This is a genomic window from Stutzerimonas balearica DSM 6083 (genome assembly GCF_000818015.1).
GTDB lineage: Bacteria > Pseudomonadota > Gammaproteobacteria > Pseudomonadales > Pseudomonadaceae > Stutzerimonas > Stutzerimonas balearica.
In genome coordinates this window covers 1,491,505-1,549,175 of the sequence record NZ_CP007511.1, presented here as the reverse complement: position 1 = coordinate 1,549,175, position 57,671 = coordinate 1,491,505, and the positions used below count along the sequence as shown (strand labels likewise).

49 protein-coding genes (2 of these 49 only partly in view) are annotated in these 57,671 nt (G+C 65.9%); 23 read left to right on the top strand and 26 right to left on the bottom strand.

Annotation, left to right across the window (positions count from 1 at the left end; genetic code table 11):
- A protein-coding gene (locus CL52_RS07100; RefSeq protein WP_043219374.1) for a lipoprotein-releasing ABC transporter permease subunit crosses the window boundary here: on the bottom strand, nucleotides 1-1,223 show its 5' portion. It extends 25 nt beyond the left edge of the window; only the first 1,223 of its 1,248 coding nucleotides appear in the window; it begins with the start codon at nucleotides 1,221-1,223; the stop codon falls past the left edge of the window.
- Nucleotides 1,224-1,317: 94 nt separating this feature from the next.
- Between CL52_RS07100 and CL52_RS07095 the strand changes: the two genes are divergently transcribed.
- Genes CL52_RS07095 through CL52_RS07085 form a run of 3 tightly spaced genes read left to right on the top strand, consistent with a single transcriptional unit; the run spans nucleotide 1,318 to nucleotide 2,922 of the window.
- On the top strand, nucleotides 1,318-1,890 hold the full coding sequence (locus CL52_RS07095) for a PilZ domain-containing protein (protein WP_043219373.1): 573 nt from the start codon (nucleotides 1,318-1,320) through the stop codon (nucleotides 1,888-1,890).
- 4 nt (nucleotides 1,891-1,894) lie between these two features.
- A complete protein-coding gene (locus tag CL52_RS07090) occupies nucleotides 1,895-2,200 on the top strand; it encodes a hypothetical protein (protein ID WP_043219370.1) in 306 nt (101 codons plus the stop codon).
- Nucleotides 2,197-2,922, top strand: coding sequence for a glycerophosphodiester phosphodiesterase (locus CL52_RS07085; RefSeq protein WP_043219367.1), 726 nt, complete (start codon nucleotides 2,197-2,199; stop codon nucleotides 2,920-2,922). The genes CL52_RS07090 and CL52_RS07085 overlap by 4 nt, the downstream gene beginning before the upstream one ends.
- Before the next feature lie 162 nt (nucleotides 2,923-3,084).
- Here CL52_RS07085 and sthA read toward each other — a convergent pair whose 3' ends face one another.
- The 10 genes from sthA to CL52_RS07035 form a co-directional block, all read right to left on the bottom strand.
- Nucleotides 3,085-4,479 (bottom strand): Si-specific NAD(P)(+) transhydrogenase, encoded by a 1,395-nt coding sequence (gene sthA / locus CL52_RS07080; RefSeq protein WP_041106126.1) that lies wholly within the window; start codon nucleotides 4,477-4,479, stop codon nucleotides 3,085-3,087.
- A 95-nt stretch (nucleotides 4,480-4,574) separates the two neighbouring features.
- Complete coding sequence (gene nqrM / locus CL52_RS07075; protein ID WP_041106128.1) at nucleotides 4,575-4,802, bottom strand: (Na+)-NQR maturation NqrM; 228 nt, start codon at nucleotides 4,800-4,802, stop codon at nucleotides 4,575-4,577.
- Entirely contained in the window at nucleotides 4,799-5,722 is a 924-nt protein-coding gene (locus CL52_RS07070; protein ID WP_082042012.1) for an FAD:protein FMN transferase, read from the bottom strand. The genes nqrM and CL52_RS07070 overlap by 4 nt, the downstream gene beginning before the upstream one ends.
- 103 nt (nucleotides 5,723-5,825) lie before the next feature.
- Complete coding sequence (nqrF, locus tag CL52_RS07065; protein ID WP_173425373.1) at nucleotides 5,826-7,052, bottom strand: NADH:ubiquinone reductase (Na(+)-transporting) subunit F; 1,227 nt, start codon at nucleotides 7,050-7,052, stop codon at nucleotides 5,826-5,828.
- Between the two features lie 12 nt (nucleotides 7,053-7,064).
- Nucleotides 7,065-7,673 carry an NADH:ubiquinone reductase (Na(+)-transporting) subunit E gene (gene nqrE, locus CL52_RS07060; RefSeq protein WP_041106134.1) on the bottom strand — a complete coding sequence of 203 codons (609 nt, stop codon included), beginning with the start codon at nucleotides 7,671-7,673 and terminating at the stop codon, nucleotides 7,065-7,067.
- On the bottom strand, nucleotides 7,673-8,341 hold the full coding sequence (locus tag CL52_RS07055) for an NADH:ubiquinone reductase (Na(+)-transporting) subunit D (RefSeq protein WP_041106136.1): 669 nt from the start codon (nucleotides 8,339-8,341) through the stop codon (nucleotides 7,673-7,675). Before CL52_RS07055 ends, nqrE begins: the two co-directional genes overlap by 1 nt.
- Before the next feature lie 2 nt (nucleotides 8,342-8,343).
- Nucleotides 8,344-9,138, bottom strand: a complete 795-nt coding sequence (locus CL52_RS07050) for a Na(+)-translocating NADH-quinone reductase subunit C (protein WP_041106138.1) — start codon at nucleotides 9,136-9,138, stop codon at nucleotides 8,344-8,346.
- A complete protein-coding gene (locus CL52_RS07045) occupies nucleotides 9,131-10,342 on the bottom strand; it encodes an NADH:ubiquinone reductase (Na(+)-transporting) subunit B (protein WP_043219359.1) in 1,212 nt (403 codons plus the stop codon). Before CL52_RS07045 ends, CL52_RS07050 begins: the two co-directional genes overlap by 8 nt.
- A 3-nt stretch (nucleotides 10,343-10,345) precedes the next feature.
- Nucleotides 10,346-11,683, bottom strand: coding sequence for a Na(+)-translocating NADH-quinone reductase subunit A (locus tag CL52_RS07040; RefSeq protein ID WP_043219356.1), 1,338 nt, complete (start codon nucleotides 11,681-11,683; stop codon nucleotides 10,346-10,348).
- A 289-nt stretch (nucleotides 11,684-11,972) separates the two neighbouring features.
- Nucleotides 11,973-13,424: a glyceraldehyde-3-phosphate dehydrogenase gene (locus CL52_RS07035; RefSeq protein WP_041106143.1), complete on the bottom strand. Its 1,452-nt coding sequence runs from the start codon at nucleotides 13,422-13,424 to the stop codon at nucleotides 11,973-11,975.
- 206 nt (nucleotides 13,425-13,630) lie between these two features.
- Between CL52_RS07035 and mfd the strand changes: the two genes are divergently transcribed.
- The 8 genes from mfd to pdeM all read left to right on the top strand — a co-directional run bounded on the left by mfd (nucleotide 13,631) and on the right by pdeM (nucleotide 26,781).
- Complete coding sequence (gene mfd / locus CL52_RS07030; RefSeq protein ID WP_043219354.1) at nucleotides 13,631-17,071, top strand: transcription-repair coupling factor; 3,441 nt, start codon at nucleotides 13,631-13,633, stop codon at nucleotides 17,069-17,071.
- Nucleotides 17,072-17,080: 9 nt separating this feature from the next.
- Complete coding sequence (locus CL52_RS07025; RefSeq protein WP_043219353.1) at nucleotides 17,081-17,602, top strand: CsiV family protein; 522 nt, start codon at nucleotides 17,081-17,083, stop codon at nucleotides 17,600-17,602.
- A 34-nt stretch (nucleotides 17,603-17,636) separates the two neighbouring features.
- Nucleotides 17,637-19,958, top strand: a complete 2,322-nt coding sequence (locus CL52_RS07020; protein WP_425288333.1) for a DEAD/DEAH box helicase — start codon at nucleotides 17,637-17,639, stop codon at nucleotides 19,956-19,958.
- A 75-nt stretch (nucleotides 19,959-20,033) separates the two neighbouring features.
- Complete coding sequence (locus CL52_RS07015) at nucleotides 20,034-20,567, top strand: hypothetical protein (protein ID WP_043219350.1); 534 nt, start codon at nucleotides 20,034-20,036, stop codon at nucleotides 20,565-20,567.
- Nucleotides 20,568-20,692: 125 nt separating this feature from the next.
- Entirely contained in the window at nucleotides 20,693-21,718 is a 1,026-nt protein-coding gene (locus CL52_RS07010) for a ligase-associated DNA damage response exonuclease (protein ID WP_041106153.1), read from the top strand.
- Nucleotides 21,715-23,412 carry an ATP-dependent DNA ligase gene (locus CL52_RS07005; protein WP_043219348.1) on the top strand — a complete coding sequence of 566 codons (1,698 nt, stop codon included), beginning with the start codon at nucleotides 21,715-21,717 and terminating at the stop codon, nucleotides 23,410-23,412. The genes CL52_RS07010 and CL52_RS07005 overlap by 4 nt, the downstream gene beginning before the upstream one ends.
- 118 nt (nucleotides 23,413-23,530) lie before the next feature.
- Complete coding sequence (locus tag CL52_RS07000; RefSeq protein ID WP_043219345.1) at nucleotides 23,531-26,131, top strand: ligase-associated DNA damage response DEXH box helicase; 2,601 nt, start codon at nucleotides 23,531-23,533, stop codon at nucleotides 26,129-26,131.
- Nucleotides 26,128-26,781: a ligase-associated DNA damage response endonuclease PdeM gene (pdeM, locus tag CL52_RS06995; RefSeq protein WP_041106159.1), complete on the top strand. Its 654-nt coding sequence runs from the start codon at nucleotides 26,128-26,130 to the stop codon at nucleotides 26,779-26,781. The genes CL52_RS07000 and pdeM overlap by 4 nt, the downstream gene beginning before the upstream one ends.
- Here the strand turns inward: pdeM and CL52_RS06990 are convergent.
- Complete coding sequence (locus CL52_RS06990) at nucleotides 26,778-27,008, bottom strand: hypothetical protein (RefSeq protein ID WP_041106161.1); 231 nt, start codon at nucleotides 27,006-27,008, stop codon at nucleotides 26,778-26,780. The two genes, pdeM and CL52_RS06990, sit on opposite strands and share 4 nt — an antisense overlap.
- A gap of 183 nt (nucleotides 27,009-27,191) precedes the next feature.
- On the opposite strand from CL52_RS06990, the gene CL52_RS06985 reads away from it, so the two are divergent.
- Entirely contained in the window at nucleotides 27,192-28,529 is a 1,338-nt protein-coding gene (locus tag CL52_RS06985; protein WP_052264524.1) for an erythromycin esterase family protein, read from the top strand.
- 72 nt (nucleotides 28,530-28,601) lie between these two features.
- Here the strand turns inward: CL52_RS06985 and CL52_RS21315 are convergent, their stop codons facing one another.
- From CL52_RS21315 to CL52_RS06955, 7 genes are all read right to left on the bottom strand, one after another.
- Nucleotides 28,602-28,754, bottom strand: coding sequence for a hypothetical protein (locus CL52_RS21315; RefSeq protein WP_165563681.1), 153 nt, complete (start codon nucleotides 28,752-28,754; stop codon nucleotides 28,602-28,604).
- Nucleotides 28,755-28,849: 95 nt separating this feature from the next.
- Nucleotides 28,850-29,389, bottom strand: a complete 540-nt coding sequence (locus CL52_RS06980) for a DUF2058 domain-containing protein (protein ID WP_043219342.1) — start codon at nucleotides 29,387-29,389, stop codon at nucleotides 28,850-28,852.
- Between the two features lie 107 nt (nucleotides 29,390-29,496).
- Nucleotides 29,497-30,327, bottom strand: a complete 831-nt coding sequence (gene mazG / locus CL52_RS06975) for a nucleoside triphosphate pyrophosphohydrolase (RefSeq protein ID WP_043219340.1) — start codon at nucleotides 30,325-30,327, stop codon at nucleotides 29,497-29,499.
- 142 nt (nucleotides 30,328-30,469) lie between these two features.
- The gene (gene relA, locus CL52_RS06970) at nucleotides 30,470-32,713 is read right to left on the bottom strand and encodes a GTP diphosphokinase (protein WP_041106168.1); all 2,244 of its coding nucleotides are present in this window, start codon (nucleotides 32,711-32,713) and stop codon (nucleotides 30,470-30,472) included.
- A 95-nt stretch (nucleotides 32,714-32,808) separates the two neighbouring features.
- Nucleotides 32,809-34,173 carry a 23S rRNA (uracil(1939)-C(5))-methyltransferase RlmD gene (gene rlmD / locus CL52_RS06965; RefSeq protein ID WP_043219335.1) on the bottom strand — a complete coding sequence of 455 codons (1,365 nt, stop codon included), beginning with the start codon at nucleotides 34,171-34,173 and terminating at the stop codon, nucleotides 32,809-32,811.
- A 66-nt stretch (nucleotides 34,174-34,239) separates the two neighbouring features.
- Nucleotides 34,240-35,142 (bottom strand): cysteine synthase CysM, encoded by a 903-nt coding sequence (cysM, locus tag CL52_RS06960; RefSeq protein ID WP_041106172.1) that lies wholly within the window; start codon nucleotides 35,140-35,142, stop codon nucleotides 34,240-34,242.
- Between the two features lie 123 nt (nucleotides 35,143-35,265).
- Nucleotides 35,266-36,159 (bottom strand): HTH-type transcriptional regulator ArgP, encoded by an 894-nt coding sequence (locus tag CL52_RS06955; RefSeq protein ID WP_043219330.1) that lies wholly within the window; start codon nucleotides 36,157-36,159, stop codon nucleotides 35,266-35,268.
- A gap of 130 nt (nucleotides 36,160-36,289) precedes the next feature.
- Here CL52_RS06955 and CL52_RS06950 point away from each other — a divergent pair, with 130 nt between their 5' ends.
- The 5 genes from CL52_RS06950 to CL52_RS06930 all read left to right on the top strand — a co-directional run bounded on the left by CL52_RS06950 (nucleotide 36,290) and on the right by CL52_RS06930 (nucleotide 43,241).
- Nucleotides 36,290-36,916: a trimeric intracellular cation channel family protein gene (locus CL52_RS06950; RefSeq protein WP_041106176.1), complete on the top strand. Its 627-nt coding sequence runs from the start codon at nucleotides 36,290-36,292 to the stop codon at nucleotides 36,914-36,916.
- A gap of 57 nt (nucleotides 36,917-36,973) precedes the next feature.
- Nucleotides 36,974-39,748 carry a response regulator gene (locus tag CL52_RS06945; protein ID WP_043219325.1) on the top strand — a complete coding sequence of 925 codons (2,775 nt, stop codon included), beginning with the start codon at nucleotides 36,974-36,976 and terminating at the stop codon, nucleotides 39,746-39,748.
- 31 nt (nucleotides 39,749-39,779) lie between these two features.
- Complete coding sequence (mnmC, locus tag CL52_RS06940) at nucleotides 39,780-41,762, top strand: bifunctional tRNA (5-methylaminomethyl-2-thiouridine)(34)-methyltransferase MnmC2/FAD-dependent 5-carboxymethylaminomethyl-2-thiouridine(34) oxidoreductase MnmC1 (RefSeq protein ID WP_043219322.1); 1,983 nt, start codon at nucleotides 39,780-39,782, stop codon at nucleotides 41,760-41,762.
- 73 nt (nucleotides 41,763-41,835) lie between these two features.
- Nucleotides 41,836-42,393, top strand: coding sequence for a Tll0287-like domain-containing protein (locus CL52_RS06935; RefSeq protein ID WP_043219319.1), 558 nt, complete (start codon nucleotides 41,836-41,838; stop codon nucleotides 42,391-42,393).
- Nucleotides 42,394-42,485: 92 nt separating this feature from the next.
- On the top strand, nucleotides 42,486-43,241 hold the full coding sequence (locus CL52_RS06930) for a sulfite exporter TauE/SafE family protein (RefSeq protein ID WP_043219316.1): 756 nt from the start codon (nucleotides 42,486-42,488) through the stop codon (nucleotides 43,239-43,241).
- Here CL52_RS06930 and CL52_RS06925 read toward each other — a convergent pair whose 3' ends face one another.
- A complete protein-coding gene (locus tag CL52_RS06925; protein WP_043219314.1) occupies nucleotides 43,242-43,481 on the bottom strand; it encodes a DUF1127 domain-containing protein in 240 nt (79 codons plus the stop codon).
- Between the two features lie 93 nt (nucleotides 43,482-43,574).
- On the opposite strand from CL52_RS06925, the gene CL52_RS06920 reads away from it, so the two are divergent.
- Complete coding sequence (locus tag CL52_RS06920) at nucleotides 43,575-44,429, top strand: LysR substrate-binding domain-containing protein (RefSeq protein ID WP_043219311.1); 855 nt, start codon at nucleotides 43,575-43,577, stop codon at nucleotides 44,427-44,429.
- Nucleotides 44,430-44,432: 3 nt separating this feature from the next.
- Here CL52_RS06920 and CL52_RS06915 read toward each other — a convergent pair whose 3' ends face one another.
- The gene (locus CL52_RS06915) at nucleotides 44,433-44,921 is read right to left on the bottom strand and encodes a MarR family winged helix-turn-helix transcriptional regulator (protein ID WP_200628245.1); all 489 of its coding nucleotides are present in this window, start codon (nucleotides 44,919-44,921) and stop codon (nucleotides 44,433-44,435) included.
- Nucleotides 44,922-45,083: 162 nt separating this feature from the next.
- On the opposite strand from CL52_RS06915, the gene CL52_RS06910 reads away from it, so the two are divergent.
- From CL52_RS06910 to CL52_RS06890, 5 genes are all read left to right on the top strand, one after another.
- Nucleotides 45,084-46,856 (top strand): N-acetylglutaminylglutamine amidotransferase, encoded by a 1,773-nt coding sequence (locus CL52_RS06910; RefSeq protein WP_043219306.1) that lies wholly within the window; start codon nucleotides 45,084-45,086, stop codon nucleotides 46,854-46,856.
- Nucleotides 46,857-46,940: 84 nt separating this feature from the next.
- Nucleotides 46,941-48,683 (top strand): N-acetylglutaminylglutamine synthetase, encoded by a 1,743-nt coding sequence (gene ngg / locus CL52_RS06905; protein WP_041106195.1) that lies wholly within the window; start codon nucleotides 46,941-46,943, stop codon nucleotides 48,681-48,683.
- A 103-nt stretch (nucleotides 48,684-48,786) separates the two neighbouring features.
- Nucleotides 48,787-49,980, top strand: a complete 1,194-nt coding sequence (locus CL52_RS06900; protein WP_043219304.1) for an osmoprotectant NAGGN system M42 family peptidase — start codon at nucleotides 48,787-48,789, stop codon at nucleotides 49,978-49,980.
- A gap of 183 nt (nucleotides 49,981-50,163) precedes the next feature.
- Nucleotides 50,164-52,908: a hybrid sensor histidine kinase/response regulator gene (locus CL52_RS06895; protein ID WP_043219301.1), complete on the top strand. Its 2,745-nt coding sequence runs from the start codon at nucleotides 50,164-50,166 to the stop codon at nucleotides 52,906-52,908.
- An 11-nt stretch (nucleotides 52,909-52,919) separates the two neighbouring features.
- On the top strand, nucleotides 52,920-53,150 hold the full coding sequence (locus CL52_RS06890; protein WP_041106201.1) for a YheU family protein: 231 nt from the start codon (nucleotides 52,920-52,922) through the stop codon (nucleotides 53,148-53,150).
- Between the two features lie 6 nt (nucleotides 53,151-53,156).
- Here the strand turns inward: CL52_RS06890 and CL52_RS06885 are convergent, their stop codons facing one another.
- The 5 genes from CL52_RS06885 to CL52_RS06865 all read right to left on the bottom strand — a co-directional run.
- The gene (locus tag CL52_RS06885; protein ID WP_043219297.1) at nucleotides 53,157-53,585 is read right to left on the bottom strand and encodes a hypothetical protein; all 429 of its coding nucleotides are present in this window, start codon (nucleotides 53,583-53,585) and stop codon (nucleotides 53,157-53,159) included.
- 112 nt (nucleotides 53,586-53,697) lie between these two features.
- Nucleotides 53,698-54,819: an MFS transporter gene (locus CL52_RS06880; RefSeq protein WP_043222987.1), complete on the bottom strand. Its 1,122-nt coding sequence runs from the start codon at nucleotides 54,817-54,819 to the stop codon at nucleotides 53,698-53,700.
- A 106-nt stretch (nucleotides 54,820-54,925) separates the two neighbouring features.
- On the bottom strand, nucleotides 54,926-55,732 hold the full coding sequence (locus tag CL52_RS06875) for an SDR family oxidoreductase (RefSeq protein WP_043219295.1): 807 nt from the start codon (nucleotides 55,730-55,732) through the stop codon (nucleotides 54,926-54,928).
- A gap of 170 nt (nucleotides 55,733-55,902) precedes the next feature.
- Nucleotides 55,903-57,558, bottom strand: coding sequence for a cation acetate symporter (locus CL52_RS06870; RefSeq protein ID WP_041106208.1), 1,656 nt, complete (start codon nucleotides 57,556-57,558; stop codon nucleotides 55,903-55,905).
- A 1-nt stretch (nucleotide 57,559) separates the two neighbouring features.
- Nucleotides 57,560-57,671, bottom strand: partial view of a DUF485 domain-containing protein gene (locus CL52_RS06865; protein WP_041106209.1) — the 3' end only. 203 nt of this gene lie beyond the right edge of the window; the window shows 112 of its 315 coding nt (coding positions 204-315); the start codon falls outside the window, past its right edge; its stop codon occupies nucleotides 57,560-57,562.

Genomic DNA, 57,671 nt, shown 5'->3' with positions numbered 1-57,671 from the left:
GGCTGCGTGCGCGCGGCACGCCAGGCCGGATACAGCGTGGCAAGGAAACTCAGCAGCAGTGCCGCGACGCAGACCTGGATCACGTCGGCAGCCAGCAGACGGGACGGCAGATAGTCGATGAAATAGACGTCCGCATTGAGAAATTTGTGCCCGATCAGCCGCTCCAGCCAGGCGATGCCGTCACTGACGTTCAGCGCGGCGAGGATGCCAAGTACGGCTCCGACCAGCGTGCCGACCACGCCGATGACCGTGCCCTGGACCATAAAGATCGCCATGATCTGCCGCGACGTAGCCCCCAGCGTGCGCAGGATGGCGATATCGCCCCGTTTGTCGGTAACGACCATGACCAGTGTCGAGATGATGTTGAAGGCGGCCACGGCCACGATCAGCAGCAGCAGCAGCCCGATCATCGCCTTTTCCATGCGAATGGCCTGATAGAGGTTGCCGTGCGTACGCGTCCAATCGCGCGAGTAGTAGTCCTCACCCAGCTGGCCGGCCAACTCCCAGGCGATGCGAGGCGCCTGGAACAAGTCTTCGAAGCGCAGCCGCAGCCCCTGCACCTGCCCGGGTTTCCAGCGCTTGAGACGTGCCAGGTCAGCAATATTCGCCATCGCAACGTAGCCGTCGATCTCGCCAGCGCCGACATGGAAGATGCCTGTCACGGTGAAGCGCTTCATGCGCGGAAACATCCCCGCCGGCGTGACGGTCACTTCCGGAGCAACGAACGTCACCTTGTCACCGACGGCAAGGCCGAGTTTCTGCGCCGCCTTGTCGCCGATGACAATGCCGAACTCACCCGGGGCCAGGTCGTCCAGCGAGCCCTCGCGGAAGAACTGATCGATGATCGAAACCCTGCGCTCTGCCGTTGGATCGACCGCGTTGATCAGGATCTTGCTCACCTGACCTCGATTGGTCAGCAGACCCTGGGCCTGGATGAACGGGGCGACGGCCGCCACCTGTGGGTTGGCCTGGATTCGCTCGGCGAGCGCCTCCCAGCCATCGATTGGAACGGCGCGTTCGAGGGTCGCGTGCGGCACCATGCCAAGCACACGGGTACGCATCTCATGATCGAAGCCATTCATCACTGACAGGACCAGGATCATCACCAGCACGCCCAGGGCCAAGCCGATCATCGAGGTGAAGGAAATGAAGGAGACGAACAGGCTGCGGCGCTTGGCGCGTGTATAGCGCGCTCCGATGAACACGGACAGCGGTCTGAACATAGGTCGACTTATTCGCTGGCGGGGAAAAACGAGCGTGACGGCTGATGCCCGAAGGCCTGATAGACTCACGCCACCATCGTTAGCGGGGCGTGCCATGCCGACACAAGACACTGAAGAACGCCGGGAATACTACCGTATCGAGGACCGCATCGCACTGGAAATACTGCCCGCTGAAGCGGACGGTAACAATCAGCCGCCTGCGCTGCCACGGCAGTTCGCCTTGCTCGCCGAGCTGCATCAGCTGGATTTCGAGTCCCAGCATCTGTTGCGGCAAATTGCCGATCAGAATCGCACCCTCGCCAACTACCTGAAAGTGCAGAACCGACGCATCGACCTGCTTGGCCAGGCGCTGGCGCAGGGGTTGCTCGCCGAGAGCGACTGCGAGCGCGACGTCATCCTGTCGGAAGGTGGCGTCAGCTTCGTTCACGAGCAGCCGATTAGGGTTGGCACGCCGCTGCTCCTCAAGATGATTCTCTTGCCGCAGGGCCTCGGCCTGTTGCTCGCTGCACGCGTCCTGCACTGCGAAGCCGCGGAAGGCGGTCAGTTTCAGCTCGGCACGGAATTCGAAGCGCTGACTGACGCACAACGGCAACTGCTGGCTCGGCATATCCTGCAGAAACAGGCGCTGGAACGTCGTCTGGCCCGTGAGACCCCGCAAGGAGATTGATCCGATGTTGCGCTACGCCCTTCTCAGCCTGACCCTCGCCTTCAGCAGTGCGCTACAGGCCGAACAGATCGTCATTCCGCTCGGCCAACAGGGCGGCGGCGAGCTGGCGCTACCCTCGCGCGGGGCTAGCAAGGGCGCAGTGCTGGAACGCTTCGGGTTGCCCGACAACGAACATTCCCCTGTCGGCCAGCCGCCGATCACCCGATGGGACTACCGCACCTTTTCGGTCTACTTCGAAGGCGACCGCGTCATCGACAGCGTCATCGACCATCGGCCTCTTCACCTTCCTCAGGATCAGCAGCAACCGTGACCCAGATCTATGGCCATCGAGGCGCAAAGGGCCAGGCGCCGGAAAATACACTGGCCGGCTTTCAGCTGTGCCTGCAAGACGGCGTGAACCGCTGCGAACTCGATTTACATCTCTCTCGCGATGGCGAGCTGATGGTCATCCACGATCCCACACTGAAGCGCACCACCGGCCGGCGCGGCAAAGTCGCCGAACACAGTGCGCAGGAGCTTGCCAGCTACGACGCTCGCCTCGGTGGCCCCGGCTGGGAACAGCCGTGCCCGATTCCACGCCTGGAAGAGCTTTTTGCTGGCTGCGACTTCGAGCATTGGCAATTGGAAGTCAAAAGCGCATCGCATGAACGCGCCAGGCGGACGGTGCTGGCGATCGCTACCCTCGCCGAACGCCACGGCCTTAGCGAGCGGATCACGGTGACCTCCGGATCGCGCGTGGTGCTCAAGGCGCTTGCAGAGCTGGCCCCGCATCTTTCCCGCGGCCTGGTCGCCGAGTATGGCTGGCTCGACCCGCTGAAGGTCGCCAAGGCGTATGGCTGCAACCTACTGGCCCTGAAATGGTCGCTCTGTACGCCCGGGCGACTGCTCAAGGCACAGCGACAAGGCCTGCATGTCTCCACCTGGACAGTGAACGAGCCGGCACTCATGCTGCGTCTGGCGGACATGGGCGTCGACAGCCTGATCACCGACTTCCCCAGGCTTGCCACCACCACCCTGGCCGGACGGTCATAGCGGAAAACGAAAAGGCCCGCCGGCGGATGCCGACGGGCCTGGACGCTTGGCAGCATGCGGTACGCTACCGTGACCTGATCTAAAGGCTTTCCCGGTTGGGCCAATGCCATTGCCGGGAATCACCGGTGCCTCCGACCGGCTCAGGCCACCGGTCGGAGCCTCTCAAAAAAGCCGGTTCAGACCGTCAAACGCCGCGACCCGATAAGCCTCGGCCATGGTCGGGTAGTTGAAGGTGGTGTTGACGAAGTACTTGATCGAGTTCGCCTCCCCCTTCTGGTTCATGATCGCCTGACCGATATGCACGATCTCCGAGGCCTGATAGCCGAAGCAATGCACGCCAAGCACCTCTAGCGTTTCGCGATGGAAGAGGATCTTCAGCATGCCGACCGGTTCGTAGGAGATCTGCGCACGCGCCATGCTCTTGAAGAACGCCTTGCCGACCTCGTAGGGGACCTTGGCCTGCGTCAGCTCGCGCTCGTTCTTGCCGATCGAGCTGATCTCCGGAATGGTGTAGATGCCCGTCGGCACGTCGTCGACGAACCGCCAGGTATCGTTCTCGACGATACTGCCAGCTGCCGAGCGTCCCTGGTCGTAGGCTGCACTGGCCAACGAGGGCCAGCCAATCACATCGCCCGCCGCATAGATGTTGCCGACCTCGGTGCGGTAGTGCTCGTCGACCTGAACCTGGCCACGGCTGTTGGCCTTCAAGCCGATGTTCTCCAGCGCCAGCTTGTCAGTGTTGCCGGTACGCCCGTTACTCCAGAGGAAGGCATCGGCCTTGATCTTCTTACCCGACTTCAGGTGCAGGATCACACCGTTGTCCAGCCCCTCGACGCGCTCGTACTCTTCGTTATGCCGGATCAGCACATTGTTGTTGCGCAGGTGGTAGGACAGCGCATCGGAAATCTCGTCGTCGAGGAACGACAGTAGCTGATCGCGATTGTCGATAAGATCGACGAGCACGCCCAGGCCACTGAAGATGGAAGCATATTCGCAGCCGATCACCCCGGCCCCGTAGATGATCATCCGACGCGGCGTATGGCTCAGCGTAAGGATGGTGTCGCTGTCGTAGATCCGCGGGTGGTTGAAGTCGATGTCAGCCGGGCGATAGGGGCGCGACCCGGTGGCAATCACGATCTGCTTGGCCACCAGCTTCTCGACCATACCGTTCAGGCAGACCACCTCGACGCTCTGCTCATCGGCGAAGCTGGCCGTTCCGAAAAAGGTATCGATCCGGTTGCGCGCGTAGTAACCGGTGCGCGAGGTCACCTGCTTGCTGATGATCTTCTCGGCGCTCTTGAGCACGTCCGGGAAGGAGAACCAGCGCGGCTCGCCGATCTGACGAAACAAGGGGTTGGTGTTGTACTGCATGATCTGGCGCACCGAGTGACGCAGCGCCTTGGACGGAATGGTCCCCAGGTGGGTGCAGTTGCCGCCCACCAGCGGTCGATTGTCGACCACGGCGACCTTGCGCCCGGCTTTGACGGCGTTCATCGCCGCGCCTTCGCCGGCCGGGCCGGAGCCCAGCACCACCACATCGTAGTTATAGACAGCCATATGTACTCCCCAAACGCGGTCGCTACGCTAGCGCCGCACCAAACAATCCTTCAGTGCCCGTGGGGCGCACGGCGCTCGACACGGGCCGAATCCACTCACTTACGGGTCGCGTCGTAGGCCAGGTCGCTCTGCGTCTGCGCTCGCTCCTGGTTCACTTCCTCGCACTTTTCGCGGCTGCCTCCGCAGATCGAGCATTCCTTCTCGATTCCCAAGGCCGCGATACCTCCACAAGAACCCGCAATCGGCTTGCGCCCCATGATCACGCCAATGGCCATGCCAAAGACGACGAGAAGCATCACCAGAAAAACCAGTAGCCAGGTCATTTGTCTTCTCCTTCACCGAACAGCTGTTTGAAAGCCGTGGAGCTCGTACTGACGAATTGCTGACCCTGCCGCACGACGAAGAGGGCCGCGAGCTGGTGCCGATTGGCGAACTCCAGTCCCTTGTCCGGCCCCAGCACCATCAGTGCCGTCGACAAACCATCGGCTTCGAGGGTCGAGGGATGCAGCACCGTGACAGCGGCCAACCGATGCTCGATAGGGGCGCCGGTGGTCGGGTCGATTGTATGGGAATAGCGCCGGCCATCCCGCTCGAAATAGTTGCGATAGTCGCCAGAGGTCGACACACCGAGGCCATCGAGTTCGACGATCCGCTGCGCTACTCGCTGGTCGTCACGTGGCGCTTCGATCGCGATCCGCCAGGGCTGGCCGTCCGGCTTGTGCCCTTCGGCCTTGAGCTCGCCGGTAATTTCGACCAGATAGCTCTTCACGCCGAGCGCCTTCAGCCGCGCCACGACCCGATCCACCGCATAGCCCGCCGCGATGCTGTTGAAATCGACCTGGGCGGCAACATCCTTGCACAGCTGCTCGCCTTCGATTCGCAGATGTCGGTGACCGACGTTTTCCCGCGCCGTGGCGATTTCGCTCTCGGACGGAATGCGCTCCATGCGCCCCTGCGGGCCAAACCCCCAGAGGTCGAGCAACGGCTCCAGCGTGAGGTCGAGGGCGCCGCCGGTCTGCCTGGATAGCCGCTCGCCGGCGGCGACCAGCTCACGTACAGCCTCAGGCACGGCCTGGCACTGCCCGGCCGGCAGCCGGTTGAATTGGGCGATGTCCGAGTCGGCTCTGTAGGTCGACAGCTGTCGGTCCAGATCGGCCAATATCCGCTCGGTTTCCTTCTGCAGCACATCGCGCGCGGGCACGCCGTCGCCCCGCACATACTTGATCGAATAGGTACTGCCCATGGTCGGCCCGTCGAAGCTTTCGAGCCGGTCCTGAAACAGACAGCCCGTCAGGGCTGCCGCGAGAGCGGCAGTCAAGACGGGCTGCAGTAGCGCTTTGATCATGCTAACCGCCGAAGTCGTCGAGCAGGATGTTCTCCGGTTCGACCCCCAGGTCCGTCAGCATCTTGATTACCGAGGCGTTCATCATGGGCGGGCCGCACATGTAGAACTCGCAATCCTCGGGCGCCGGGTGGCTCTTCAGGTAGTTTTCGTAGAGCACGTTGTGGATGAAGCCGGTCGGCCCCTGCCAGTTGTCCTCGGGCTGCGGATCGGACAAGGCCAGATGCCACTCGAAGTTCGGATTCTCCGCTTGCAGCTGGTCGTACTCTTCCACATAGAACGCTTCACGCAACGAGCGGGCGCCGTACCAGAAGCTCATCTTGCGGGTGGACTTCAAACGCTTGAGCTGGTCGAAGATGTGCGAACGCATCGGCGCCATGCCGGCACCGCCACCGATGAAGACCATTTCGGCATCGGTATCCTTGGCGAAAAACTCACCAAACGGACCGTACACGGTCACCTTGTCACCCGGCTTGAGGCCGAATACCCAGGACGACATCTTGCCCGGCGGGACATCATCACGACCCGGAGGCGGCGAGGCGATCCGGATGTTGAACTTGACCAGGCCTTTCTCTTCCGGGTAGTTGGCCATCGAGTAGGCGCGAATGGTGGTTTCGTCGACCTTGGAAACGTACTTCCACAGATTGAACTTGTCCCAGTCGCCGCGAAATTCAGGCTGGATGTCGAAATCCTTGTAGTTGACCGTGTGCGGAGGACACTCCAGCTGCACATAGCCACCCGCCCGGAAGTCGACGTTCTCGCCTTCGGGAAGCTTGAGCGTAAGCTCCTTGATGAAGGTCGCGACGTTGGGGTTCGACGCAACGGTGCATTCCCATTTCTTCACGCCGAAGACTTCTTCCGGCACCTCGATCTTCATGTCCGCCTTGACCGGTGTCTGGCAGGACAGGCGCCAGCCCTCACCGGCCTCGCGGCGGGTGAAATGCGACTCCTCGGTCGGCAGCATCTCGCCGCCACCGCTCTCGACGATGCACTTGCACTGAGCACAGGTACCGCCGCCGCCGCACGCCGAAGACAGGAAGATGTTGTTGGCCGCCAGGGTCTGCAGCAGCTTGCCGCCAGCCGGCACGGTGATCGTGCGCTCACCGTTGATCTCGATCGACACATCGCCACTGGATACCAGCTTGGCGCGAGCAGCCAGGATGATCATCACCAGCGCGATGACGATGGCGGTGAACATGCCGATGGCGAGGAAAATTTCGTAACTCATCAGTTCATCCCGTCCTTACAGCTGTACGCCAGAGAAAGACATGAAGCCCAGCGACATCAGTCCGATGGTGATGAAGGTGATGCCCAGCCCCTGCAGCCCTTCCGGTACGTCGCTGTATTTCAGCTTCTCGCGGATGCCTGCCAGCAAGGCGATGGCAAGAGCCCAGGAAGCGCCGGAGCCGAGCCCGTAGACCATGCTCTCGCCGAGGTTGTAGTCACGCTCGACCATGAACAGCGTGCCACCCATGATGGCGCAGTTCACGGTGATCAGCGGGAGGAACACACCCAGCGCGTTGTACAGGCTGGGCACGTACTTATCGAGCAGCATCTCGAGGATCTGCACGATGGCCGCGATCACGCCGATATAGCTCAGGAGACCGAGAAAGCTCAGGTCCACATCCGGCAACCCGGCCCAGGACAATGCCCCGGCCTTCAGCAGGTAGGTGTAGATCAGGTTGTTGGCCGGCACGGTGACCGTCTGCACGACGATCACCGCGATACCCAGGCCAATTGCGGTTTCGACCTTCTTCGAAATCGCGATGAAGGTACACATGCCGAGGAAGAACGCCAAGGCCATGTTCTCGATGAACACGGCGCGGACGAACAGGCTGATGTAATGCTCCATTAGTAAGCCTCCTTGCTCGAGACTTGCGGCGCCATCTTGAAGGCAGGTTTCTCGACCTGTTCCTTCTTCCAGCTACGGATGCCCCAGATGATCAGACCGATGAGGAAGAACGCGGACGGCGGCAGCAACAGCAGGCCATTCGGCAGGTACCAACCGCCGTCGTTGACCACCGGCAGGATGGTGTAACCCAACAGTTTGCCGGCGCCGAACAGCTCGCGAACGATACCCAGCACGATCAACATGGCGCTGTAGCCCAGGCCGTTACCGATGCCATCGAAGAACGAAAGCAGTGGCGGGTTCTGCATGGCGAACGCCTCGGCGCGCCCCATCACGATGCAGTTGGTGATGATCAGGCCGACGAATACCGAGAGCTGCTTGGACAGGCTGAAGGCATAGGCCTTGAGCACCTGGTCGACCAGGATCACCAACGAAGCGATGATCACCATTTGCACGATCATGCGAATCGAGCTTGGGATCTGGCTGCGGATCATCGAGATGAACAGGTTGGAGAAACCGGTCACCAGGGTCAGCGCGATGGACATCACCAGCGCGGTCTTCAGGTTCGAGGTCACCGCCAGTGCGGAGCAGATACCGAGAATCTGCAGACCGATCGGGTTGTTGGCGACGATCGGATTCAGGAGAACGTCTTTGACTTTGGGTTGCGACATGTTCAGGCCTCCCCGGCACGCAGGTTAGCGATAAAAGGACCGAAGCCGTTTTCACCGAGCCAGAAATGCAACAGGTTGTTCACACCGTTGCTGGTCAGGGTTGCCCCGGCAAGCGCGTCGACCTGATGGTCGGCCTTCGGGCTCTTCGGATCGACACCACCCTTGACGACCTGGATCGCCAGGTTGCCGTTGTCACCGAACAGCTCCTTGCCCGGCCAGAGGCCGCGCCACTTCGGATTGTCCACTTCGCCGCCGAGGCCGGGCGTTTCACCGTGCTGATAGAAGCCCAGGCCGGCAACCGTGTTCAGATCACCCTCGAGCGCCATGAAGCCGTACAGCGTGGACCACAGGCCATAACCACGGACCGGCAGGATCAGGGTATCGATCGCCCCCTCACCCTGCCCCTCGACGATGTACACGATGCTGTAACGCTCACGGCGCTTGATCGAGGCGATATCTTGCTCGGCCGGCAGAGCCTGCGACAGCTGCGGATCCTTGGCGGCGGCCAGCGGATCGAAGCTCTTGGCCTCGAACTCGTCGCTGAATTTGCCGGTTTCGAGATCGACCAGACGGGTGACGATGCGTTCATTGAACAGCTCGCGCACCTGCTTGCCGGACATGCCGGCTTCGCCCAGCCCGGCGATCGCAAGAATGCTGCGCTGCTTGTCCAGCAACGCGTTCTGCTGTTGCGTGGGTCGCAGCGCGACCGCCGCGCCGGCGACGAAGACCGAGCACACCAGGCAGACCAGCAGGGCTACCGTCAGCGTGCGAACGGTGGATTCTTTCTGACTAGACATTACGGGCCAGCCTCCGCTTGACGTTGGCCTGAACGACGAAGTGGTCAATCAAAGGCGCACAGAGGTTGGCGAACAGGATCGCCAGCATCATGCCTTCCGGGAACGCCGGGTTGACCACGCGGATGAGTACCACCATGACCCCGATGAGGATGCCGAACACCCACTTGCCGGTATTGGTCATCGATGCCGACACCGGGTCGGTGGCCATGAAGATCATGCCGAAAGCAAAGCCACCGGCGACCATGTGCCAGTACCAGGGCATGGCGAACATGGCATTGGTGTCCGAGCCGATCAGGTTGAACAGATAGCTGAGACCGATCATGCCGAGCATCACGCCGCTGACGATGCGCCAGGAAGCGATCTTGGTCAGCAGCAGCACAGCGCCACCGATGAAGATGGCCAGGGTGCTGGTTTCACCGATCGAGCCGTGGATGGTACCGACGAAGGCGTCCATCCAGGTGATGCCATTCTGCACCACGTTGTCGATACCACCGGCGAAACCCAGGCTGAGCGTGGTCGCGCCAGCGAAACCGTCGACCGCCGTCCAGACGGCATCACCGGACATCTGAGCCGGATAGGCAAAGAACAGGAAGGCACGACCGGTCAGCGCCGGGTTGAGGAAGTTCTTGCCGGTGCCACCGAACACTTCCTTGCCGATCACCACGCCGAAGCTGATGCCCAGCGCCACCTGCCAGAGCGGGATGGACGGCGGCAGGATCAATGCGAACAGCACCGACGTCACGAAGAACCCTTCGTTGACCTCATGCTTGCGGATCGAGGCGAACAGCACTTCCCAGAAGCCGCCGACAATGAAGGTCACTGCGTAGATCGGCAGGAAGTAAGCGGCGCCCTGGATGAAGTTGTCCCATAGGCTGCTGGGATCGAAACCGGCGAGCATCGCGGTCAACGCGAACTGCCAGTCGCCCTGGGCTTGCAGCAGATCGGGGTTGGCGGCATAGATCAGGTTCGCCTGATAGCCGGTGTTCCACATCCCGAAGAACATCGCCGGGAAGGTGCACAGCCAGACGGTGATCATCATGCGCTTGAGATCAAGACCGTCACGCACGTGCGCGGTGGTCTTGGTCACGCTGCCGGGGCGATAGAGAAAGGTGTCTGCCGCTTCATAGAGCGCGTACCACTTCTCGTACTTGCCGCCCTTCTCGAAATGATGCTCGATCTTGTCGAGGAATGCGCGAATGCCCATGCCTTATCCCTCCTTCTCGATGCGGGTCAGGTTGTCCCGCAAGATCGGGCCGTATTCATACTTGCCGGCGCAGACATAGGTGCACAGCGCCAGGTCCTCTTCATCGAGTTCCAGACAGCCGAGCTTTTGCGCCATCTCGGTATCGCCGACGATCAGCGAACGCAGCAGCTGGGTAGGCAGGATGTCCAGCGGCATGACCTGCTCGTAGTTACCGACCGGCACCATCGCCCGCGGGCTGCCGTTGGTGGTGGTGGTAAGCGCGAATTTCTTGGCGCCCATCAGCTTGGAGATGAAGATGTTCAGCACCGAGTGCTTGTCGGAGCCCGCACGCAGGTAGTGCAGCATCTCGCGCTCCTTGCCCTCGCGCAGGCAGGACACCTGCTGGTGGTAGCGGCCGAGATAGGCGAACGCACCATGCGCGGTGCGGCCGCCGAGCAGCGAACCCGAGACCACGCGATTGGCTCCCGGCTGCAATTCACCGGCAGTGAGCTCGTCGAGGTTGGCGCCGAGGCGCGCGCGCACCAGGCGCGGCTTGTCGACGACCGGCCCGGCCAGCGAAACGACACGCTCTACCGAGAGCCGGCCACTGACGAACAGCTTGCCGATGGCAATGACGTCCTGATAGCCGATATTCCAGACACTCTTGGTCGCACTGACAGGGTCGAGGAAGTGGATATGGGTACCCGCAAGCCCGGCCGGGTGCGGCCCCTGGAAGGCTTCGCTTCGGACCTTGGGCAAACCCTCGCCGGGCAGCGCTGCACCAGCAGCCTTGCACAGGAAGATCGGTGCGATATTGCCGAGCACTTTCAGGCCGTTTTCGAAGGCTTCCGGCTGCTCGCTGATGATCACGACAGGGTCGGCGGCCAGCGGGTGGGTGTCGATCGCCGTGACGAAGATTGAACTGGGCACGGCGTCGACCGCCGGCACCTTGCTGTACGGGCGAGTACGCAGCGCCGTCCACAGCCCGGACTGCTGGAGATTTTCGCGAACCTGTTCGGCGGACAGCGCCTCGAGTTGGGCGGCAGGATAGCTGGCAAACTCCAGCTGATCGTCACCTTCCAGGTCGATCACGACCGACTGCAGGACGCGTTTCTCGCCGCGATTGATCGCGCTGACCACGCCGGCACCCGGCGCAGTGTAGTGGACCCCGGGCGTTTTCTTGTCAGAGAACAGCACTTGTCCAAGCTTGACCCGATCACCCACTTGCACGGCCATGGTTGGCTTCATGGTCGGATAATCAAAGCCTATGACCGCGACGCTCCTGATGGGCCTGCCAGCCTCGATCCGCTGCGCGGGCTCCCCGGCGACGGGCAGATCCAGCCCTCGTTTTATATTGATCATCGGTTTGCCTAACCAATTAATTTATAAGCACTTTCCGCACCTGCGTGACAATCGCGGCCTAATAGCCGCTACGCCACGCCGACATGACTTCGGCGCGGCGCTATGCCGCAGGTCCAGGTAAAAAATCCGCCCGATTATAGAGGTCTGCCTTGCCGCATGGCCACCCGAAGCAGGCTGCTTTTTGACTGCAGACAAGCAAACCCTGAATAACGCCCAAAGGAAACTCGACCTCTGGGTAATAAAAAACGGGAGCCCTGAGGCTCCCGTTTTCTTTGGCGACCGCTGGCGATCAGCGCGGGAAGGCGGGTGGGTTGACCCCGGCCATTTCTTCCATGACGCGCACCACCTGGCAGCTGTAGCCGAACTCGTTGTCATACCAGACGTAGAGCACGACGCGGTTGTCGCTGCAGATGGTCGCCTCGGCGTCCACCACGCCAGCGTGGCGGGAACCGACGAAATCCGTTGAAACAACTTCCGGCGAGTTGACGAAGTCGATCTGCTTGTGCAGCTCCGAGTGCATGGCCACCTGACGCAGGTACTCGTTGATTTCGTCGCGGCTGGTCGCCTTCTCGAGGTTGAGATTGAGAATGGCCATCGAGACGTTCGGCGTCGGCACGCGGATGGCATTGCCGGTCAGCTTGCCCTTGAGCACCGGCAGCGCTTTCGCAGCCGCGGTCGCCGCGCCGGTCTCGGTGATCACCATGTTCAATGGAGCACTGCGGCCACGACGACTGCCCTTGTGGAAGTTGTCGATCAGGTTCTGGTCGTTGGTGTAGGAGTGGACGGTTTCCACGTGACCGTTGACGATGCCGTACTGGTCATTCACCGCCTTGAGCACCGGCACGATGGCGTTGGTGGTGCAGGAAGCCGCAGAGATGATCTTGTCGTCGGCGGTGATTTCGCCGTGGTTGATGCCGTGGACGATGTTCTTCAGCTCACCCTTGCCCGGCGCGGTCAACACCACGCGCGCGACGCCGGCACACTTGAGGTGCTGGCTCAGGCCTTCGGCATCCCGCCATTTGCCAGTGTTGTCGACCAGCAGGGCGTTCTCGATACCGTACTGGGTGTAATCGACCGAAGACGGATCGTTCGAATAGATCACCTGGATCAGGTTGCCGTTGGCGCTGATGGTGTTGCTGGCTTCGTCGATGGTGATGGTGCCATTGAACGGGCCATGAACCGAATCGCGGCGCAGCAGGCTGGCGCGCTTCATCAGATCGTTCTCCGCCCCCTTGCGCACGACGATGGCACGCAGGCGCAGCCCGTCGCCGCCACCGGTCTTTTCGATCAGGATACGGGCCAGCAGGCGGCCGATACGGCCGAAACCATAGAGCACCACGTCGGTGCCCTTGTGTCCTGCGGCGGCGTGACGCTTGTCGGCAACCGCCGACAGCTCGTCGCGCACGAACTGTTCCAGGCCGCGCCCTTCGCCCTTTTCCTTGTACTTGGCGATCATCTTGCCCAGGTCGATCGACGCCGCGCCCAGGTTCATCTCGCTCATGGTCTTGAGCACCTGGAAGGAATCGTGAACCGACAGCTCGGTCTCGTCAGCCAGACGGTGACGCGCGAAGCGATGGGCCTTGAGGATTTCGATGACCGAACGATTGATCAGGCCGCGTCCGTAGATCGAAGTCACCACGTTGTTGTTACGGTACAGCTGACCAATCAGCGGAATCATCGCTTCGGCGAGCGCTTCGCGGTCAATCCATTCACCAAGACACTGGTCGGGCTTCTGAGTCACGGGACAGTTCCTTCCACATGTAGGGGCTGAAAAAAGGGGCTACATTATGACGGCGCGCCAGGTGCGTGTCATCAGCCCTCCCCTGCCGGAAGATGAATGTCACTCCTTGGCGCCCGCCATTGTGCAGCGGACGAAACACTGACAGCCGCGCATGTCGATAGTTACAATCCCGCCGGCCTATTTTTCGATCGGAGCCACGCCCACTCGTGTCCGTCCTGCGCCTTGCGCCCCTGCCTGCCGCCGGCGGCAAGCAACACTGGGGCAACCTTTCCGGAGCTGCGCTGAGCCTGGCGATCGCCGAAGCCGCCAGCAACGCCAACCGATTCACCCTTCTGCTGACTGCCGATAGCCAGAGCGCCGACCGCCTGCAGGAAGAGCTCGCCTTCTTCGCCCCCGAACTCCCGGTGCTGCATTTCCCCGACTGGGAAACCCTGCCCTACGACCTGTTTTCGCCGCACCAGGACATCATTTCGCAGCGCATCGACACGCTCTACCGCCTGCCGTCGCTGGCCCACGGCGTGCTGGTAGTGCCGGTCACCACGGCCCTACATCGGCTGGCACCCAAGCGCTTCCTGCTCGGCTCCAGCCTGGTACTGGACGTCGGCCAGAAGCTCGAGGTCGAGGAGATGCGCACGCGCCTGGAGGCCGCCGGCTACCGTTGCGTCGACACGGTCTACGAGCATGGCGAGTTCGCCGTGCGCGGCGCACTGATCGACCTGTTCCCGATGGGCAGCGCGCAGCCCTATCGCATCGACCTGTTCGATGACGAGATCGAGACACTGCGCACCTTCGATCCCGAATCGCAGCGCTCGGTCGACAAGGTCGACTCGGTGCGACTGCTGCCGGCACGCGAGTTCCCGCTGAAGAAGGAAGCCGTCACGGGATTCCGTGCGCGCTTTCGTGAGCGCTTCGACGTCGATTTCCGCCGCTGCCCGATCTATCAGGATCTCTCCACCGGCATTACCCCTGCCGGCATCGAATACTACCTGCCGCTGTTCTACGACGAGACCGCGACGCTGTTCGACTACCTGCCAGACGACACCCAGGTGTTTTCCCTGCCCGGCATCGAGCAGGCCGCCGAGCAGTTCTGGAACGACGTGCGCAATCGCTACGAGGAGCGCCGCGTCGACCCCGAACGCCCCCTGCTGCCGCCGGCCGAGCTGTTCATGCCGGTGGAAGACTGTTTCGCGCGGCTCAAACACTGGCCGCGCGTGATCGCCAGCGCGCAGGACATCGAGCCGGGCGTGGGCCGGCAACGCTTCTCGGTGCAGACGCTGCCGGACCTGGCCATCGAAGCCAAGGCTGGCGAGCCGCTCGGCAAGCTGCGCCGCTTTCTCGACGAATACCCCGGCCGCGTCCTGTTCAGCGCCGAATCGGCCGGGCGCCGCGAGGTGCTGCTAGAGCTGCTGGCGCGACTCAAGCTGCGCCCGGTCGAGGTCGACGGCTGGCCCGGGTTCCTGCAAAGCCCGGAACGCCTGGCGATCACCATCGCACCGCTCGACGAAGGCATGCTGCTCGACGACCTCGCACTGATCGCCGAAAGCCCGCTGTTCGGCCAGCGCGTCATGCAGAGGCGGCGGCGGGAAAAGGGCCGCGACGGTGGCGACAACGTCATTCGCAACCTCACCGAGCTGCGCGAAGGCTCGCCGGTGGTGCATATCGACCACGGCGTCGGGCGTTACCAGGGGCTGGTCACGCTGGAGATCGAAGGCCAGGCGCAGGAATTCCTGCTGTTGCAGTACGCCGACGACGCCAAGCTCTACGTGCCGGTCTCCAGCCTGCACCTGATCGCCCGCTACACCGGCAGCGACGACGCGCTGGCGCCGCTGCACAAGCTCGGCTCCGAACAATGGCAGAAGGCCAAGCGCAAGGCCGCCGAGCAGGTACGCGACGTCGCTGCCGAACTGCTGGATATCTACGCGCGGCGCGCGGCGCGCCAGGGCTACGCATTCACCGATCCGCAGGTCGACTACGAAACCTTCGCCGCCGGCTTCCCGTTCGAGGAAACCCCCGACCAGCAAGCGGCGATCGATGCGGTGCGGGCCGATATGCTCGCGCCCAAACCGATGGACCGGCTGGTCTGCGGCGACGTCGGCTTCGGCAAGACCGAAGTCGCCATGCGTGCGGCCTTCATCGCCGTGCACGGCGGTCGGCAGGTCGGCGTACTGGTACCGACCACCCTGCTCGCCCAGCAGCACTACAACAGCTTCCGCGACCGCTTCGCCGACTGGCCGGTGCGCGTCGAAGTAATGAGCCGCTTCAAGTCCGCCAAGGATGTGCAGAACGCCATCACCGAACTCGCCGAGGGCAAGATCGACATCCTCATCGGCACCCACAAGTTGCTGCAGGACGACGTCAAGTTCAGCAATCTGGGGCTGGTCATCATCGACGAAGAGCACCGCTTCGGCGTGCGCCAGAAGGAGCAGCTCAAGGCGCTGCGCAGCGAGGTCGACATCCTCACCCTGACCGCCACGCCAATTCCGCGCACGCTGAACATGGCAGTGGCCGGCATGCGCGACCTGTCGATCATCGCCACGCCGCCGGCGCGGCGCCTGTCGGTTCGTACCTTCGTCATGGAGGCAAACAACCCGACCATCAAGGAAGCGCTGCTGCGCGAGCTGCTGCGCGGCGGCCAGGTCTATTACCTGCACAACGACGTGAAGACCATCGAGAAATGCGCCTCGGATCTACAGACGCTGGTGCCCGAGGCACGCATCGCCATCGGGCACGGGCAGATGCGCGAGCGCGAACTCGAACAGGTGATGAGCGACTTCTACCACAAGCGCTTCAACGTGCTGGTGGCCTCGACCATCATCGAGACCGGCATCGACGTGCCCAGCGCGAACACCATCATCATCGAGCGGGCCGACAAGTTCGGCCTGGCCCAGCTGCACCAGCTGCGCGGCCGCGTCGGGCGCAGCCACCACCAGGCCTATGCCTATCTGCTCACTCCACCGCGCAAGGCCATGACCGACGATGCGCAGAAGCGCCTGGAAGCCATCGCCAACGCCCAGGATCTCGGCGCCGGCTTCGTCCTGGCGACCCACGACCTGGAGATCCGCGGCGCCGGCGAACTGCTCGGCGAAGGCCAGAGCGGCCAGATCCAGGCGGTCGGCTTCACGCTCTACATGGAGATGCTCGAGCGTGCGGTCAAGGCCATCCAGAAAGGCGAGCAACCCAACCTCGAGCAGCCACTGGGCGGCGGCCCGGAGATCAACCTGCGCCTGCCGGCGCTGATTCCCGAGGACTACCTGCCGGACGTGCATGCGCGGCTGATCCTCTACAAGCGCATCGCCAATGCGGCCGACGAGGACGGGCTGAAGGAGCTGCAGGTGGAAATGATCGACCGCTTCGGCCTGTTGCCCGAGCCGACCAAGAACCTGGTGCGTCTGACGCTGCTCAAGCTGCAGGCCGAGAAGCTCGGCATCGTCAAGATCGACGCCGGGCCGCAGGGCGGGCGCATCGAGTTCTCGGCCGACACCTCGGTCGACCCGATGGTGTTGATCAAGCTGATCCAGAGCCAGCCCAGTCGCTACAAGTTCGAGGGCGCTACGCTGTTCAAATTCCAGGTCCCGATGGAGCGGCCGGAAGAACGCTTCAATACGCTCGAAGCGCTGCTCGAACGGCTCGCCCCGACTGACCAATAAGGACGCTCTATGCGGTTGTCGTACTGCGCCGCCGTGCTGGCGGCGCTGTTCTGCTCGCCCCTGCTGGCCGAGCAGCAATACCGGATCGAACTCATCCTGTTTCGCCAGGGCCCGGTCCTGCTGGCCAGCCGACCGGCACCGGACGACTGGGCGCAAGGCGCGCGGCTGCTGGGTAACCGCGACTATCGCGAACCGGCCCTGATGGCCCTGGCGGCGCAGCTGGTACCCGATCAGGGCTACCAGGTCCTGCTGCATCGTGCCTGGCGGCAACCGATTACCCTCGCTACGCAACCGGTCGCACTCGTCGCGGGCGAACGGCACTACGCGCACTACCCCGTGCAGGGCACCTTGCGCCTGCAGCCCGGACAATACGTGACCGCCGAAGCGACCTTCTGGATCAACCGCTTCGGCGCTTATGGCGAACTGCTCGGCAGCGAGCGCCTGAGCACGCGGCGGCGCCTGGAACCGAACCGGCTCAACTTCCTCGACAACCAAGGCCTCGGCCTGCTGATCAAGGTCACGCCGCCATGAGCGGTTGCGCAGTTCGCCAATGCAGGAGCGACGCGTGACGGCGCCCCGGGCCGAACGCCTGGTCGATGACCTGCAGCCCGCCCCGAGGCTCAGCCTTGGCAGCCACCTGGCGATCAACTACCAGCCAGGCAGCCAGCGCATGGCCAGCGAGTACCAGCACCGCGCCGGGTTGAGCTTCGTTTATGGCAACGCCGTGGTGCACGGCAAGCGCGACGGCGAGCGCCTGCGCCAGCCGGACGGCGACGAGCTCCTGCTGATTGCCCGCCAGCCACAGACCGAGCAGGCCTTGCGGCGGCAGCTCGAGGCCCTCGGCTTTCGCGTAGCGCTGCGTCAGAGCCAGGCGCTGCCGAGGGATTCGGCGGAGATGTACCTGCTGCCCAACGAAGATGCCTGGCTGCGTTTCGTCCGCGAGCAGTTGCCGGAGCTGCGTCGCCAGGGCTGGCAGATCGACATGCATCCGGGGTTTCTTTACGACCTGACGCCAATCGATGACTGGTACGCCGAAATCCACGAAGACGAAGCCGATAACGGCTTCGATCTCGATGTCGGCATTCTCGTCGACGGCCAGCGCATCGGGCTGCTGCCGGTACTGCTCAAGCTGATCCGCCAGCATGGTGATCTGCTGCGCCCTCGGCAGCTGCAGCAACGCAGCGACGACGACCAGCTGCGCATTCAGCTCGACCAGGCGCGGCGCAGCGATGGCCAGCCGTTGCAGGTACTGCTTCCCCTCGCGCGGCTGCGGCCGATCCTCGCCACGCTCGGCGAGCTGTATTTCGACGAGGCCCTCGAAGGCGGTCGGCTGCATCTGAGCCGCGAGGACGGCGCACGCCTGGCCGGCCTCGCCGACGCGGGGTTGCAGTGGCACGGCGGCGAAGCGCTGCGTGAAGCCGCGACCCGCCTGCAGCAGCTGCGCCAGGCGCCCCTCTCGCCGCCCAGTGGGCTCGGTGCAGCGCTGCGGCCCTATCAGCTGCAAGGGGTGGCCTGGCTGCAGGCCCTGCGCGAGCTGCACTGTGGAGGGATTCTTGGGGACGACATGGGCCTGGGCAAGACGCTGCAGACCCTCGCCCACCTGCTGATCGAGAAGGAGGCCGGCCGCCTCGACCGCCCTGCGCTGGTGGTGATGCCGACCAGCCTGATTCCCAACTGGCAGGACGAGGCCGCACGCTTCGCCCCGCAGCTTCGGGTACTGGCCCTGCAAGGCAGCGGCCGACGCAAGCACTTCGCCCAGCTCGGCGAATACGACCTCCTGCTGACCAGCTACGCATTGCTGACCCGAGACATCGAATCGCTGCGCCAGCAACCGCTGCACCTGCTGGTGCTCGATGAAGCGCAGAACATCAAGAACCCGTCGGGCAAGGCCGCGCAGGCCGTGCGCCGGTTCGACGCCAGGCAACGGCTGTGCCTGACCGGTACACCGCTGGAAAACCATCTCGGCGAGCTCTGGGCGCTGTTCGATTTCCTCATGCCCGGCTGGCTGGGTGATGCCAAGGCCTTCAACCGCGACTACCGCGCACCGATCGAAAAGCACGGCGACCCGGATCGCCTGGCCCATCTGAAAGCGCGGATCGCACCGTTCCTGCTGCGCCGGCGCAAGGAGGAAGTCGCCAGCGAGCTGCCCCCCAAGAGCGAGATGGTCCACTGGGTCGAACTCAACGAGGCGCAGCGCGAGCGCTACGAACATCTGCGGCTGGCCATGGATCGCAAGGTACGCGAAGAAATCGCCCGACGCGGGCTGGCCAGCAGCCAGATGGTCATCCTCGAGGCCCTGCTCAAGCTGCGCCAGGTTTGCTGCGACCTGCGGCTGGTCAAGGGCGAGGCGGGCACCCCCAGACAGGGCGAGGGTTCCGCCAAGCTCGACAGCCTGCTCGACATGCTGCGGGAGCTGGTCGCCGAGGGGCGCCGGGTGCTGGTGTTCTCCCAGTTCACCTCGATGCTTGCGCTTATCGAGCAAGCGCTGCAGCGGCACGCCATCGGCTACCTCAAGCTGACCGGGGACAGCCGCGATCGGCGCACGCCGGTGGCGCGCTTCCAGCGCGGCGAGGCGCCGGTGTTCCTGATCAGCCTCAAGGCCGGCGGCACGGGCCTGAACCTCACCGCCGCCGACACCGTGATCCACTACGCCCCCTGGTGGAACCCGGCGGTTGAGAACCAGGCCACCGACCGCGCCTACCGCATCGGCCAGGACAAACCGGTGTTTGTCTACCGGCTGATCACCCGCGGCACCGTCGAAGAGCACATCCAGCAGCTGCAACGGCGCAAGGCCGAGCTGGCGACCGGCGTGCTCGAGGGAGCCGCCCGCGAGCTGCCCGAGCTGCAGCCAGGCGATATCGAGGCGCTCTTCGCACCGCTGCCCTGAAGCTGCGCCCCAGGCTTTGCCCGCCGGCCGACATCGATTAACGTGCGCCAAGCCTTTCAAGGACGTGAACTCACCATGACCGACGCCCGCTATGAGATCGCCTTTTGCGGAGAGCTGCTGCCCGGGACCGACCCGGCTCAGGTCCGCGCCAACCTGGCCCGGCTGTTCCAGGCCGACGCCCAGCGCATCGCCCAGCTGTTCTCCGGGCGGCGCATCGTCATCAAGCAGAACCTCGACGCGGCCGGGGTGGACAAGTATCGACAGGCCATCGAGCGAGCCGGGGCACGGATCGAAGTCTGTCCGATGCCCGGCGAGATCGAGGAGATAGAGCTGGCACCCCCGCCAGCGGCGGCCGCACCGGCACCGGTCGGTCGCCTCGAGGTGGCACCGCGCGACGAATACATGGCTGCCTTCGCCGAGGTGCAGGCACCTGACTTCGGTATCGCGCCGATCGGTGCCGACCTGCAGGACGCCCGCCCCGCGGCCGCGGCACCGCCCCTCGATCTGTCCCGTTTCGACCTGGCGCCGGTCGGCAGCGACCTCGGCGAGCTGCCCCGCGAGACGGCAGGCAGCGTGCCGAACATTTCGCATCTGACCCTGGCGAACTGAGCGCCGCTGACGCAGCGCTTACACCAGCGCGTGCGACCGCGGTAAACCACGCCGCCGGCACGGCCAGCGAACTCGCGGGGCCGCGCCGGGTTCCAAACCAGCAAGCCCGCCACGCACCGTCTGCCATGGATCTTGTCGTCGCCCGCCCCGAAGGCCTGTACTGCCCGCCCGGTGATTTCTACATCGACCCCTGGCGCCCGGTCGAACGCGCCGTCATCACCCATGCTCACGGCGACCATGCGCGCTGGGGCATGGGGCACTACCTGGCCAGCCAGGACAGCCAAGGCATCCTGCGGGCACGCATCGGCGCCGATATGCCGCTGCAGACACTGGCCTACGGCGAAACCCTCGAGCACCACGGTGTTCGTTTGAGCTTTCACCCGGCCGGTCATGTACTCGGGTCGGCGCAGGTGCGCCTGGAGTACCGCGGCGAAGTCTGGGTGGCCTCCGGCGACTACAAGGTCGAGCCCGACGCCACCTGCGCGGCGTTCGAGCCGGTGCGCTGCCATACCTTCATCACCGAGTCCACCTTTGGCCTGCCGATCTACCGCTGGCCGGCGCAGGCCGAGGTGTTCCGCGAGATCAACGACTGGTGGCGGGCCAACGCCGCGGTCGGGCGCACCAGCGTGCTGTTCAGCTACGCCTTCGGCAAGGCGCAGCGCATCCTCCACGGGCTGGAAGCCGGCATCGGTCCGATCGTCGTGCATGGTGCCGTCGAACCGCTGAACCGGGTCTACCGCGAAGCCGGCGTCGCCCTGCCGGAAACCCTCTACGCCGGCGACCTGGCGAAGAGCGACCCACGCCTGAGACAGGCCATTGTCATTGCGCCGCCGTCGGCTGGCGGGAGCACCTGGATGCGCCGCTTCGGCGATTATGCCGACGCCTTCGCCAGCGGCTGGATGATGCTGCGCGGCACCCGCCGGCGGCGCGGCGTGGATCGCGGCTTCGTGCTCTCGGATCACGCCGACTGGCCGGGGCTGCTCTGGGCGATCGGCGAATCCGGCGCCGAGCGGGTGATGGTGACCCATGGCTCGGTGGCGGTGCTGGTGCGCTATCTGCGCGAGGTCCGGGGGCTCGATGCACAGGCCTTCGAAACCGAGTACGGCGAGGAAGACGACGTGCCGGCACAACAGGGCGATACCCCGGCATGAGAGCTTTCGCCGATCTCTATGCGCGCCTGGACGCGACCACGTCGAGCAACGCCAAGCTTGCAGCGATGCGCGACTACTTTCGTGAGGCGCCGGCCGAGGATGCGGCCTGGGCGGTGTATTTTCTGGCCGGTGGCCGCCCGCGCCAGCTGGTGCCGACGCGGCTGCTGCGGGAAACCGCAATGGCCGTCGCCGGAGTGCCGGAATGGCTGTTCGAGGAAAGCTACCAGGCGGTCGGCGATCTGGCCGAAACCATCTCCCTGCTGGTCCCCGAAGCGACACAGGCCAGCGACGAGGGGCTGGCGGTGTGGATGCAGGAGCGATTGCTGCCGCTACGTGGCCTGCCCCCCGAGACACTGGCAGAGCGCCTGCCTACGCTCTGGGCGCAGCTGGACCGGCACAGCCTGATGGTCAGCCTGAAGCTGATCACCGGCGCGTTCCGTGTCGGCGTGTCGCGCCTGCTGGTCACCCGCGCACTCGCGGCGTTGGCTGATCTGGACCCCAAGCGCGTGGCCCAGCGCCTGGTGGGTTATACCGACCTCTCCCACCGCCCCGATGCCGAGGGCTATCGTGCGCTCATTGCCGCCGAATCCGAGCACGAGCACGCCCAGCGCGGCGGTCAGCCCTATCCGTTCTTTCTCGCCCATCCGCTGCAGGCGGTTCCGGAGCGCTTCGACGAGCTGCTTGGCCCGCCGGCCGACTGGCTGGTGGAATGGAAGTGGGACGGCATTCGCGCCCAGCTGGTCAAGCGCGACGGAATGATCTGGATCTGGTCGCGCGGCGAGGAACTGGTCAGCGAGCGCTTCCCCGAGCTATGCGAACTGGCCGGTTGCCTGCCCGACGGCACGGTGATCGACGGCGAGATCGTGGTCTGGCAACAGCCCTCGCCGCAGGCCCGCCTGGCTGCCGATGATGAGGCCGAGTTGCCGGCCCCACGTTTCGGCGTCCAGCCCTTCGCCCTGCTGCAGCAGCGCATCGGCCGCAAGAACCTCACCGCCCGGGTACTGCAGGAGGCGCCGGTAGCGGTGCTCGCCTACGACCTGCTCGAGTGGGGAGGTGAGGATTGGCGCAAACGGGAACATCATCTGCGTCGTCGCCAGCTCGAGGCACTGGTCGAGCGCTGCGCGAACCCGATCCTGATGGCCTCGCCGCTGCTGGAGGCCGACAGCTGGGCCGAGCTGGCGCGCCAGCGCGAGGCCTCGCGCCGCCTCGGCGTCGAAGGGCTGATGCTCAAGGCACGCGCCGGCCAGTATGGCGTCGGCCGCACCCGCGATGTCGGGCTCTGGTGGAAATGGAAGGTCGAGCCCTACTCGATCGATGCCGTGCTCATCTATGCCCAGCGCGGCCACGGCCGCCGCGCCAGCCTCTATACCGATTTCACCTTTGCCGTCTGGGACGGCGCGCCGGGTGATCCCGAACGCAAACTGGTGCCCTTCGCCAAGGCTTATTCCGGGCTAACCGACGAGGAGATGCGCCAGGTCGACGCCATCGTGCGCAAGACCACGGTGGAGAAGTTCGGCCCGGTGCGCAGCGTCACGCCAACGCTGGTCTTCGAACTCGGCTTCGAGGGCATCGCTGCCAGCAGCCGGCACAAGAGCGGCATCGCCGTGCGTTTCCCGCGCATGCTGCGCTGGCGCCACGACAAGCCGGTGGAAGAAGCCGATACGCTGGAGACGCTCAAGGAGCTGCTGGGATGATCGCCCGGCCCTGCCACCCCGCCCCGGCTATCGACCGCGAGGCCAAGGCCTCTCCCACGGGAATTGCCCCACTCGTGCGCGAGAGCGGTCTCGACTGCGAACCGGCACGGCACGCCCCATGACTGACGCCACCGGGCTGTTGAGCGAGCAATGGTTCGCCGGTCGCGGCTGGCGGCCGTTCGCCTTCCAGCGTGAGGTCTGGCAAGCGATAGCCGATGGGGAATCCGGGCTGCTCCACGCCACCACCGGTTCGGGCAAGACCTACGCCGTCTGGCTCGGTGCGCTGAACCGCTTCGCGGCGAAGGCACCTGCCGCCAGCACGGCGGGCAAGCCGGCGCCGCTGACCGTGCTCTGGATCACCCCGATGCGGGCGCTGGCCGCCGACACGGCTCGCGCCCTGGAGGCGCCGCTGGAGCGGCTTGGCATCGCCTGGAGCGTCGGCCTGCGCACCGGTGATACCGACAGCGCCGAGCGGGCACGCCAGGGCCGACGCCTGCCCAGCGCGCTGGTCACCACACCGGAAAGCCTGACCCTGCTGCTGACCCGCGCCGACGCCCGACAGGCGTTCGCCGGGCTGCGCATGGTGGTCGTCGACGAGTGGCATGAGCTGCTCGGCAACAAGCGCGGCGTGCAGCTGCAACTGGCGCTTGCCCGCCTGCGTCAGTGGCAGCCGGAGCTGGTCGTCTGGGGGCTGTCGGCCACCCTCGGCAACCTGCCGCACGCGCTGGAAGTCCTGCTGCATCCCGGCGGCGGCCGGCTGGTCGAGGGGCGCGTGGACAAGCCGCTGACGATCGACTCGCTGCTGCCCGAAAGCATCGAGCGTTTCCCCTGGGCCGGGCACCTGGGCCTGCGCATGCTGCCGCAGGTGGTCGCCGAGCTGGACGGCGCCGCCACCTCGCTGGTCTTCACCAACACCCGCTCGCAGGCCGAGCTCTGGTACCAGGCGTTGCTCGATGCGCGGCCGGACTGGGCCGGGCTGATCGCCCTGCATCACGGCTCGCTGGCCCGTGAAGTGCGCGACTGGGTCGAATTCGGGCTCAAGGAAGGTCGGCTCAAGGTTGTGGTCTGCACCTCGAGCTTGGATCTCGGGGTGGATTTCCTCCCGGTCGAGCGGGTGCTGCAGATCGGCTCACCCAAGGGCGTGGCGCGCCTGCTGCAGCGCGCCGGCCGTTCCGGCCACGCGCCGGGGCGCACCTCGCGGGTGACACTGGTCCCAACCCACAGCCTGGAAGTGGTCGAGGCCGCCGCCGCGCAACGCGCCGTGGCCGAGCGGCGTATCGAGGCGCGCGAGGCCCCGCACCAGCCGCTCGACGTGCTGGTGCAGCACCTGGTGAGCATGGCGCTGGCCGGCGGCTTTCACCCGGATGCACTGCTCGCCGAGGTGCGTCAGGCCTGGTCCTACCGCCAACTGCCGGCCGCGCACTGGCAATGGGCGCTGGCCTTTGTGCGCCACGGCGGCGAATCGCTGACCGCCTATCCCGACTACCAGCGCGTCGAACCGGATGACTCGGGGCTGTGGAAAGTGCCCAGCCGGCGCGTCGCACTGCGCCATCGCATGAGCATCGGCACCATCGTCAGCGATGCCAGCCTGACGGTGAAGTTCTGGGCCAAGGGCGGCGGCGGTCGTTCTCTGGGCTCGGTCGAGGAAGGCTTCATCGCCCGCCTGCGCCCCGGCGACTGCTTCCTCTTCGCCGGGCGTCTGCTGGAGCTGGTGCGCGTGGAGAACATGACCGTCTACGTCAACCGCGCCAGTGGCCGCAAGGCCGCCGTACCACGCTGGAACGGCGGGCGCATGCCACTCTCCAGCGAGCTGGCCGACGCAGTGGTCGAGCAGCTCAGCGCCGCCGCGCACCGCCGCTTCGCCAGTCCCGAGATGCAGTTGGTGCAGCCGCTGCTCGCGGTGCAGCAGGCCTGGTCGGCGCTGCCGGGCGAAACGACGCTCCTCGCCGAAGTACTGAAATCACGCGAAGGCTGGCACCTTTTCCTCTATCCCTTCGCCGGCCGCCATGTGCATCTGGGCCTCGCCAGCCTGCTGGCCTGGCGCATGGGCCAGCGCCAGCCGGTGAGTTTTTCCATCGCCGTGAACGATTACGGCCTGGAGCTGTTGGCCCCTACCGAGGTGGACTGGCCGGGCGCGCTCGGCAGCGGCCTGTTCCACACCGAGAGGCTGCTGCACGACGTGCTCGCCAGCCTCAACGCCGGCGAGCTGGCGCGCAGGCGCTTTCGCGAGATCGCCCGAATCGCCGGGCTGGTGTTTTCCGGTTACCCCGGCGCGCAGAAGAGCGCACGCCAGCTGCAGGCTTCCAGCGGGTTGTTCTTCGATGTGTTTCGCCAGTACGACCCTGGCAACCTGCTGCTCAGCCAGGCCCAGGAGGAAGTGCTGCGTCAGGAGCTCGAACTCGACCGCCTGCGCCAGACGCTCGAACGGCTGCAGCAACGCCGGCTCGATCTGCGTCAGGTCAGGCGCCCGACGCCGCTGGCCTTCCCGTTGCTGGTCGAACGCTTCCGCGAAAGCCTGAGTTCGGAGAAACTCGCCGACCGCATCCGCCGCATGGTCGCCGAACTGGACAAGGCGGCCGGCCCGGGTGGTTACCAGCCCGAGCCCGCCGCGGTGCCGGCCGTCGAACGCGAGACGCCGCGCCCTCGACGGCCGCGAACAGGCAAGGACGGCCGCCCGCGACAGAAGAAGAAGCCCCCAGGACTCAGCCCAAGCCCGTGACTGCGCACCTCGCCATCGACCTTTGTGCCACCGAACTCTGGTTGCTTGCCGACAAGGCACTCTATTGGCCGGAACCGCAGGCGCTGCTGATCGCCGACATCCATTTCGGCAAGGCCGCCGCCTACCGCCGGCTCGGCCAGCCAGTCCCGAGCGGCACCACCGAGACCAATCTGGCGCGACTCGACGCCCTGCTCGCACGCTATCCCGCCAGACGGTTGATCTTTCTCGGCGACTTTCTCCACGCGCCCGAATCCCATGCGCCAGCGACCCTGGCGCAGCTTGCGGCCTGGCGTCATCGGCACGCCGGGCTCCGGCTGACGCTGATTCGCGGCAACCATGATCGACGCGCCGGCGACCCGCCGCCCGAGCTGGGCATCGAAGTCGTTGGCGAGCCCCTGCTGCTGGGCCCGTTCGCCCTGCAGCATGAGCCCGAACCACACCCGACGCACCATGTGCTCGCCGGCCACCTGCACCCGGCCTACCGCCTGCGCGGGCGCGGCCGGCAGAGCCTGCGCCTGCCGTGCTTCTGCCTCGGCGAACGGGTCAGCCTGCTGCCCGCCTTTGGCGATTTCACCGGCGCAGCCGAAATCGACGCCGGGCCAGGCCGGCGTCTGTTTCTGGTCGGGGATGGGGAAGTCTGGCCGCTCTAGGCCTGGGCGATGCCGGTGATGGTGATGCCGTAACGTTCGGCCAGGCGCGTGGCCGGGGTATCGTCGAGATCGGCATCGTGTTCGTGATTGAGGTCGGCTTCGTACTCGCGCTCCGCCTTGCGGGTAACCAGCTCGACCGCCTCATCGATGTCTGGCTGATGCTCGGAATCGGTTCGCAGCACTGCCGTGTTGCCGTCTTTGCTGTAGGTGATGATCCAAGTCGTCATGTCTGCCCCTCGTCGTTATGCGTGGCGTGCGAACCGCTCTGGCGCGCCCTCCTGCACAGTTAGAGACGGCCCCGAGTCTTTCAGTTCTGTCGGTGCCCGACGACTGCCTTCTGTCGAGTGGCACGAACGGTCGCGCGGACTACCCTGTCATCCATAGCACTGTTCGCCACAGGAGCAACCGACATGTCCCTCGTCAGCTCAGGCGCCATACCCCCTTCCGAAGACCAGATCGTCGACTGCCTCCGGCGTCACGCCATCGCCCTGCCAGCCCCGGAAGACGCCCACTTTGCCGACGCCTTCGAGCGCTTCGCCGACGCCCGCGTGGTCCTCATCGGCGAGGCCAGCCATGGCACCAGCGAGTTCTACCGCGCTCGGGCGGCGATCACCCGGCGGCTGATCGAGCGGCACGGATTCAACATCATTGCCGCGGAAGCGGACTGGCCGGATGCGGCGCAAATCGACGCCAACGTCCGCCATGGCCAACCGGCGACCTGGATCGACGAGGCCTTCAAGCGCTTTCCCACCTGGATGTGGCGCAACCGCGAAGTGGCCGACTTCGCCGCCTGGCTACGCGGGCACAACGACGCCCTGCCCCCGGCCGAGCGCGTGGAGTTCCGCGGGCTGGACGTGTACAGCCTGGGCAGCTCCATCGAGCAGGTGTTGCGCTATCTGGACCAGATCGACCCGGACGCCGCCGACGAAGCCCGGCGCCGCTACGGGTGCCTGACGCCCTGGCAGGACGAGCCGGCCGGCTACGGCCACAACGTGATGCTCGGCGAGCCCTCTTGCGAGAACGCCGTGGTCGAGCAGCTGAGCCGCCTGCTCGAACAGCGTTTGACCTACAGCGCGCGCGACGGCGAGCGTTTCTTCGATGCCGAACGCAACGCGCACGTCGTGCGCGCAGCCGAGCAGTACTACCGCGCCATGTACCGGCGTTCGAGCGAATCCTGGAACCTGCGCGACAGGCATATGTTCGACACCCTGCGCGCGCTGCTGGCGCATCGCGGGGCGACCGCCAAGGCGGTGGTCTGGGCCCACAACTCGCACATCGGCAATGCCGCGGCGACCTCGATGGGCTGGGATGGCGAATTCAACATCGGCGAGCTGTGCCGCACGGCCTTCGGCCGGGACGCGGTGCTGATCGGCATGGCCACCGACCATGGGCAGGTGGCGGCGGCCGACAACTGGGACGAAGCGATGCGCATCAAGGACGTGCTGCCGTCGCGCCCGGACAGTTGGGAGCAGCTGTTCCAGCGCTGCGGGCTGCCGGCGTCGCTGACCGACTGGCGTGGCCCGGGTAGCCATACGCTACGCGAGCAGCTGGCGCAGCCCCGCCTGGAGCGCGCCATCGGCGTCATCTACCGGCCGCAGACCGAACGCCAGAGCCATTACTTTCGCGCAGTGCTCGCCGAGCAGTTCGATGCCCTGGTGTGGTTCGAGAAAACCGCGCCGGTCGTGCCGATCGGCCCGCAGCAGCCGGACCTGCAGGCGCTGCCCGACACCTATCCGTTTGCCGAATGACCGCACCGGCCCGCGTACGGCGGGCCGTGCTGGCAGGCCGTCAAGGCGTCGCTTGAGCGCGACGCCGCCAGGTCAGGCCACCGGCGCCGGTGGCGGCTGATCGGGCACCGTCGGTTCGCCCGGTTCCTGCGGCAGGTCCGGCACGCCGGGTTCTTCGGGATCGCCCGGCACGCCGGCGGCGCGCCACTGCAGGTCCCGGTCGTTGATGGTTGGTTGCGCTGACATCGGCTCTCCCTCCACGTCTGCCACCCGGTTGGCTGGCGGTCCTCCAGTAGAGGGCGGCGCAGCGCTTTTCTATCCGCCCTTCCGTCGGCGCGGCCTCACCACATCAGATCGTCCGGCACCTGATAGGCGGCGTACGGATCGTCCGCATCAACTTCCTCGGTACGGGTGTTGAGCAGCACCACCCGGCGCGGGTCGCGCTCCTGGATCTTCAGCGCGGCCTCACGCGGGATGATCTCGTAGCCACCGCCATGCCGCACGATGGCCAGCGAGCCGCTGGAGAGCTTGTCACGCATCAGGTTGTTGACCGAGATGCGCTTGACCTTCTTGTCGTCGACGAAGTTGTAGTAGTCGTCGGTGGTGAGCTTGGGCAGGCGGCTGCGCTCGATCAGTTGCTTGACCTGCGCGGCGCGAGCCTTCTGCTCGGCCTTCTCCTGCTGCTGGCGGTTGAGTTCCTGATCGCGCGCCTGTTTCTCGGCCTGCGCCTTGAGCGCCGCCTCGCGCTGGCTGTTGTCCTTTTCCACCTGGCCCTTCTTCTCCAGGCGCTGCTGCTTCTGCTGCTGCTTGGCGGCCTGCTTGGCCTGCTTTTCATTGACCAGGCCTGCCTTGAGCAGTTGGTCGCGAAGGGAAAGACTCATGGTTCGGCTCGTCTGTGGTGAAATCAAAGTGAACGCGGGGGATCGGTTCAGCGATCCAGCCCGGGATTGTGGTGGATGTGAAATGCGACATCCACCGTCACGGATCGTCAGCCGCAAGAAAGCGGCTGTTCGGCCTTCTTGGCTGCGTCCCAGAGCGCGTCGAGCTCCTCGAGATCGCAGCTTTCGGGGCTGCGCCCGGCGTCGCACAGCGCCTGCTCGATGAAGCGAAAGCGCCGCTCGAACTTGCCATTGGCCGCGCGCAGGGCGTTCTCCGGGTCGACCTTCAGGTGGCGTGCGAGGTTGACGACAACGAACAACAGGTCGCCGATCTCCTCGGCGATCGCCTGCGGATCGTTCTCGCTCATGGCCTCGAGCACCTCGTTCAGTTCCTCGTGCAGCTTGTCGACCACCGGCAACGCTTCCGGCCAGTCGAAGCCGACGCCGGCGGCGCGCTTCTGCAGCTTTGCCGCTCGACTGAGCGCCGGCAGCGCGTGGGGCACGTCGTCGAGCAGGGAAAGCTGTTCCGGTGCGGCGGCCTGCTCGGCACGTTCTTCGGCCTTGATCTGTTCCCAGCGCTGTTTGATCGCCGCCTCGTCGAGCCGCGGCAGCTCGGGCGAGCCGTACAGGTCGCCATCGGGAAACACGTGCGGATGCCGGCGCACCAGCTTGCGAGTGATGGCATCGACCACCGTGGCGAAGTCGAAACGCCCCTCCTCACGCGCCAGCTGGCTGTAATAGACCACCTGGAACAGCAGGTCGCCCAGCTCGCCGGGCAGGTGTGCGAAATCGCGCCGCTCGATGGCGTCGGCGACCTCGTAGGCCTCCTCCAGCGTATGCGGAACGATGCTGGCGTAATCCTGCTGCAGGTCCCAGGGGCAACCGTGCTGCGGGTCGCGCAGGCGGGCCATCAGGTGCAGCAGATCGGCGAGTTGGTACATAGAATTCCTCAAGCCAGGCTATCGCGGCGGCGTTTCGGTGGATGTAAAAAGCGACATCCACGCTACGAATGTCAGGCCAACTGGGAGTGGATGAGCCTTCACCCATCCACCGTGACGCGGCCGGCGCCGCCGGCCCTGCGTCTTACGCTGCCCGCTGGCGCTTGGCCTCGATGATGTTAGGCAGCTGCGAGATGCGACTGAGCAGCCGGCCCAGCGCATTGAGCCCCGGAATCTCGATGGTCAGCGTCATCTGCGCCGTGCTGTCTTCCTTGTTCGAGCGGGTATTCATCGCCAGCACGTTGATGCGCTCGTTGAGCAACACCTGCGACACGTCGCGCAACAGCCCCGAGCGGTCGTAGGCGCGGATGACGATGTCCACCGGATAGGTCTTCTCCGGCACCGGCCCCCAGCTGACCTGGATGATCCGCTCGGGCTCGCGCCCGGCCAGCTGCAGCACCGAGGCGCAGTCCTGGCGGTGGATGCTCACCCCACGCCCCTGCGTGATGTAGCCGACGATCGGGTCGCCCGGCAGCGGCTGGCAGCAGCCGGCCATCTGCGTCAAGAGGTTGCCGACGCCCTGGATCTGCACGTCGCCGCGCTTGCCCGGCTTGTGCGGCGCCGAACGCCGCGGGATCAGCTCAAGCTGATCCTCGTCGCGCTCGGGCTCGACCAATTGCTGGGCCATGTTGACCAGATGCGCCAGGCGCAGGTCGCCGGCACCCAGTGCGGCGAACATGTCCTCGGCCGTTTTCAGGTTGGTCTTTTCGGCCAGGCGATCGTAATCCACCGGCGGCAGGTCGAGACGCGAGAGTTCGCGTTCGAGCAATGCCTTGCCGGCCGCGACGTTCTGATCCCGCGCCTGCAGCTTGAACCAGTGGACGATCTTCGCCCGCGAGCGCGACGTGGTGATGTAGCCGAGGTTCGGGTTCAGCCAGTCGCGGCTCGGCGAGCCCTGCTTGCTGGTGATGATCTCGACCTGCTCGCCGGTCTGCAGGCTGTAGTTGAGCGGCACGATGCGCCCGTTGACCTTGGCGCCACGGCAGTTGTGGCCGATCTCGGTGTGCACCCGGTAGGCGAAGTCCAGCGGCGTGGCGCCCTTGGGCAGATCGATGGCATGACCGTCCGGGGTGAAGACGTAGACGCGGTCCGGCTCGATATCGACGCGCAACTGATCGGCCAGGCCGCCAATGTCGCCAAGTTCCTCGTGCCACTCGAGCACCTGACGCAGCCAGGCGATCTTCTCTTCGTAGTGATCGGAGCCGGAATTGACGTCGGTGCCCTTGTAACGCCAGTGCGCGCAGACGCCGAGCTCGGCCTCCTCGTGCATGGCGTGGGTGCGGATCTGCACCTCCAGCACCTTGCCCTCGGGGCCAAGCACCGCGGTATGCAACGAGCGGTAGCCGTTCTCCTTGGGGTTGGCGATGTAGTCGTCGAATTCCTTGGGAATGTGCCGCCACAGGGTGTGCACGATACCGAGCGCGGTATAGCAATCGCGGACTTCCGGGACCAGCACGCGCACGGCACGTACGTCGTAAATCTGGCTGAACTGCAGACCCTTCTTCTGCATCTTCCGCCAGATCGAGTAGATGTGCTTGGCGCGGCCGTCGATCTCGGCCTTGATGCCGGCCACCGACAGTTCATCCTTGAGCTGCTGCACCACGTTGGCGATGTATTGCTCGCGGTCGAGCCGACGCTCGTGCAGCAAGGTGGCGATCTGCTTGTACTGCTCGGGCTCGAGGTAGCGGAAGGACAGGTCCTCCAGCTCCCATTTGATGTGGCCGATGCCGAGGCGGTGCGCGAGCGGTGCGTAGATATCGAACACTTCACGCGCCACGCGCTGGCGCTTGTCGTCGCTGGCGTTCTTCACCGCACGGATCGCACAGGTGCGCTCGGCGAGCTTGATCAGCGCGACGCGCACATCATCGACCATCGCCACCAGCATCTTGCGCAGGTTCTCGACCTGGGTCTGCGGTGGCAGTACCAGCGACTCGCGCGGATTGAGGCTGGCGCTGATCGCCGCCATGCGCAGTACGCCCTCGATCAGCTTGGCGACCACCGGACCGAAGCGCGAATGCACGTCGGCGAGCTGGATCTTGCCTTCGCGTACGCCGCGATAGAGCACGGCGGCGACCAGGCTGTCCTGGTCGAGCTTGAGGTCGGCGAGGATCTCGGCGATCTCCAGGCCGATCTGGTAGCTCGACGCGCCCTCGCTCCAGAGATTCTGTGCCGCATTGGCCTGCTGCTCGGCATCGCGGGCGAATTCGCAGGCCTCCCGAAGCGCGCTGCGGTCGAGCGCCGGGTCCATGCCCAGCACGTGGTCGAGCCAACTTTCCAGATTGATGCTGCCGTCGGTGTTGATCGGCTGAAGCGCTCTCACCTGTACCATCTGAAACCTTCCCTCTACGCAGGAACTCTGCGTCGATTACGCCTGCATTCTATGTGCCGGTCGGTTGAACCACAGGCCAGATGCCTGTCAAAAAATTACGCGCGCACGCCAGCGCCCCTCTCGAACAGCGCCATGGCCTCCACGTGAGCGGTCTGCGGAAACATGTCCAGTACTCCAGCGCGCGTCAGACGATAGCCCTGCCGGCTCAGCTCGGCGGCATCCCGCGCCAGGGTGGCCGGATTACATGAAACATAGACCAGGCGCCCGGCCTGCAATGCACCGATCTGGCGCACGACTTCCAGCGCGCCGTCCCGCGGCGGATCGAGCAGCACCCGCGCGAAGCCCTCGGCGGCCCAGGCGGCTTCGGCCAGCGGCTTCGACAGATCCGCCCGATAAAAGTGCACGTCGCTCAGCGCGTTGTGCTCGGCGTTGGCTCGGGCCCGTCGGACCATCGCCTCGACGCCCTCGACGCCCACCACTCGTGCGCCGCTCCGGGCCAGCGGCAGGGAAAAATTGCCCAGCCCGCAGAACAGGTCGAGCACCCGCTCGCCGGGGGCCGGTGCCAGCCAGTCGAGCGCCTGCGCAATCATCGCTTCGTTGATCGCCGCGTTGACCTGGACGAAGTCGCCGGGCTGCCAGGCCAGTTCCAGGTCCCAGCGCTCGAGTCGATAGCCCAGGCGGGCCGGCACCACCGGCTGGGGGTCACCCTCGCCCTGCAACCAGAGCTGCACGCCCTGCGCTGCGGCAAAGGCGAGCAGTTGCTGACGATCGGCCTCGAGCAGTGGTGCGGTATGGCGTACCAGCACCGCGGTGGCGGTGCCGCTGAACAGCTCGACGTGCCCGATCACCGCCGGCTTCTGCAAGCGCTCGAGCGTCAGCCGCAACGGCTGCAAAAGCGCCTCGAGCACCGGCACCAGCACCGGGCAGACCTCGACCGGGACGATGCGCTGGCTGGCGCCGGCGCGGAAGCCGACCTCCAGTCGCTTGGCCCGCTCGTCCCAGCGCACCGCCAGACGAGCGCGGCGCCGATAGCCGAACGCCGGCCCGCTGAGCGGCGCGGCCCACTGTTCGGGTTCCAGATCGGCCAAGCGCAGCAGCTGCTCGGCGAGGGTGCGCTGCTTGAGCTCCAGCTGATCGGCCTCGCCCAGATGCTGCAGATTGCAACCGCCGCAAAGGTCGGCATGCGGACAGGCAGCCGGGCGCCGCCGTTCGCTCGCCTCGAGCACGCGCTCGCAGCGCGCCTCGACGACCTTGGCATGCGCCCCGAGCACGCGCGCCTCGACCCGCTCGCCGGCCAGCGCTCCGTCGACGAACCAGGTGCGCCCGTCACAGAAACCGATGCCCCGACCGTCGTGAGCGAGTCGCTCGATCACCAGTACCTGTTTCTTGCCCAGCGGAACCTGCGCCTTGCGCTCGCCACCTGCGGGCTGAAAGCGCAAACCGCCGCTGCGTCTTGCCATCAGAAGATCCTGCCGTCGTCGGGGAGCGACCCGGCCGCGCCTTCACCTGCGCGGCCGGGCCAGCGATCAGTGGGCCGCGTCATAGACGCCGGTGGAAAGGTAGCGGTCGCCGCGATCGCAGATGATCGCGACGATCACCGCGTTCTCCAGCTCCTGCGAGAGGCGTAGCGCTGCCGCGACCGCACCACCGGACGATACGCCGCAGAAAATGCCTTCCTCGCGCGCCAGACGGCGCATGGTTTGCTCGGCTTCGGCCTGGGACATATCGACCACGCGGTCGACCCGCTCGGCCTCGAAGATCTTTGGCAGGTACTCGGCAGGCCAGCGGCGAATGCCGGGAATGGCCGCGCCTTCCATCGGTTGCAGGCCGACGATCTGCACGTCCGGGTTCTGCTCCTTGAGATAGCGCGACACGCCCATGATGGTGCCGGTGGTGCCCATCGAGCTGACGAAATGGGTGACGCTGCCGCCGGTCTGCTCCCAGATCTCCGGGCCGGTGCTGTTGTAGTGCGCGATCGGGTTATCGCCATTGGCGAACTGGTCGAGCACCTTGCCGTGCCCCTCGGCCTGCATCTTCAGCGCCAGGTCGCGGGCCCCTTCCATGCCCTCCTCCTTGCTCACCAGGATCAGCTCGGCGCCATAGGCGGTCATCGCCGCCTTGCGCTCGGCGCTGGAGTTGTCCGGCATGATCAGGATCATCCGATAACCCTTGATCGCCGCCGCCATCGCCAGGGCGATGCCGGTGTTGCCGCTGGTGGCCTCGATCAGGGTGTCGCCCGGGCGGATATCGCCGCGCTGCTCGGCGCGGTTGATCATCGACAATGCCGGCCGATCCTTCACCGAACCGGCGGGGTTGTTGCCTTCGAGCTTGACCAGGATGGTATTGCTGGTCTGCCCCGGCATGCGTTGCAGGCGCACCAGAGGCGTGTGGCCGATGCAGTCGGCGATGGTCGGGTAATGCTTAGTCATGGCGTCGGAGCACCGCGGGCATCTGGAAAAGGCGCACATGATACCGGCATCGTCCGATGACGGGCATAGCCGTTAGCCGAAGCGACGAGATGCCGCCCTGACCCAGGGCCTGCCGGCCAACGCCTAGGGGCGCGCGAGAATTCTCGGCGCGGCCTCGACGATCTGCCGCGAAAGGTGCTCCATGCGCGGCGACTGAACCTTCCAGGTGTGCCAGTACAGCGCCAGGTCGAGCGGCTCGTCTGCCGCCAGATCGACCACCTCGCCGCCGCTCAGGGCCTCGCGCATGAGCAGCTCCGGCACCATGCCATAACCAAGCCCGTAGCGAATGGCGTTGAAGTGCGGTTCGGCACCCGGCACGTAGTGGCACGGATAGGCGCCCTCCGGCAGGCCGAAGCGGCGCAGCAGAAACGACGATTGCAGGGTGTCCTTGCGGGTATAGGCAACCACCGGTGCCTTGCGGGCGGCGGCGCGGGTCATCCCGGAGGGGAAATGTTGGTCGCGAAAGGCGGCCGAGGCCACCAGCCGGTAACGCATGCTGCCCAGAGCACTGGCCGTGCAGCCACGCATCGGCTTCGGCTCGGTGCTGATACAGCCGATCGCCAGGCCGGTTTCCAGCAGGCTGTAGGTGTGGTCCTGATCCTCGACGGTCAGGTCGAGCAGGACGCGCTCACGGATCAGAACCTCGGCCAGCGCCGGAAAGAACCAGGTGCCCAGGCTGTCGGCGTTCAGCGCGGCGACCACCACCAGCGGCGCGTCGCTGCGCTCGGCGAGTTCGGCGAGCAGGTCCGCCTCCAGCAGCGTGGCGCGTTTGAGGTACTGCAGCAGGCGCTGGCCGGTCTCGGTGGGCCGGCACGGCCGGCTGCGCACGATCAGTGCGCTGCCCAGTGCGCTCTCGAGCGCACGCACGCGCTGTGAAATCGCCGGCGGGGTGAGATGCAGACGCTGCGCCGCCTGCTCGAAGCTGCCGCTCTTGATCACCGCGCGGAAGGCTTCGGTCTGTTTCGGGTCGAGGTTCACGCGGGCGCCTGCATAAGAAAATATTTGGATGGGCAAAAAATACTTAGCTTCATCAATTGATGCCAGCACAGCCCCATAATCGCGCACCTTTTCGTCGCAGCCCGCCGCTGCGTTCGCCAGGAGCACCGTTGTGGATCTGCTGCACACCATCTATCTGGTCGCCATCACCGCCGAAGCCATGTCCGGCGCCATCATGGGCATGCGCCGCGGCATGGACCTGTTCGGCATCTGCCTGCTCGGCACGGTCACCGCCCTGGGTGGCGGCACCGCGCGCGACGTGCTGCTTGGGCATTACCCGCTGGGCTGGATCGCCAACCCCGAATACCTGGCGTTCACCATCGGCGCGGCCATCGTCACGGCAGTGATCGCCCGCCACCTGCATCACCTGCGCATGATCTTCCTGCTGGTCGATGGCCTGGGCCTGGTGGCATTCACCGTGATCGGTTGCGATGTGGCCATGAGCATGAACGCGCACCCGGCGATCGTGGTGGTCGCCGGCCTGGTCACCGGCATCTTCGGCGGTCTCATGCGCGACGTGCTCTGCACCCAGGTGCCGATGGTGCTGCAACGCGAGCTCTACGCCACGGTCGCGCTGTTCGCCGGCGTGCTCTACGTCGGCCTGCTCTGGCTGGGCGTCAACAACGAGCTGGCCTCGCTGGCAGCGCTGGCGGCCGGCTTCCTGTTCCGCGTGCTGGCGATGACCTTTCGCTGGAAGCTGCCGGACTTCAACGGCAAGGACATCCGCGGGCTGGACTGACCTCACGCCGGCTGGCGGCAACGGGCTACACTAGCGCCCTCGCTTGGGGGATGGACCGTGCTCAAAGACCTGGGAATTCGTGGTCGTGTACTGATACTGACGCTGCTGCCGAGCACCCTGCTGGCAGTCGTGCTTGGCATCTTCTTCACCTGGATGCAGCTGACCGAGCTGCGCTACCAGCTCGACGAGCGCGGCGAACTGATCGCCCAGCAACTGGCGCCGCTGGCGGCGCCGGCGATGAACCTGGGCTACGACAAGCGCCTCCAGCGCATCATCAGCCAGGTGCTCGATCAGACCGACGTGCGCGCCGTGTCGATTCTCGACAAGGACCGCCAGCCGCGCGCCTACGCCGGGCCGCGCATGGTCACCCCCTCGCCGCCGGCCGACCCCGAGGGCCTGACCCGGGTCAGCGGGCTGGACACCACGCGCATCCTGATGCCGGTGCTGGCCCACCACCTCAACCTGGCCGACGAGAGCCGTGCCAACGACCCCACGCTGATCGGCTGGCTCGAACTCGAGGTTTCGCATCAGGGCACGCTGATCCGCGGCTACCGCAGCCTGCTCACCAGCCTGGTGCTGATCGGCGCCGGCCTGCTGATCACCGCGCTGCTCGCCCTGCGCATGAGCCGGGCCATCAGCAAGCCGCTCGAGCGGGTCAAGCTGGCGGTCGCCCAGCTCAAGGAAGGCCACCTGGAAACCCGCCTGCCGGCGCTCGGCAGCCATGAGATGGATGAACTCGCCTCAGGCATCAACCGCATGGCCGAAGCGCTGCAGAGCGCCCAGGAAGAGCTGCAGCAGAGCATCGACCAGGCCACCGCGGACGTGCAGCAGAACCTGGAAACCATCGAGATCCAGAACATCGAACTCGATCTCGCGCGCAAGGAGGCCCTGGAAGCGAGCCGCATCAAGTCCGAGTTTCTCGCCAACATGAGCCACGAGATCCGCACCCCGCTCAATGGCATCCTCGGCTTTACCCACTTGCTGCAGAAGAGCGAACTGACGCCGCGCCAGCAGGATTACCTGGCAACCATCGAGAAGTCCGCCGACAGCCTGCTCGGCATCATCAACGAGATTCTCGACTTCTCGAAGATCGAGGCGGGCAAGCTGGTGCTCGACAGCGTGCCGTTCAACCTGCGCGACCTGATCGAGGAAACCCTGACGATTCTCGCCCCCTCGGCGCACACCAAGCAGCTGGAGCTGATCAGCCTGGTCTACCGCGACACGCCGCTGTCGCTGATCGGCGACCCGCAGCGGCTCAAGCAGGTGCTGACCAACCTGGTCAGCAATGCCATCAAGTTCACCAACGAAGGGACCATCGTCGTGCGCGCGATGGTCGAGGACGAAACCGCCGAGCGTGCGCAGCTGCGCATCAGCGTGCAGGACACCGGCATCGGCCTGACCGACGACGATCTGCGTGCGCTGTTCCAGGCCTTCAGCCAGGCCGACAACTCACTGTCGCGCCAACCCGGCGGGACGGGCCTGGGCCTGGTCATCTCCAAACGCCTGATCGAGCAGATGGGTGGCGAGATCGGTGTCGACAGCATTCCCGAGGAAGGCTCGGAATTCTGGATCAGCCTGAGCCTGCCGAAAGCGCGCGACGACATCGAGGACCAGCCGCCGCCGGCGTTGCGCGAGCTGCGCGTGGCGCTGTACGAGCAGCACTCGCTGGCGCGCCAGGCGCTGCAGCATCAGCTCGAGAGCAGCGGCTTGCAGGCGTACCCGTTCGACAGCCTGGCGGGCATGCTCGAGGGCGTCGCCCAGGCCCGCGACGAAGGTCTGCCGATCGACCTGGCGGTCCTTGGCGTGTCGATCCACGAGCTCGCGCCACTGGCGCTGGCCGAACACATCGAGCGCTTCGAGGCGCTCGGCTGCCGCACCGTGGTGCTCTGCCCCACGATAGACCAGGCCGCCTATCAGGACGCCCTGCCCGACGCCTTCAGCCACACCCGGCTGCAGGCCAAGCCGGCGCGCATGCGCAAGCTGCAACGCGTGCTCGCCGAGTTGGTGCGCCCGCTGCAGCCGGTAGCGCCCGTGCCGACGGCCCCCTCGCATCGCCAGCCGCGCCTGCTCTGCGTCGACGACAACCCGGCGAACCTGCTGCTGGTCGAAACGCTGCTCAGCGACCTGGGGGCGGCCGTGACGGCAGTGGACAACGGCCCCGACGCACTGGCCGCCGTCAAGGAGCAGGTATTCGACCTGGTGCTGATGGATGTGCAGATGCCCGGCATGGACGGCCGTCAGACCACCGAAGCGATGCGCCAGTGGGAATACAAGGCCGGCCGCTCGCCGGTCCCGGTCATTGCCCTGACCGCGCATGCCCTGGCCAACGAGAAGCGGGCCCTGCTGCAGGCCGGCCTCGACGATTACCTGACCAAGCCGATCAGCGACCGCCAACTGGCCCAGGTCATCCTCAAGTGGACCGGCCTCAGCCTGCGCCAGGCCTCGCAGCCCGCCGTCGCCCCGCCCGAGGAAGCGCCGGTGATCGCGCCGGCGGCCGAAGCCCTGCCGGTGCTCGACACTGACGAAGGCCTGCGGCTGGCAGCCGGCAAGGCCGACCTGGCGGCCGAGATGCTGAGCATGCTGCTCGGCTCGCTGGCCCAGGAGCGCTTCGCGATCCGCCAGGCCCGCCAGGCCGGCGACCTGCAGGCCCAGGTCGACCGCGTGCACCGGCTGCATGGGGCCACGCGCTACTGCGGCGTACCGCAGCTGCGCCAGGCCTGCTTGCAGGCCGAGACCCTGCTCAAGCAGCGCGACCCGGCCGCCGAGGCGGCGCTGGACGCACTCGATGCCGCCATCGAACGACTCGAACACGAGGCGCACCGCGCCTCCTGATTTGCCGCCCCGACACCGCCCAGGACAGCTCATGCAGGACCATTCCACTTCGCCCCGCTTCCAGCACGCCGAACTCGATTGGGACGACAGCGGCCAGCCGCAATCGCGCCAGTACGGCGACGTGTACTTCTCTCGCGCCAGCGGCCTGGCCGAGACCGAGCACGTGTTTCTGGCACAGAACGCGCTTGACCGGCGTTTCGCCGAACTGGCGCCGGGGCAGGCCTTCACCATTGGCGAAACCGGTTTTGGCACCGGTCTGAATTTCCTCTGTGCCTGGCAGCTGTTCGACCGGCAGGCGCCGGCCGGGGCGCGCCTGCACTTCGTCAGCGTCGAGAAGCACCCGCTCACCCGGGCCGACCTGCAGCGCGCCCTGTCGCTCTGGCCACAGCTCGAACCCCTGGCCGAGCAGCTGCTCGACCAGTACCTGGCGATCCATCCCGGCTTCCAGCGGCTGAACTTCGCCGATGGGCGAGTGAGCCTGACCCTGCTGGTCGGCGACGTGCTCGACTGCCTGCCGGCGCTGGATGCGCGCATCGATGCCTGGTTTCTCGACGGCTTCGCCCCGGCAAAGAACCCACAGATGTGGCAGCCGGCGCTGTTCGCCGAACTGGCCCGGCTGTCCGCGCCTGGGGCGACACTCGGCACCTTCACCAGCGCCGGCTTCGTGCGCCGAGGGCTGACCGACGCGGGCTTCGACATGCAGCGCGCGCCGGGCTTCGGCCACAAGCGTGAAATCCTCAGAGGCCAGTTCATCGGCGCGCCAACCGCGGTCGCACGCCCGTGGTTCGCCCGCCCAGGCCAGGCGCCTCGAGAACGCCGGGCCCTGGTGATCGGCGCCGGCCTGGCCGGCTGCGCCAGTGCAGCCAGCCTGGCCCGCCGCGGCTGGCAGGTCACCGTGCTCGAGCGTCATGCCGGGCCCGCCGAAGAAGGTTCCGGCAACCCGCAGGGCGTGCTCTATCTCAAGCTCTCGGCCCATGGCACCGCGCTGTCGAGGCTGGTCGTCAGCGGCTTCGGCTACACCCGCCGCCTGCTCGAGCGTCTGCAGCGCGGCCAGGACTGGGATGCCTGTGGCGTGCTGCAGCTGGCCTATGACGACAAGGAGCAACAACGCCAGGCAGAGCTGGCCGGGGCCTTTCCCGAAGGCCTGGTACGGCCGCTGGATCAGGCCGATGCCGAAGCCTTGGCCGGCATCAGCCTGCCGGGCGGCGGGCTGTTCTATCCCGAGGCCGGCTGGGCGCACCCGCCGGCGGTCTGCCGCTATCTGCTGGCACGGCCGAACATCGAACTGCGCCAGCACCGCGCCGTGCTCAGCCTCGAACGCCACGGCGAAAGCTGGCAGGCGTTGGCCGACGGTCAGGTACTCGCCGAAGCACCGGTGGTCGTGCTCGCCGGGGCGGCGGACAGTGCCGATTTCCCGCAGAGCGCCTGGCTGCCGCTCAAGCGCATTCGCGGGCAGATCACCTGCCTGCCGACCACCGCCGCCAGTGTCGCGCTGCGCACCGTGCTGTGCGCCAAGGGCTATGTCGCCCCGGCGCGCGACGGGCAGCACACGCTCGGTGCCAGCTTCAATTTCAAGGGCACCGACACCGCACTCAGTGTCGAGGAACATCAGGCCAATCTCGAGTTGCTCGAAGGCATCTCGCATGACCTGACTGAGCGGCTGCAGGTCGCCGCGCAGCCGCCCGAGCAACTACAGGGGCGTGCGGCATTTCGCTGCACCAGCCCCGACTACCTGCCGCTGATCGGCCCGCTGGCAGATCAGGAGCGCTTCCTGGAGACCTACGCCTCGCTCACCCGCAACGCCCGGCAGATTCCCGATGCGCCGTGCCCGTGGCTGGACGGGCTCTACGTCAACACCGCCCACGGCTCGCGCGGGATGATCAGCACGCTGCTGTCGGGCGAGCTGATCGCTGCCTGGCTGGAGGACGAGCCCCTGCCGCTGCCGCGTGACGTCGCCGAAGCCTGTCACCCGAACCGGTTTCTGGTGCGTCGGCTGGTGCGCGGCGAGGGGTAGGCGTCGCGGCCGATCGTGCTTTCCACATACTCCCCCCCCTATAATCAGCACATTCAAACCGAAGGAAAGCCCGATGCACAAAGCCAGCCTGATCGCCCTGAGCCTGCTCTCGGCGCACCTGTATGCCGCCACTCCCGCCACCGATGACCCGCTGCGCCAGGAAGCCGCGAGCCTGATCCCGCCGTTCCAGCAGCAATTGCTGGCCACGGTGAAACAGGCCATGGCCAGCGGCGGCCCGACCAAGGCGGTGAAGAGCTGTCACCTGCTGGCGCCGGTGATCGCCTCGGAACACAGCCGTGAGCCCTGGCGTGTCGGCCGGACCGCGCTGCGCCTGCGCAATCCGGACAACGCTCCGGACGCCTGGGAGCGCAAGGTGCTGGAGCAGTTCGAACAGCGCGCCGCGGCCGGCGAGCCGCTGGAACAGCTCAATCACGGCGAGGTCATCGGTAACGAGTACCGCTACATGCAAGCCATCGGTACGGGCGAGCCTTGCCTGGCCTGTCACGGCACCGCGGTAAAACCGGAGCTGGTCAGCCTGATTTCCCGCTACTACCCGGACGATCAGGCGCGCGGCTTCAGCCAGGGCGACTTGCGCGGCGCCTTCACCTTGCGCAAGGCTCTGTCCCAGTAACCGGGCGCGCCGGCGCCACCGACCGGAGAAAGCATGCCGTTCACCAAATCCCGTGGCGCTCGACCTAACCGGCGCCGAGGCGGCAGCGCCTGATGGACGCGCTGCTGTTCGAAGCGTTGGGCATCGGCATCGTGCTCGGCCTGTTGCTGGGCCTGACCGGCGCCGGCGGCTCGCTGGTCGCCCTGCCACTGCTATTGAGCCTGCACCTGCCGTTGCGCGATGCGATCGGCGTCAGCCTTGGCGCAGTGGCGATGTCGGCCTTTGTCGGCGCCGTGCCCCGCGCCCGCCTCGGCCAGGTCGCCTGGCGCCCGGCGCTGTTGCTGGCGCTCTGTGGCTTGCCCGGTAACGCGGCCGGTCAGTGGTTGGGACGCTACGTGCCGGAAAAATGGCTGATCGTCGCCTTCTGCCTGCTGGTGCTGTGGTCGGCTGTGCGCATGTGGCGCGGCGCGAAGCTGCCGCTGCGCGAAGGCCGGGCCATGCGCTACCCGGCGCTCGCCGGCATCGGCTTCGGCGTCGGCATGCTGTCGGGCCTGATGGGTGTGGGGGGTGGTTTTCTCATCGTGCCGGCGCTGTTGTGGTTCAGCCCGCTGCCACTGCTGGCCGCCATGGGCACCTCGATGGCGGTGATCGCCCTGGTCAGCGGCGGGGGCTTTCTGCTCTACCTGACCGGCGCACAGCCGCCATTGGCCCTGCTCGCCGGCCTGGCCGGCGGTGGCGCCTGTGGCGTACTCACCGGCAACCGCCTGGCGCAGTACCTCAGCGGCACCCTGCTGCAGCGACTGTTCGCGCTGATGCTGGTCACCGTCAGCCTTTCGCTGGGGGTGCAGAAGCTGCTGCTGGGGCACTGATCAGCCGCGGTCCTGAGGATCGTCCCAGAATGGCCGGCTGATCTCTGCCTCGACGTCGGCGCGGCTCAGCCCCAGATCCTTCAGCGCATGCTCGTCCAGCGCCGCCAGCTGGCGACGTTGGCGCGCCAGCCGATGCCAGCGCCGCAGGCGCGCCAGCAGCCGCCCTGCCGAGAGCGGCGGCAGCCGCCATTCGTCGAACCAACGCAGCGGGTGATGCAGTGGGATTCGTTGCCGGTTCATCGCGTGTCCTCCTCTGGATGGCGAAAGTGTCGCCACCCGGCTACGATCAATCCAACGAATACTTCTGATGCCAGCCATCTGCGAGATTGATCCATGGCCCACTACCCCAGCATCGACACGGAGCTGCTGCGCAGCTTTGTCGCCATCGCCGACCACGGCGGCTTCACCCGTGCCGCCGAAGCGGTCAACCGCACCCAGTCGGCGGTCAGCATGCAGATGAAGCGACTCGAGGAAGACGTGCTGCAGCGCCCGCTGTTCGAGCGCAGTGGCCGGCAGGTAACGCTCACAGCCGAGGGCCAGGTGCTGCTCGGCTACGCCAGGCGCATCCTCAAGCTGCACGGCGAGGTGATCACCACACTGCGCCAGCCGCACATGGTCGGCGCGGTGCGCATCGGCACGCCGGACGATTACGTGATGCGCTTCCTGCCCGGCATCCTGGCGCGCTTCGCCCAGGCCTATCCGCTGGTCCAGGTAGAGGTGCATTGCGAACCGTCCGGGCAACTGCTGGGGCGCAAGGATCTCGACCTGACCATCGTCACCCGCGAACCGGGCACCGAGATCGGTCAACTGCTGCGCCAGGAGCGCTTCGTCTGGGCCGAAGCGGCCGGCTTCGACCTGCATCAGCAACGGCCGATACCGCTGGCAATGTTCAACAGTGGCTGTTTCTGCCGTGCCTGGGTGTGCAACGCGCTGGAGGCGGCAGAAATCGACTACCGCATCGCCTACACCAGCCCGAGCCTGTCGGCGATCATGGCGCTGGTCGGCGCCGGCCTGGCAGTGACCGCTCAGTTGCAGAGCCTGATTCCCACCGACCTGCGCATTCTCGGCGAGGCCGAAGGGCTGCCGCCGCTGCCGCTGTCGAGCATCGTGCTACTGCGCAACGCACAGACCCAGTCGCCGGTAACCGAGGCACTGGCCGAGTACATCGTCGACGGCTTCCGCCAGTAGCGCTCAGCCGACTTCGCCGCAGAGGCTGGCCGCGCGCAGCAGCGCCGCGGTGATCGCATGCCGTTCCCAGTCCGGCAGCGCGGCAAAGCGCGCACGGAACTCGGGCGGCAGCAGCGGCGGCGCTTCCTGCAGCAGCGCGCGCCCCTCGTCCGTCAGCAGCAACCACTGGCGGCGCCGATCGGACTCATCGCGATGGCGGCGCAGCAGGCCACCCTCTTCGAGTCGATCCAGCACACCGGACAGCGTTGCCGCCGTCAGGCTGACCCGCCGGCTGAGTGCGCTGGCCGTCTGCTGCCCCTCGCCGGCCAGCACCTGCAGGATCATCAGCTGCACGGGCGTCAGCCCGCCGAAACGCGCCAGGCGTTTGGCGTGCACTTCGGCGTCCTGCTGCAAGCGCCGCAGGGCCTGGAACAGGCTCAGGTCGAAGATGCTCCCACCCGCGATATCAGTTTCACTCGAAAGCTTTCCTTCACTCACAATTAGATAACTCATTGAGTAATAACTTTGACATCAAAGCATTAATTTGCTTTGGTGTAAAAGACGTGGCGGCCCGTCGCCCGCTCGAGGGTTCATACGAGCGCAGCCTGCCCAGGGCTGAACCAACCGTGCGACGCGCCAGTCAGACTCCCCAACGGCACAACCGGTAAGGAACTTATGTGTGGCATAGCTGGAGAACTTCGCTTCGATAACCAACCGGCCGATCTGGCAGCGGTTGAACGAATCACCCAACACCTCACGGCTCGCGGCCCGGACGCCTGCGGGTTCCATAGCCAGGGCCCGCTCGCCCTCGGCCACCGCCGGCTGAAGATCATGGATCTGTGCGAAGCCTCGGGGCAGCCGATGATCGACCCGACGCTCGGCCTGGCGATGGTCTTCAATGGCGCCATCTACAACTACCCGGAACTGCGTGCCGAGCTCGAAGGGCTTGGCTATCGCTTCTTTTCCGACGGCGACACCGAAGTCCTGCTCAAGGGCTATCACGCCTGGCGCGAGGCGCTGCTGCCCCGCCTGAATGGCATGTTCGCCTTTGCCATCTGGGAGCGCGACAGCGGCCAGCTGTTCATCGCCCGCGATCGCCTCGGCATCAAACCCCTGTATCTGTCGCGTACCGGCAAGCGCCTGCGGTTCGCCTCGAGCCTGCCTGCGCTGCTGCAGGGCGGCGATATCACCGGCGAGCTGAACCCGGTCGCGCTCAATCACTACATGAGCTTTCACGCCGTGGTTCCGGCGCCGGACACGCTCATCGCCGGCATCGAGAAAATGCCGCCAGCGAGCTGGATGCGCATCGACAGCCAGGGCACCGTGACCACCCAGCGCTGGTGGGAATTGCGTTTCGGTGCGGACGAGAGCGAGCAGGATTACAGCTTCGAGGACTGGCAACAGAAGACCCTCGACACGCTGCGCGAAGCCGTGGCGATCCGCCAGCGCGCAGCGGTGGATGTCGGCGTGCTGCTCTCCGGCGGGGTGGATTCGAGCCTGCTGGTGGGCCTGCTGCGTGAGGCGGGGGTCGGCGAAAACCTGCTGACCTTCTCCATCGGCTTCGAGGATGCCGGCGGCGAACGCGGCGACGAGTTCAACTACTCGGACCTCGTCGCGCGGCACTTCCAGACGCGCCATCACCAGCTGCGCATCCGCGAACGCGAGATTCTCGAGCAGTTGCCCGCGGCCTTTCGTGCGATGAGCGAGCCGATGGTCAGCCACGACTGCATCGCCTTCTATCTGCTGGCACGCGAAGTCTCCAAGCATTGCAAGGTGGTGCAGAGCGGCCAGGGCGCCGACGAGTTGTTCGCCGGTTACCACTGGTATCCGCAGGTCGATGGCGCCAGCGATCCGGCCGCCGCCTACCTTAAGGCGTTCCGCGACCGCGACTACGAGGAGTACCAGGCACTCATGCAGGCACGCTGGCACAAGGGCGACTTCTCCGGCGATTTCGTTCGCCAGCACTTTGCCCAGCCTGGTGCGGACGCCGCAGTGGACAAGGCGCTGCGCATCGACAGCACCGTGATGCTGGTCGACGACCCGGTCAAGCGCGTCGACAACATGACCATGGCCTGGGGCCTGGAGGCGCGCACCCCGTTTCTCGACTACCGCGTGGCCGAGCTTTCGGCCCGCATTCCGGCACGCTACAAGCTGCCCGAGGGCGGCAAGTACGTACTCAAGGAAGCCGCGCGCCAGGTCATCCCGGCCGAAGTCATCGACCGTCCGAAAGGCTATTTCCCGGTGCCCGGCCTCAAGCATCTGCAAGGGGACACGCTCGACTGGGTTCGTCAGTTGCTGCTCGACCCGAGCCAGGATCGCGGCCTCTACCAGACCGATGCCATCGAGCGGCTGCTCGCCGATCCGGATGGCCAGTTGACCCCGCTGCGCGGCTCAAAACTCTGGCAGCTGGCAGCGGTCAACCTATGGTTGAGCGAACAAGGCCTCTAAGCACAGGCTCGCGCGCGCCAGCCGCGGCTCCCTGGCGGAAGCCCGGCCTCGGCGCAGCCTGAGCCACCTTCAAGGAAACGCACCATGCAGAAGTCTCAAGCCTACGGACAGCGCCTGCTGCGCGGCCAGACGCCGTCCTACCAGCGTCTGCAGCAGCGGCTGGCCGAAGACGGCCGTGAGGAACCGGGCGCCCCGGTCAGCGTGCATTGCGGCTGGGGTCGCATTCTCATCGGCCACACCTACCCGGACCCGGCCGAGCTCGCCACCGACCTGCTCAACGAGAAGCCCGGCGAGCGCGACATTGCCCTCTATGTGGCGGCGCCACACCAGGTGCTGGCGCATGCGCCGCAGCAGCTGTTTCTCGACCCGTCGGACACGCTGCGCATCTGGTTCACCGATTACCGCCCGGCGCAAAAAGGTGTACGGGGTTTCTGCGTGCGCCGCGTGCAGAACGAGGCGGACTGGCAGGCCGTCAATGCGCTGTACCAGAGCCGCGGCATGATGCCCGTCGAGCCGGGGCGCTGCACCCCGCGCGAGGAAGGCGGGCCCGTCTACTGGCTGGCCGAAGACGAGAGTTCCGGGCAGATCCTCGGCAGTGTCATGGGTCTGAACCATCACAAGGCCTTCAACGATCCTGAGCTCGGCTCGAGCCTGTGGTGCCTCGCGGTATCGCCCAGCTGCCCGCGCCCGGGTGTCGGCGAAGCGCTGGTACGGCATCTCATCGAGCATTACATGGGCCGCGGGCTGGCCTACCTCGACCTCTCCGTGCTGCACGACAACAGCCAGGCCAAGGCCCTGTACGCCAAGCTCGGTTTCCGCGACCTGCCGACCTTCACCGTCAAACGCAAGAACAGCTTCAACCAGCCGCTGTTCCTCGGCCCGGGGCCCGAAGCGGAGCTCAACCCCTACGCCAGGATCATTGTCGACGAAGCGCGTCGGCGCGGCATCGAGATCGCCATCGATGACGCCGAGGCCGGGTTGTTCACCCTGACCCAGGGTGGGCGCCGGGTACGTTGCCGCGAGTCGCTGTCGGACCTGACCTCGGCTGTCAGCATGACGCTGTGCCAGGACAAGCAACTGACCCACCGCACGCTCGCCCGCGCCGGCATTCGCCTACCCGCTCAGCAGCTTGCAGCCAGCGCGCAGGACAACGCCGCGTTTCTCGCCGAGCATGGCAGCGTGGTGGTCAAGCCGGTGAACGGCGAGCAGGGCCAGGGGGTTGCGGTCGACCTGCGCGACGCCGAGGCGCTAGAGCACGCCGTCGAGCGCGCCCGGCAGTTCGACGGCCGGGTGCTGCTGGAGAGCTACCACCCAGGGCTCGACCTGCGCATCGTGGTGATCGGCTACGAGGTGGTCGCCGCGGCGATTCGTCGTCCCGCCCAGGTCATCGGCGACGGCCGCAACACCATCGGCGCGCTGATCGAAGCGCAGAGCCGGCGGCGCCAGGCGGCTACCGGCGGCGAAAGCCGGATTCCGCTGGATGACGAAACCCACCGCTGCCTGCAGGAAGCCGGGCTCGATGTCGACAGCGTGCTGGAGCAAGGCCGGCAGCTGGCCGTACGGCGCACCGCCAACCTGCATACCGGAGGCACCCTGGAAGACGTCACCGAGCAACTGCATCCGGAACTCGCCGACGCTGCGGTACGCGCGGCGCGGGCGCTGGACATTCCCGTGGTCGGCCTGGACCTGCTGGTCGAGGCCGCCGATCGCCCGGACTACGTCTTCATCGAGGCCAACGAGCGCGTTGGCCTTGCCAACCATGAGCCGCAACCGACGGCCGAGCGCTTCATCGACCTGCTGTTCCCGCTCAGCCACAACACGCACTGAGCGACGAGCAGGCCTCTCTGTCGACCGGCCGCGCGAAGCACGGCCGGCGCGCTTCCATTCCCTTGCAAGCACGCGGCTCGGTGCCGCAATGGAGTTCAAGCCCATGCATGCAACGCTACCTGAACCCGATCTCAACTATCTGCAACGCATCCTTCTGGAAATGCTCGCCATTCCCAGCCCGACCGGCTTCACCGACACCATCGTGCGCTACGTCGCCGAGCGGCTGAAGGAGCTGAACATTCCCTTCGAGCTGACCCGTCGCGGCACCATCCGCGCGACGCTCAAGGGCCGGCGCTACAGCCCGGACCGTGCCGTCGCGGCGCACCTCGACACCATTGGCGCGATCGTCCGGGAAATTCACGACAGCGGCCGGCTGGGGCTGGCCCCGGTGGGCTGCTGGTCCAGTCGTTTCGCCGAAGGCAGCCGGGTCAGCGTGTTCACCGATACCGGCGTGATAAGGGGCAGCGTGCTGCCACTGCTTGCCTCCGGCCACGCCTTCAATACCGCCGTGGATGACGCACCGATCAGCTGGGACCACGTCGAACTGCGCCTGGATGCCTACACCTACAGCCGCGCCGAGACCGAAGCGCTCGGCGTCAATGTCGGTGACTTCGTCGCCTTCGACCCGCTGCCGGAATTCACCGAGAACGGTTACATCAGCGCCCGCCACCTGGACGACAAGGCTGGCGTCGCCGCCCTGCTGGCGGCGCTCAAGGCCGTGGTCGACAGCGGCCGCGAGCCGCCGATCGACATCCATCCGCTGTTCACCATCACCGAGGAAACCGGCTCCGGCGCCGCCGGTGCCCTGCCCTGGGACGTCAGCGAATTCGTCGGCATCGACATCGCGCCGGCGGCCAAGGGGCAGGCCTCGAGCGAGCACGCCGTGACCGTGGCGATGCAGGATTCCGGCGGCCCCTATGACTATCACCTGTCGCGGCACCTGCTGAAGCTGGCGACCGAGAACGAGATCCCGGTGCGCCGGGACCTGTTCCGCTACTACCACAGCGACGCACAGTCGGCGATCGAGGCGGGCCACGACATCCGCACCGCCCTGCTCGCCTTTGGCTGCGACGCCACCCATGGCTACGAGCGCACGCACATCGACAGCCTGGCCGCCATGGCGCGCCTGCTTGCCGGCTACATGCTGAGCCAACCGGTGTTCGCCAGCGACGCCCACCAGGCACAGGACTCCCTGGATCGCTTCAGCCATCAACTGGAGCACGATGCGCAGATGGAGAGCGAAACCCGTGTCCCGCCGGTGGACTCGCTGCTCGGTCGGCAGACGGACCGAGGCTGAAACGGGCGTGACAAAGCACCGGCTTCGATCACTCAAGGGTTGCCGCAAGCGGCAGGTCTGGGCACAGTAGCGCCCCGTCAGCGGATGTTTTCCGGGCTGCCTGGGCATTGACGCCAAACGGCAGCCTTTTTTGCGCGCTCGCACCGTTGGCACCATCGCCCAGCCAGCCTCACGGAATCGATCATGTTGGCGCGTCTCTGCCTGATGACCCTGCTCGTCCTCTGCCTGTCCGCCAGGGCCTGGGCGCTATCGCCGATCGAAGTCGACTCCCCGGACTTCCGACAGAACCTCGGCCCGGCGGTGCAGTATCTGGAAGACCCACAGGGCTCGCTGACCGTCGACGACGTGCTCGGGCTGCCCGACCGGCACTTCCATAAGGTTCAGGGCACGCACCTCAACCGCGGCAAGAACGATTCGACCTGGTGGCTGCGGCTGTCGCTCGACAACCAGTTGGCGCAGTCGCTGCAAGGCTTTCTCGAGATCGACTACGGCCTGCTCGACCACATCGAACTCTTTGTCCGGACTCCCGATGGCCGTCTGAGTCGCCAGCTCTCCGGCGACGAAATGCCCTTCTCGCAGCGCCCGGTCAAGGTCAGCAGCTTCTGGTTCCCCACTGAATTGCCCCCCGGCACCAGCACGCTGGTGCTGCGCATCAAGACCAGCAGCACCCTCTACGTACCGCTGTACTTTTCCACCACCAGCGCCAGCGCCCACGCCCAGGAGTACACCGCCGGAGTCAGCGGCGCTTTCTACGGCGTGCTGTTCGCGATGTTCTGCTACAACCTGTTTCTCTTCGTCTCACTGCGCGAGCCGGCCTATTTCTGGTACCTGATCTACAACCTGAACGTCGGCCTGTTCGCGCTGGCCTTCGACGGCCTGCTCGCCCGCTGGCTGCCCGAGCACAGCGCCCTTGTAGCCACCGCCATCTATGCGCTGATGTTCAGCCACTGCCTCGTGGCGATCCAGTTCAGCCGTCACTTCCTGCATACCCGCGAGCACTTCCCTCGGCTCGACGGCGCACTGCGCGTCGCCCTGCTGCTCGCGCTGCTGGCGCTGATCTCCGGGCCGCTGTTGCCCTTGCAGACCTGGAGCGTGCAGGCAAGCATCACGGTCATCGTGACCTCCATCGGGCTGCTGGCCACCGGTGCCTTCGTCTGGCGCCATGGCGTGCGCTACGGGCTGTACTACACGCTGGCCTGGGGCGTGCTGCTGGCTTCCTTCGTCATCGTCACCGCCGGCTCGCTCGGCTTCGAGCTGTTCGGCCTGTACGGCCCGGCGGTGGTCAAGACCAGCGTGACCTTCGAACTGATCACCCTGTCGCTTGGCCTCGCCGATCGCATCAACCGCCTGAAGGAGGAAGGCTTCCGCTCGCGGCAGGCGGCCGAACAGGCCCACAGCGAAAGCGAGGCCAAGGGCCGCTTCCTGGCCAAGATGAGCCACGAGATCCGCACACCGCTCAATGGGGTGCTGGGCATGCTGCAGCTGCTGCGCGAAACCGAGCTCGACCGCAGCCAGCGGTTCTACCTCGACACCATCACCAGCTCGGGCAACTCGCTGATGAAGGTGATCAACGACATCCTCGACTATGCCCGCATCGGCTCGGGCAAGCTCAGCCTCGAAGACATCGAATTCGATCTTGAGGCGCTGATCTCCGAAACCATCAGCCTGTTCGCCGCGCAGGCATTGAAGAAGCAACTGAGCCTGCACGTCGGGCTGCAGGCCCAGGTGCCGCGCCGCGTGCGTGGCGATCCGACTCGGCTCAAGCAAGTGCTGATGAACCTGCTGAGCAATGCGCTGAAATTCACCGAGCAGGGCTATGTACGCCTGGATGTCGCCTGCATCCAGACCACCGAAGGCCAGACGCGCCTGCATTTCTGCGTCAGCGACAGCGGTATCGGCATGCGCGCGCAAGTCCTGGCCACGCTATTCGAGTCGTTTTCGCAAGGCGACTCGAGTACCACCCGCCGCTACGGTGGCAGCGGCCTCGGGCTCGCCATCAGCAAGGAGCTGGTTGAAATGATGCAGGGGCAGATCCGGGTGCAGAGCGCCCCGGGCCAGGGCAGCCGTTTCAGCTTCGACATCCCGCTGCGCAGCGCCGCCGACGACAACGACCCGCTACGCCCGTTGCTGGCTGGCCAGCCCGCCTTGCTGGCCTCGCTGGACAACCAGGGACTCGACTCGCTGAGCCACCTGTTGCGACGCTGGGGCATGCGCACCGAGCGCTGCCACGAGCCCGAGCGCCTGGTCGACTACCTTGACGACTATCCCGTCCCGCCGTTGCTGGTTCTGCTTGAGCCCTGGCCGGGTAGGCCCAGCGAGTGGGTGAAGCGCCTGGAAGCCCAGTTGCCCAGGCTGCAGCCGGTGCTGCTGCTGTTCTCGCCACTGCACCGGCAGGCACCGAGCTCCAACCATCTGCGCCTGGCCTGCGTACCGCTGCCGCTGCAGAGCGGCCCGCTGCGTGAGGCCCTGCAGGGCCTCTACGAGGCGCCTCCCGGGCCGGCCGACCACACGCAAGCCGGCGCCGAAACCGGCACGACGCCCGCAGTGCTGATTGCCGAGGACAACCCGGTGAACCAGATGGTGCTTCGCGGGCTGCTGAAAAAGCGCGGCTACCAGGTGAAGCTGGCCGAGAACGGCGCGGCCACCGTACAGCTGTACCGACGCGACCCCGGTGCCGTTCAGCTGATTCTCATGGATTGCGAAATGCCCGAGCTTGACGGCTACGAGGCCAGCCGGCAGATTCGCGCGCTGGAAGCCGAACAGGGCTGGCCGCGGGTACCCATCCTCGCCGTGACCGCGCATTCGCTGGACGAGCAGCGAGCGCGGGCGCGCGCTGCCGGCATGGACGGCTTCCTGGCCAAACCGGTGGTCGCCGACGAGCTCTATGCCTGTCTCGAGCGCCACCTGCATACAGCGCTCAGCGAGTGACCCGACGACCGATGCTGATTCCCCATGACCTGCTCGAAGCCGACACCCTGACCCGTCTGATCGAGGATTTCGTCACCCGCGAGGGCACCGACAACGGCGACGAGACGCCGCTGGACACGCGCGTGGCCCGGGTGCGCCGGGCGCTGGACAAGGGCGAGGCGGTAATCGTGTTCGACCCGGACAGCCAGCAATGTCAGCTGGCGCTCAAGCGCGACGTGCCCAAGGCCTGGCTGGAGGACTGAGCGCGCTCAGCCCAGCAGGGCGCTCTCGCGCTCCCAGGCGCAGCGCAGGCGCATCTCGCTGTGCTCCGGGCTGTGGCAGCCGCTGTCGGTCTCCCAACGAAAGGTGTGCGAGCCGTTCAGCTCGGTTTCCAAGTGCACCACGGCGCTGCTCCAGTACAGGCGGCGCAACAGTTGCTCGAAGCGCTCCACCCAGAGCGACCACTCGTATTCGATGGCCGGATAGCTGGCGCCGAAGTGGATGATCTGCGTCTGGTAGAGGCCCTGCTCCGCCTGGCGGCAGAAGGAAAACATCTCGCGGCCAAGAAACGGCCAGGCTTCGCCGCGCGGCAGGGCCTCCAGCGCGGCTCGGTTGCACTCACGGCGACGGCGGCACTCGTCGGGGTCGGCAGCCGGCCAATCGCGGATGCAGCCGTATACGATGGATTCGGACTCCAAGCGACAACTCCGATCAGGCCTGGGCGGAAACGGCCAGCTTTCTAGCACAGCGCGAAGCGGCGGTCATCCGGACTGAGGCGGGATATGAAGCAGGCCACAGCTCTGCCCCGCGCTAGTGCCGCGCACGCAGGCGCAGCGCCAGCACACTCATGCAGGCGGCCATCGCCGCCAGCACCAGAAAGGGGGTGCGGTAATTTCCCGCCAGATCACGACCGAGGCCGCTGAGCACCGGAGACAGACAGGCCAGGCTGTACCCGGTGCACAGCATCATCGCGGTCAGCCGACTGACCGCCAGGGGCGAGCCGGCCTCGTACATTGGCAGTACCAGCGCCAGCGAGAAGGTGCCGTTGAGCGCCACTCCGAGCAGCATGCACACCAGGAGCGGCTGCCAGCCGGGACGCAAGGCGATTGCCGCCAGGCAGGCCGTGGCCAGCACGCCGCACCCGGCCATCAGCAGATGCCGGCGCCCGAAGCGCTGTGCCAGCCAGGGCATGGCGAAGGCGCTGGGCAGGCCGATCAGCATGAAGCCGCTGAAGAAGGCATTGCTTTGCAACAGGCTGAAGCCGGCCTCGTGATAACGCGCCACCAGCCAGGTCGCCAAGGCATAGAAGAGCCCCGCCTGCAGCGCGAAGTAGACGCTCACCAGCCAGGCACGCGGCTCGTGCCAGGGCAGCCCGGCGCGCTGCTCGGTGCCGGGCTCGGCGCGGCTGGGCAAGCGCATCCAGAGCAGCAGCGCCAGCAACGCGGGCAGCGCCCAGAAGGCCAGCCCGAGCGTCCAGCGTTCGCCGAGCAGCTGAGTGACCGGCGCAGTCAGTACCACGCCGAGGGTGCCGCCAATGGCCATGCTCAGCGAATACCAGGCGGCCGTCTGACCGATCCGCTCGAGGAAGTGACGCTTGATGTAGCCCGACAGCAGCGGACCGGCGATGGCGATGCCGGTACCGACGACGGCCGCGCTGCCGATCAGCACGACCGGTTGCTCGGCAAAGAGGCGCAGGGTCAGTGCGGCGGCGATGAGCAGCATGCACAGGGCGATGGCCCGTTCCAGCCCCCAGCGCACCGCCAGACGCGGCGCCAGCGGGGCCAGCAGGCCCATCAGCAGCACCGGCAATGCGGTCGTCAGGCTGACCACGCCGCGACCGAGCCCGAGCTCGGCGGCAATGCGTTCGATCAGTGGGGCGAAGGAAGTGATGCCAGGGCGAAGGTTGATGGCGGCCAGTACCAGAGCCAGCATCAACACGGCGCGGGAAGGTTTGCTCACGATTTGCGTGCCTGCTCAAGCCGGGGCAGGCAACCCTACCCCCGGGCGCGCCAAGCGGCAAGCATTCCCGACCGCTCGATCAGGTTTTTCCCTTGCTGCGCTTCTTCTCGGCCAGCAGCGCCATTTCCTCGTAGATGGCCTGCGGGTTCTGCTGCTTGAGCTTCCAGGCCATGCGCCCTTCTTCGTGCGGCAGAATCATGAAGGTTCCCTTGGCGATCTCCTGGTAGATGTACTCGGCGATGTCGGCCGCGGTGATCGGCGAGCCGGCCAGCAGCTTGGCCACCTGTTCCTTCATGTTCGGCGTCGGGCCGCGGAACGAATCGAGCAGGTTGGTCTGGAAGAACGACGGGCATACCACATGCACCGCCACCTCCTGCTGCCGCAGCTCGACCAGCAGACTTTCGGAGAGCGCGACCACACCGGCCTTGGCGACGTTGTAGTTGCTCATCGCCGGAGCCTGCATCAGCGCGGCCATCGAAGCGATGTTGATTAGGCGCCCCTTGCTGCGCTGCAGCAGCGGCAGAAAGGCCTTGCAACCCTTGACCACGCCCATCAGGTTGATCGCGATCTGCCACTCCCAGTCTTCGAGCGATAGCTCCTCGAAGAACCCGCCCGAGGCAACGCCGGCGTTGTTGACCACTACATCGATGCCGCCGAGCTTTTCCTCGCAGGTCTGGGCCAGGGCGATGAGCTGGCTATAATCACGCACGTCGCAGCGCTGGGTAAAGCCGTCCCCACCGGCATCGCGCACCATTGCCAGGGTTTCGGCAAGTCCTGCCTCGTTGACGTCCGAGAGTGCCAGGCGCCAGCCTTCACGCGCCCAGCGCAGGGCGATCTCGCGTCCCAGTCCCGAGCCTGCGCCCGTAATCATCATGCGGTTCTGCATCGTTCGCTGCCTTCTTGTTGTTTGCTCGCGGTGGGCCGGAGTCTAGCGAAAGCGCAGTGGGCGGCCGTCGACCATCAGGGCGATGAATGCCCCTGGCAAACCGTGCCGTCACCCCTGCCGCAGAACGAAAAAAGGCAGCCCGAAGGCTGCCTTTTTCATTACCGCTGCGGTCAGTGTGCAACTGCACCCGTCGCGCCCAGACCGGTCTGCGAACGCACGAACTGCGGGAAGAAGCGAGCACGCTCTTCCTCTGCCGCCTTGGACTTGTCGGTAACCGAGAAGAACCACAGGCCCGCGAACGACGCGATCATCGCGAACAGCGCCGGGTACTTGTACGGGAAGATCGCCTGCTCGAAGTGCAGTACGTCGACCCATACGGTCGGGCTGAGGATGGTCAGCAGCAGCGCGGTGATCAGACCCATCGCGCCGCCGAGCAGGGCGCCGCGGGTGGTCAGGTTCTTCCAGTACATGGAAAGGAACAGAATCGGGAAGTTGCAGCTGGCTGCCACGGAGAACGCCAGGCCCACCATGAAGGCGATGTTCTGCTTCTCGAAGGCGATGCCGAGCAGGATGGCGACCACACCCAGCGCCAGGGTGGTGCGCTTGGTGACCTTCATCTCGTCTTCCTCGCGCGCCTTGCCCTTCTTGATCACGCAGGCATAGAGGTCGTGCGCGACCGCCGAAGCGCCGGCCAGCGCCAGCCCGGCAACCACGGCCAGGATGGTGGCAAAGGCCACGGCGGAAATGAAGCCGAGGAAGAAGTTGCCGCCCACGGCCTTGGCCAGGTGGATTGCGACCATGTTGCTGCCGCCGACGATGGCGCCGGTGGCGTCCTTGAACTCCGGATTGGTCATCACCAGCAGGATCGCGCCGAAGCCGATGATGAAGGTCAGGATGTAGAAGTAGCCGATGAAGCCGGTGGCGTAGAACACGCTCTTGCGGGCTTCCTTGGCGTCACCCACGGTGAAGAAGCGCATCAGGATGTGCGGCAGACCAGCGGTGCCGAACATCAGCGCCAGGCCCAGGGAGATTGCCGAAATCGGGTCGGAAACCAGACCGCCGGGGCTCATGATCGCCTGCTTGTTCGGGTGCAGCGCGACGGCCTCGGCAAACAGACGGCTGAAGTCGAAGCCGACGTTGTACATCACCATCACCGCCATGAAGGTTGCGCCCGAGAGCAGCAGCACGGCCTTGATGATCTGTACCCAGGTGGTCGCCAGCATGCCGCCGAACATCACGTACATGACCATCAGCACGCCGACCATCACCACGGCGACCAGGTAATCGAGGCCGAACAGCAGCTGGATCAGCTTGCCGGCACCCACCATCTGGGCGATCAGATAGAAGGCCACGACGATCAGCGAACCGAACGCCGAGAGCACGCGGATCGGCGTCTGGCCGAGGCGATAGGACGCGACGTCGGAGAAGGTGAACTTGCCCAGGTTGCGCAGGCGCTCGGCCATCAGGAACAGGATCACCGGCCAGCCGACCAGGAAGCCGATCGAATAGATCAGGCCGTCATAGCCGCTGGTGAACACCAGTGCGGAAATACCGAGGAAGGATGCAGCCGACATGAAGTCGCCAGCGATCGCCAGGCCGTTCTGGAAGCCGGTGATGCTGCCGCCGGCGGTGTAGTAATCGGAAGTGGAGGTGTTGCGCTTGGCCGCCCACTTGGTGATGCCCATCGTGAAGATGATGAACACCACGAACATGCTGATAGCGGTCCAGTTGGTTGCCTGCTTCTGGACGTCGCCAGTCAGGGCATCGGCAAACAGCGCCGGAGAAGCTGCCAGCAGCGCGGCAGCGATCAGAAAACGGGCAATCATCTTATTTCTGGGCCTCTTTCAGGATTTCCTGAGTCATGCGGTCGAACTCACCGTTGGCGCGCTGTACGTAGACGCCGGTGAGCGCGAATGACAGGAAGATCAGCCCCAGACCG

Coding starts and splice junctions, on each gene's coding strand:
- CL52_RS07095 (WP_043219373.1), top strand. CDS start 1,318: ATGCCGACACAAGACACTGAAGAACGCCGGGAATACTACCGTATCGAG.
- CL52_RS07090 (WP_043219370.1), top strand. CDS start 1,895: ATGTTGCGCTACGCCCTTCTCAGCCTGACCCTCGCCTTCAGCAGTGCG.
- sthA (WP_041106126.1), bottom strand. CDS start 4,479: ATGGCTGTCTATAACTACGATGTGGTGGTGCTGGGCTCCGGCCCGGCC.
- nqrM (WP_041106128.1), bottom strand. CDS start 4,802: ATGACCTGGCTACTGGTTTTTCTGGTGATGCTTCTCGTCGTCTTTGGC.
- CL52_RS07070 (WP_082042012.1), bottom strand. CDS start 5,722: ATGGGCAGTACCTATTCGATCAAGTATGTGCGGGGCGACGGCGTGCCC.
- nqrE (WP_041106134.1), bottom strand. CDS start 7,673: ATGGAGCATTACATCAGCCTGTTCGTCCGCGCCGTGTTCATCGAGAAC.
- CL52_RS07055 (WP_041106136.1), bottom strand. CDS start 8,341: ATGTCGCAACCCAAAGTCAAAGACGTTCTCCTGAATCCGATCGTCGCC.
- CL52_RS07050 (WP_041106138.1), bottom strand. CDS start 9,138: ATGTCTAGTCAGAAAGAATCCACCGTTCGCACGCTGACGGTAGCCCTG.
- CL52_RS07045 (WP_043219359.1), bottom strand. CDS start 10,342: ATGGGCATTCGCGCATTCCTCGACAAGATCGAGCATCATTTCGAGAAG.
- CL52_RS07040 (WP_043219356.1), bottom strand. CDS start 11,683: ATGATCAATATAAAACGAGGGCTGGATCTGCCCGTCGCCGGGGAGCCC.
- CL52_RS07025 (WP_043219353.1), top strand. CDS start 17,081: ATGCGGTTGTCGTACTGCGCCGCCGTGCTGGCGGCGCTGTTCTGCTCG.
- CL52_RS07015 (WP_043219350.1), top strand. CDS start 20,034: ATGACCGACGCCCGCTATGAGATCGCCTTTTGCGGAGAGCTGCTGCCC.
- CL52_RS07010 (WP_041106153.1), top strand. CDS start 20,693: ATGGATCTTGTCGTCGCCCGCCCCGAAGGCCTGTACTGCCCGCCCGGT.
- CL52_RS07005 (WP_043219348.1), top strand. CDS start 21,715: ATGAGAGCTTTCGCCGATCTCTATGCGCGCCTGGACGCGACCACGTCG.
- CL52_RS07000 (WP_043219345.1), top strand. CDS start 23,531: ATGACTGACGCCACCGGGCTGTTGAGCGAGCAATGGTTCGCCGGTCGC.
- CL52_RS06990 (WP_041106161.1), bottom strand. CDS start 27,008: ATGACGACTTGGATCATCACCTACAGCAAAGACGGCAACACGGCAGTG.
- CL52_RS06985 (WP_052264524.1), top strand. CDS start 27,192: ATGTCCCTCGTCAGCTCAGGCGCCATACCCCCTTCCGAAGACCAGATC.
- CL52_RS21315 (WP_165563681.1), bottom strand. CDS start 28,754: ATGTCAGCGCAACCAACCATCAACGACCGGGACCTGCAGTGGCGCGCC.
- CL52_RS06980 (WP_043219342.1), bottom strand. CDS start 29,389: ATGAGTCTTTCCCTTCGCGACCAACTGCTCAAGGCAGGCCTGGTCAAT.
- mazG (WP_043219340.1), bottom strand. CDS start 30,327: ATGTACCAACTCGCCGATCTGCTGCACCTGATGGCCCGCCTGCGCGAC.
- relA (WP_041106168.1), bottom strand. CDS start 32,713: ATGGTACAGGTGAGAGCGCTTCAGCCGATCAACACCGACGGCAGCATC.
- rlmD (WP_043219335.1), bottom strand. CDS start 34,173: ATGGCAAGACGCAGCGGCGGTTTGCGCTTTCAGCCCGCAGGTGGCGAG.
- cysM (WP_041106172.1), bottom strand. CDS start 35,142: ATGACTAAGCATTACCCGACCATCGCCGACTGCATCGGCCACACGCCT.
- mnmC (WP_043219322.1), top strand. CDS start 39,780: ATGCAGGACCATTCCACTTCGCCCCGCTTCCAGCACGCCGAACTCGAT.
- CL52_RS06935 (WP_043219319.1), top strand. CDS start 41,836: ATGCACAAAGCCAGCCTGATCGCCCTGAGCCTGCTCTCGGCGCACCTG.
- CL52_RS06930 (WP_043219316.1), top strand. CDS start 42,486: ATGGACGCGCTGCTGTTCGAAGCGTTGGGCATCGGCATCGTGCTCGGC.
- CL52_RS06925 (WP_043219314.1), bottom strand. CDS start 43,481: ATGAACCGGCAACGAATCCCACTGCATCACCCGCTGCGTTGGTTCGAC.
- CL52_RS06920 (WP_043219311.1), top strand. CDS start 43,575: ATGGCCCACTACCCCAGCATCGACACGGAGCTGCTGCGCAGCTTTGTC.
- CL52_RS06915 (WP_200628245.1), bottom strand. CDS start 44,921: ATGAGTTATCTAATTGTGAGTGAAGGAAAGCTTTCGAGTGAAACTGAT.
- CL52_RS06910 (WP_043219306.1), top strand. CDS start 45,084: ATGTGTGGCATAGCTGGAGAACTTCGCTTCGATAACCAACCGGCCGAT.
- ngg (WP_041106195.1), top strand. CDS start 46,941: ATGCAGAAGTCTCAAGCCTACGGACAGCGCCTGCTGCGCGGCCAGACG.
- CL52_RS06900 (WP_043219304.1), top strand. CDS start 48,787: ATGCATGCAACGCTACCTGAACCCGATCTCAACTATCTGCAACGCATC.
- CL52_RS06895 (WP_043219301.1), top strand. CDS start 50,164: ATGTTGGCGCGTCTCTGCCTGATGACCCTGCTCGTCCTCTGCCTGTCC.
- CL52_RS06890 (WP_041106201.1), top strand. CDS start 52,920: ATGCTGATTCCCCATGACCTGCTCGAAGCCGACACCCTGACCCGTCTG.
- CL52_RS06880 (WP_043222987.1), bottom strand. CDS start 54,819: ATGCTGGCTCTGGTACTGGCCGCCATCAACCTTCGCCCTGGCATCACT.
- CL52_RS06875 (WP_043219295.1), bottom strand. CDS start 55,732: ATGCAGAACCGCATGATGATTACGGGCGCAGGCTCGGGACTGGGACGC.
- CL52_RS06870 (WP_041106208.1), bottom strand. CDS start 57,558: ATGATTGCCCGTTTTCTGATCGCTGCCGCGCTGCTGGCAGCTTCTCCG.